General features: G+C 69.0%; 52 protein-coding genes and 1 tRNA gene (2 of these 53 running past the window's edge). 25 read left to right on the plus strand and 28 right to left on the minus strand.

Annotated elements, in window-relative coordinates; all coding sequences use genetic code 11:
• A protein-coding gene (locus tag E2F46_RS12065) for a TonB-dependent siderophore receptor (protein WP_133322371.1) crosses the window boundary here: on the plus strand, positions 1-1,601 show its 3' portion. Its footprint begins 556 nt before the window's first position; the window shows 1,601 of its 2,157 coding nt (coding positions 557-2,157); its start codon lies beyond the left edge, outside the window; it ends in the stop codon at positions 1,599-1,601.
• Positions 1,602-1,980: 379 nt separating this feature from the next.
• Here E2F46_RS12065 and E2F46_RS12070 read toward each other — a convergent pair whose 3' ends face one another.
• Both E2F46_RS12070 and E2F46_RS12075 read right to left on the minus strand, forming a co-directional pair.
• Positions 1,981-2,580, minus strand: coding sequence for an FMN-binding negative transcriptional regulator (locus E2F46_RS12070; RefSeq protein WP_133322373.1), 600 nt, complete (start codon positions 2,578-2,580; stop codon positions 1,981-1,983).
• Entirely contained in the window at positions 2,577-3,551 is a 975-nt protein-coding gene (locus E2F46_RS12075; protein WP_133322375.1) for an alpha/beta hydrolase fold domain-containing protein, read from the minus strand. Before E2F46_RS12075 ends, E2F46_RS12070 begins: the two co-directional genes overlap by 4 nt.
• Before the next feature lie 171 nt (positions 3,552-3,722).
• On the opposite strand from E2F46_RS12075, the gene E2F46_RS12080 reads away from it, so the two are divergent.
• Positions 3,723-4,481, plus strand: a complete 759-nt coding sequence (locus E2F46_RS12080) for an AraC family transcriptional regulator (protein WP_133322377.1) — start codon at positions 3,723-3,725, stop codon at positions 4,479-4,481.
• A 38-nt stretch (positions 4,482-4,519) separates the two neighbouring features.
• Here E2F46_RS12080 and E2F46_RS12085 read toward each other — a convergent pair whose 3' ends face one another.
• The 6 genes from E2F46_RS12085 to E2F46_RS12110 form a co-directional block, all read right to left on the minus strand.
• A complete protein-coding gene (locus E2F46_RS12085; RefSeq protein WP_243720405.1) occupies positions 4,520-5,281 on the minus strand; it encodes an SIR2 family NAD-dependent protein deacylase in 762 nt (253 codons plus the stop codon).
• Positions 5,281-6,438 (minus strand): cell division protein ZapE, encoded by a 1,158-nt coding sequence (gene zapE, locus E2F46_RS12090; RefSeq protein WP_133322379.1) that lies wholly within the window; start codon positions 6,436-6,438, stop codon positions 5,281-5,283. The genes E2F46_RS12085 and zapE overlap by 1 nt, the downstream gene beginning before the upstream one ends.
• Entirely contained in the window at positions 6,431-7,099 is a 669-nt protein-coding gene (locus E2F46_RS12095; protein WP_133322381.1) for an alpha/beta hydrolase, read from the minus strand. Before E2F46_RS12095 ends, zapE begins: the two co-directional genes overlap by 8 nt.
• A 29-nt stretch (positions 7,100-7,128) precedes the next feature.
• Complete coding sequence (locus E2F46_RS12100; RefSeq protein WP_165967453.1) at positions 7,129-8,811, minus strand: ExeM/NucH family extracellular endonuclease; 1,683 nt, start codon at positions 8,809-8,811, stop codon at positions 7,129-7,131.
• Between the two features lie 193 nt (positions 8,812-9,004).
• The gene (locus E2F46_RS12105; RefSeq protein WP_133322385.1) at positions 9,005-9,520 is read right to left on the minus strand and encodes a c-type cytochrome; all 516 of its coding nucleotides are present in this window, start codon (positions 9,518-9,520) and stop codon (positions 9,005-9,007) included.
• A gap of 102 nt (positions 9,521-9,622) precedes the next feature.
• A tRNA-Arg gene (locus E2F46_RS12110) sits at positions 9,623-9,699 on the minus strand.
• 70 nt (positions 9,700-9,769) lie between these two features.
• On the opposite strand from E2F46_RS12110, the gene ubiA reads away from it, so the two are divergent.
• A complete protein-coding gene (gene ubiA, locus E2F46_RS12115; RefSeq protein ID WP_133322387.1) occupies positions 9,770-10,675 on the plus strand; it encodes a 4-hydroxybenzoate octaprenyltransferase in 906 nt (301 codons plus the stop codon).
• 26 nt (positions 10,676-10,701) lie between these two features.
• On the opposite strand, the gene E2F46_RS12120 is transcribed toward ubiA, so the two are convergent.
• Positions 10,702-11,430, minus strand: a complete 729-nt coding sequence (locus E2F46_RS12120) for a ComF family protein (RefSeq protein WP_243720406.1) — start codon at positions 11,428-11,430, stop codon at positions 10,702-10,704.
• A gap of 49 nt (positions 11,431-11,479) precedes the next feature.
• On the opposite strand from E2F46_RS12120, the gene bioB reads away from it, so the two are divergent.
• The 6 genes from bioB (at position 11,480) to E2F46_RS12150 (ending at position 17,138) form a co-directional block, all read left to right on the plus strand.
• Complete coding sequence (gene bioB, locus E2F46_RS12125; RefSeq protein WP_133322389.1) at positions 11,480-12,532, plus strand: biotin synthase BioB; 1,053 nt, start codon at positions 11,480-11,482, stop codon at positions 12,530-12,532.
• Entirely contained in the window at positions 12,459-13,781 is a 1,323-nt protein-coding gene (gene bioF, locus E2F46_RS12130; RefSeq protein WP_207949574.1) for an 8-amino-7-oxononanoate synthase, read from the plus strand. Before bioB ends, bioF begins: the two co-directional genes overlap by 74 nt.
• Positions 13,778-14,782, plus strand: a complete 1,005-nt coding sequence (locus E2F46_RS12135) for a multidrug resistance efflux transporter family protein (RefSeq protein ID WP_133322393.1) — start codon at positions 13,778-13,780, stop codon at positions 14,780-14,782. The genes bioF and E2F46_RS12135 overlap by 4 nt, the downstream gene beginning before the upstream one ends.
• Positions 14,779-15,570 carry a pimeloyl-ACP methyl ester esterase BioH gene (bioH, locus tag E2F46_RS12140; protein ID WP_133322396.1) on the plus strand — a complete coding sequence of 264 codons (792 nt, stop codon included), beginning with the start codon at positions 14,779-14,781 and terminating at the stop codon, positions 15,568-15,570. Before E2F46_RS12135 ends, bioH begins: the two co-directional genes overlap by 4 nt.
• Entirely contained in the window at positions 15,567-16,466 is a 900-nt protein-coding gene (gene bioC, locus E2F46_RS12145) for a malonyl-ACP O-methyltransferase BioC (RefSeq protein ID WP_133322398.1), read from the plus strand. The genes bioH and bioC overlap by 4 nt, the downstream gene beginning before the upstream one ends.
• 72 nt (positions 16,467-16,538) lie before the next feature.
• Positions 16,539-17,138 carry a hypothetical protein gene (locus E2F46_RS12150; protein ID WP_133322400.1) on the plus strand — a complete coding sequence of 200 codons (600 nt, stop codon included), beginning with the start codon at positions 16,539-16,541 and terminating at the stop codon, positions 17,136-17,138.
• 73 nt (positions 17,139-17,211) lie between these two features.
• Here the strand turns inward: E2F46_RS12150 and E2F46_RS12155 are convergent, their stop codons facing one another.
• Genes E2F46_RS12155 through E2F46_RS12165 form a run of 3 tightly spaced genes read right to left on the minus strand, consistent with a single transcriptional unit; the run spans position 17,212 to position 19,208 of the window.
• Entirely contained in the window at positions 17,212-17,631 is a 420-nt protein-coding gene (locus E2F46_RS12155; RefSeq protein WP_133322402.1) for a ketosteroid isomerase-related protein, read from the minus strand.
• A 15-nt stretch (positions 17,632-17,646) separates the two neighbouring features.
• Positions 17,647-18,261: a YdcF family protein gene (locus E2F46_RS12160; RefSeq protein WP_133322404.1), complete on the minus strand. Its 615-nt coding sequence runs from the start codon at positions 18,259-18,261 to the stop codon at positions 17,647-17,649.
• On the minus strand, positions 18,255-19,208 hold the full coding sequence (locus E2F46_RS12165; protein WP_133322407.1) for a pyridoxal-phosphate dependent enzyme: 954 nt from the start codon (positions 19,206-19,208) through the stop codon (positions 18,255-18,257). Before E2F46_RS12165 ends, E2F46_RS12160 begins: the two co-directional genes overlap by 7 nt.
• Positions 19,209-19,382: 174 nt before the next feature.
• Here E2F46_RS12165 and E2F46_RS12170 point away from each other — a divergent pair, with 174 nt between their 5' ends.
• From E2F46_RS12170 to E2F46_RS12185, 4 genes are all read left to right on the plus strand, one after another.
• Positions 19,383-20,090: a hypothetical protein gene (locus tag E2F46_RS12170; RefSeq protein WP_133322409.1), complete on the plus strand. Its 708-nt coding sequence runs from the start codon at positions 19,383-19,385 to the stop codon at positions 20,088-20,090.
• Positions 20,091-20,530: 440 nt separating this feature from the next.
• Positions 20,531-22,450 (plus strand): tRNA uridine-5-carboxymethylaminomethyl(34) synthesis enzyme MnmG, encoded by a 1,920-nt coding sequence (gene mnmG, locus E2F46_RS12175; protein ID WP_133322411.1) that lies wholly within the window; start codon positions 20,531-20,533, stop codon positions 22,448-22,450.
• 153 nt (positions 22,451-22,603) lie between these two features.
• Positions 22,604-25,489 carry an AAA family ATPase gene (locus tag E2F46_RS17705; protein WP_133322413.1) on the plus strand — a complete coding sequence of 962 codons (2,886 nt, stop codon included), beginning with the start codon at positions 22,604-22,606 and terminating at the stop codon, positions 25,487-25,489.
• Positions 25,490-25,492: 3 nt separating this feature from the next.
• On the plus strand, positions 25,493-26,782 hold the full coding sequence (locus tag E2F46_RS12185) for an McrC family protein (protein WP_133322415.1): 1,290 nt from the start codon (positions 25,493-25,495) through the stop codon (positions 26,780-26,782).
• Between the two features lie 123 nt (positions 26,783-26,905).
• Here E2F46_RS12185 and E2F46_RS12190 read toward each other — a convergent pair whose 3' ends face one another.
• The 4 genes from E2F46_RS12190 to E2F46_RS12205 form a co-directional block, all read right to left on the minus strand.
• Complete coding sequence (locus E2F46_RS12190) at positions 26,906-27,112, minus strand: oxidoreductase-like domain-containing protein (protein WP_133322418.1); 207 nt, start codon at positions 27,110-27,112, stop codon at positions 26,906-26,908.
• Complete coding sequence (locus tag E2F46_RS12195; protein ID WP_133322420.1) at positions 27,105-27,512, minus strand: hypothetical protein; 408 nt, start codon at positions 27,510-27,512, stop codon at positions 27,105-27,107. The genes E2F46_RS12190 and E2F46_RS12195 overlap by 8 nt, the downstream gene beginning before the upstream one ends.
• 334 nt (positions 27,513-27,846) lie before the next feature.
• Positions 27,847-30,198, minus strand: a complete 2,352-nt coding sequence (locus E2F46_RS12200; RefSeq protein WP_133322421.1) for a Tex family protein — start codon at positions 30,196-30,198, stop codon at positions 27,847-27,849.
• A 95-nt stretch (positions 30,199-30,293) separates the two neighbouring features.
• Complete coding sequence (locus E2F46_RS12205) at positions 30,294-30,671, minus strand: putative signal transducing protein (RefSeq protein ID WP_133322423.1); 378 nt, start codon at positions 30,669-30,671, stop codon at positions 30,294-30,296.
• 77 nt (positions 30,672-30,748) lie between these two features.
• Between E2F46_RS12205 and E2F46_RS12210 the strand changes: the two genes are divergently transcribed.
• Positions 30,749-32,053, plus strand: a complete 1,305-nt coding sequence (locus E2F46_RS12210) for a sialidase family protein (RefSeq protein ID WP_133322425.1) — start codon at positions 30,749-30,751, stop codon at positions 32,051-32,053.
• 42 nt (positions 32,054-32,095) lie between these two features.
• The gene (locus tag E2F46_RS12215) at positions 32,096-32,665 is read left to right on the plus strand and encodes a DUF6624 domain-containing protein (protein ID WP_207949575.1); all 570 of its coding nucleotides are present in this window, start codon (positions 32,096-32,098) and stop codon (positions 32,663-32,665) included.
• A 130-nt stretch (positions 32,666-32,795) separates the two neighbouring features.
• Here E2F46_RS12215 and E2F46_RS12220 read toward each other — a convergent pair whose 3' ends face one another.
• Positions 32,796-35,549: a M16 family metallopeptidase gene (locus tag E2F46_RS12220; RefSeq protein ID WP_133322427.1), complete on the minus strand. Its 2,754-nt coding sequence runs from the start codon at positions 35,547-35,549 to the stop codon at positions 32,796-32,798.
• Between the two features lie 30 nt (positions 35,550-35,579).
• Between E2F46_RS12220 and E2F46_RS12225 the strand changes: the two genes are divergently transcribed.
• Positions 35,580-36,335 carry a pseudouridine synthase gene (locus tag E2F46_RS12225; protein ID WP_425599833.1) on the plus strand — a complete coding sequence of 252 codons (756 nt, stop codon included), beginning with the start codon at positions 35,580-35,582 and terminating at the stop codon, positions 36,333-36,335.
• Here the strand turns inward: E2F46_RS12225 and E2F46_RS12230 are convergent.
• Entirely contained in the window at positions 36,321-36,833 is a 513-nt protein-coding gene (locus E2F46_RS12230) for a DUF2059 domain-containing protein (protein ID WP_133322429.1), read from the minus strand. The genes E2F46_RS12225 and E2F46_RS12230 overlap by 15 nt on opposite strands.
• A gap of 86 nt (positions 36,834-36,919) precedes the next feature.
• On the opposite strand from E2F46_RS12230, the gene arfB reads away from it, so the two are divergent.
• Together arfB and E2F46_RS12240 are read left to right on the plus strand one after the other, a co-directional pair.
• The gene (arfB, locus tag E2F46_RS12235) at positions 36,920-37,324 is read left to right on the plus strand and encodes an alternative ribosome rescue aminoacyl-tRNA hydrolase ArfB (protein ID WP_133322431.1); all 405 of its coding nucleotides are present in this window, start codon (positions 36,920-36,922) and stop codon (positions 37,322-37,324) included.
• A gap of 19 nt (positions 37,325-37,343) precedes the next feature.
• Positions 37,344-37,949, plus strand: coding sequence for a lysophospholipid acyltransferase family protein (locus E2F46_RS12240; protein WP_133322433.1), 606 nt, complete (start codon positions 37,344-37,346; stop codon positions 37,947-37,949).
• A gap of 43 nt (positions 37,950-37,992) precedes the next feature.
• Here the strand turns inward: E2F46_RS12240 and E2F46_RS12245 are convergent, their stop codons facing one another.
• From E2F46_RS12245 to E2F46_RS12255, 3 genes are all read right to left on the minus strand, one after another.
• Complete coding sequence (locus E2F46_RS12245) at positions 37,993-38,517, minus strand: hypothetical protein (RefSeq protein ID WP_133322435.1); 525 nt, start codon at positions 38,515-38,517, stop codon at positions 37,993-37,995.
• Positions 38,518-38,519: 2 nt separating this feature from the next.
• Positions 38,520-39,524 (minus strand): hypothetical protein, encoded by a 1,005-nt coding sequence (locus E2F46_RS12250; RefSeq protein WP_133322437.1) that lies wholly within the window; start codon positions 39,522-39,524, stop codon positions 38,520-38,522.
• Positions 39,525-39,654: 130 nt separating this feature from the next.
• Positions 39,655-40,614 carry a LysR family transcriptional regulator gene (locus E2F46_RS12255; protein ID WP_133322439.1) on the minus strand — a complete coding sequence of 320 codons (960 nt, stop codon included), beginning with the start codon at positions 40,612-40,614 and terminating at the stop codon, positions 39,655-39,657.
• A 126-nt stretch (positions 40,615-40,740) separates the two neighbouring features.
• Here E2F46_RS12255 and aceB point away from each other — a divergent pair, with 126 nt between their 5' ends.
• From aceB to E2F46_RS12270, 3 genes are all read left to right on the plus strand, one after another.
• Positions 40,741-42,360 carry a malate synthase A gene (aceB, locus tag E2F46_RS12260; protein ID WP_133322441.1) on the plus strand — a complete coding sequence of 540 codons (1,620 nt, stop codon included), beginning with the start codon at positions 40,741-40,743 and terminating at the stop codon, positions 42,358-42,360.
• A gap of 118 nt (positions 42,361-42,478) precedes the next feature.
• Positions 42,479-43,777 carry an isocitrate lyase gene (aceA, locus tag E2F46_RS12265; RefSeq protein WP_133322443.1) on the plus strand — a complete coding sequence of 433 codons (1,299 nt, stop codon included), beginning with the start codon at positions 42,479-42,481 and terminating at the stop codon, positions 43,775-43,777.
• A 198-nt stretch (positions 43,778-43,975) separates the two neighbouring features.
• Complete coding sequence (locus tag E2F46_RS12270) at positions 43,976-44,266, plus strand: hypothetical protein (protein ID WP_133322445.1); 291 nt, start codon at positions 43,976-43,978, stop codon at positions 44,264-44,266.
• 108 nt (positions 44,267-44,374) lie between these two features.
• Here E2F46_RS12270 and E2F46_RS12275 read toward each other — a convergent pair whose 3' ends face one another.
• The 3 genes from E2F46_RS12275 to ubiK all read right to left on the minus strand — a co-directional run bounded on the left by E2F46_RS12275 (position 44,375) and on the right by ubiK (position 48,347).
• The gene (locus E2F46_RS12275) at positions 44,375-46,447 is read right to left on the minus strand and encodes a S9 family peptidase (RefSeq protein WP_133322447.1); all 2,073 of its coding nucleotides are present in this window, start codon (positions 46,445-46,447) and stop codon (positions 44,375-44,377) included.
• 89 nt (positions 46,448-46,536) lie between these two features.
• Positions 46,537-48,051 (minus strand): YifB family Mg chelatase-like AAA ATPase, encoded by a 1,515-nt coding sequence (locus E2F46_RS12280; protein ID WP_133322449.1) that lies wholly within the window; start codon positions 48,049-48,051, stop codon positions 46,537-46,539.
• Between the two features lie 11 nt (positions 48,052-48,062).
• Positions 48,063-48,347 carry a ubiquinone biosynthesis accessory factor UbiK gene (gene ubiK / locus E2F46_RS12285; protein ID WP_133322451.1) on the minus strand — a complete coding sequence of 95 codons (285 nt, stop codon included), beginning with the start codon at positions 48,345-48,347 and terminating at the stop codon, positions 48,063-48,065.
• 205 nt (positions 48,348-48,552) lie between these two features.
• Here ubiK and E2F46_RS12290 point away from each other — a divergent pair, with 205 nt between their 5' ends.
• Both E2F46_RS12290 and E2F46_RS12295 read left to right on the plus strand, forming a co-directional pair.
• On the plus strand, positions 48,553-48,891 hold the full coding sequence (locus tag E2F46_RS12290) for a P-II family nitrogen regulator (protein WP_133322454.1): 339 nt from the start codon (positions 48,553-48,555) through the stop codon (positions 48,889-48,891).
• A gap of 4 nt (positions 48,892-48,895) precedes the next feature.
• A complete protein-coding gene (locus E2F46_RS12295; protein WP_165967454.1) occupies positions 48,896-49,735 on the plus strand; it encodes a DUF4019 domain-containing protein in 840 nt (279 codons plus the stop codon).
• 128 nt (positions 49,736-49,863) lie between these two features.
• Here E2F46_RS12295 and speE read toward each other — a convergent pair whose 3' ends face one another.
• Positions 49,864-50,712 (minus strand): polyamine aminopropyltransferase, encoded by an 849-nt coding sequence (gene speE / locus E2F46_RS12300; RefSeq protein ID WP_133322458.1) that lies wholly within the window; start codon positions 50,710-50,712, stop codon positions 49,864-49,866.
• Between the two features lie 122 nt (positions 50,713-50,834).
• On the opposite strand from speE, the gene speA reads away from it, so the two are divergent.
• Positions 50,835-52,724: an arginine decarboxylase gene (gene speA, locus E2F46_RS12305; RefSeq protein ID WP_133322460.1), complete on the plus strand. Its 1,890-nt coding sequence runs from the start codon at positions 50,835-50,837 to the stop codon at positions 52,722-52,724.
• 221 nt (positions 52,725-52,945) lie between these two features.
• On the opposite strand, the gene E2F46_RS12310 is transcribed toward speA, so the two are convergent.
• Together E2F46_RS12310 and E2F46_RS12315 are read right to left on the minus strand one after the other, a co-directional pair.
• The gene (locus tag E2F46_RS12310) at positions 52,946-53,338 is read right to left on the minus strand and encodes a DUF6768 family protein (protein WP_133322462.1); all 393 of its coding nucleotides are present in this window, start codon (positions 53,336-53,338) and stop codon (positions 52,946-52,948) included.
• Entirely contained in the window at positions 53,322-53,888 is a 567-nt protein-coding gene (locus E2F46_RS12315; protein ID WP_207949576.1) for an RNA polymerase sigma factor, read from the minus strand. Before E2F46_RS12315 ends, E2F46_RS12310 begins: the two co-directional genes overlap by 17 nt.
• A 136-nt stretch (positions 53,889-54,024) precedes the next feature.
• Between E2F46_RS12315 and E2F46_RS12320 the strand changes: the two genes are divergently transcribed.
• A complete protein-coding gene (locus E2F46_RS12320) occupies positions 54,025-54,966 on the plus strand; it encodes an MBL fold metallo-hydrolase (RefSeq protein WP_133322466.1) in 942 nt (313 codons plus the stop codon).
• A 159-nt stretch (positions 54,967-55,125) separates the two neighbouring features.
• Here the strand turns inward: E2F46_RS12320 and E2F46_RS12325 are convergent, their stop codons facing one another.
• Positions 55,126-55,653, minus strand: partial view of an SDR family NAD(P)-dependent oxidoreductase gene (locus tag E2F46_RS12325; RefSeq protein ID WP_133322468.1) — the 3' portion only. Its footprint extends 225 nt past the window's final position; 528 of the gene's 753 nt are visible here — the last part of the coding sequence; the start codon falls outside the window, past its right edge; its stop codon occupies positions 55,126-55,128.

Here is a 55,653-nt window from a genome sequence, read left to right on the forward strand (position 1 = left end):
GCGGCGAACTGGGCGTGCGCTTCGGCAACGAGGACTACAAGCAGGTGCACGGCACGGTGACCGGCTCGCTGGCCGACGGCCTGGCCGCGCGCGCCACCCTGCTCTACCGCGACCGCGGTTCGCAGACCGACCACGTCACCGGCGAGCGCACCTACTTCGCGCCCACCTTCACCTGGGACATCGGCGAGCGCACTTCGCTGACCGGCCTGGCGTACTACCAGAAGGACGCCAACACCGGCGAGACCAACGGCTACCTGCCGGCCCACGGCACCCGGCTCGGCAATCCCAACGGCGTGATCCCGCGCAGCCGCAACCTCGGCGAGCCGGACTACAACCGCTACGACCGCACGCAGAGCGCGATCGGCTGGGACTTCCGCCATGCCTTCAACGACCGCGTGTCGTTCCAGCAGAACGCGAAGTGGTACGACTACCAGGAAGAGCGGTTGATCGTGTACTCGGCCGGTTTCCAGGCCGACATGCGCACGGTCAATCGCAACAGCTACCCGTGGGCCGAGGACGTGGAGGGAATGGCGATCGACAACCGCTTCAGCTTCGGGTTCGGGCAAGGCGCGCGCCATTCGCTGCTGGTGGGCTACGACTACCGCGAGCTGGAGAACTTCGCGCGCTACGGCTTCACCGCCGCACCGCCGCTGGATGCCTTCAACCCGGTGTACGGTGCCTCGCCGATCGTCACCCCGGAGCGCTCGATCGTGTTCAACAACCAGCGTGTGCGCCAGGGCGGACTCTACGTACAGGACCAGATCAAGGCCGGCAACGTGGTGGCGACCCTGAGCGGCCGCTACGACGACGTCAACCTGCACAACAAGCAGACCGGCAACACCACCAGGCAGGATGAATTCACCTGGCGGGCGGGGTTGAACTACGTGTTCGACAGTGGCTGGGCACCGTACGTCAGCTACGGCACCTCGTTCGAGCCCGTGCTCGGTGTCGATTCCGAGACCGGCGAGGAGTTCAAGCCCAGCACCAGTGCACAGGTCGAGGCGGGCGTGAAGTTCGATGCACGCGCGCTGCCGGCGGGCGTGCGCCTGTTCGCGACCGCGGCGCTGTACCGCATCCAGCAGGACAACCTGGTCAGCCTGCAGTCCGGGCAGACGCCGATGTCAGGCCGACAGCTCGGCGAGGTCCAGGTCCAGGGCGCGGAGCTGGAAGTGGTGGCGCGCATCCACGACCGCTGGAGCATCAATGGCTCTTACACCTACACCGATTCGGAAGTGGTGCGTGACGCGGCCGGCTTCGCGGCGGGCGCACCGCTGCCGACCACGCCCGAACACAAGCTCACCGGCCTGGTCGATTACACCCTGCAGGAAGGGAGCCTCGCCGGACTCGGCTTCGGCCTGGGAGGTCGTTACCTCAGCAAGTCCGCCGGCAGCCTGCCGGGGCAGTGGAACCCTGAAGTGATCGATACAAAATCGACCATGATCTGGGATGCGATCGTCCACTACGACCGCGACAACTGGCGCTTCGCGCTCAATGCCACCAACCTGTTCGACAAGGAGTACGTGGGCCGCTGTTCGGCCATCGCCAACTGCATCTACGGGCAAGGGCGGCAACTCATGGCCAGCGTGACCTGGCGGCTCTGATCGCGCATTCCCGGCCCGGTCCGCCGGGTCATCCCTCGGGCAGGCCAGCGATGGCCTGCCTTCCTGTGTGCTGAGGCCGCGTCGGCGCTTCGTCGGATGCCAGGCAGGCGGCCATTCTCCGGTCGTGAAGACCGGCCGGCCTGCGGGCATTCAACAGGATGGTGGTGACGCATTCCTGCGCATCGGCTGCGCTCGCGCCCTGTCCGACGGATGTGGGCCGCGACCGGAGGAGACCGAGGATGCCCGCGGCCCGATCCGGGAGGCGCGATGGCTGCTCGCGCAGCGGACGCCGTGCAGGGATGCCCTCGCCTGGGCGTCGAAACGCCGGGAGAGGGTGGCGGCGACGGCGCAGTGGCGACATGCGGCCCGTATGGCCCGGTCAGTCGTTGCGCATCCGGCGCATCCACTCGACCAGGGACGCGTCGGGGTGCCCGTCGACAATCTCGCCGAACGTCGCAGGTGCTTCGTCCTGCCCGAGCTTGAAGGTCGCATGCGCCTGCACCACATGGGCGCGGAACGCGATGATGTGCTGGCGCAACTGGTCGTAGCGCGGACCCATGCGTTCGACGGTCCACGGCGCATCGTGGACGGCCTCCAGGTGCCGGGCGAGGCGGACCAGCGACGCGTCGGTTTCGTCCGGCACGAACTCGACCCGCACGTCGAACCGGGCCACCGCGTAGTTCCAGGTCGGGCCCCAGTCCGGCTTCGACACCAGCCGTGGCGTGATGTAGCCCTGCGGCCCGTTGAACAGCAGCAGGGCGCGCGGCGCATGGCGCAGCGTTTCGACAAGCGGGTTGCGCAGCGCGAGGTGCCCGAACAGCGCCACGATGCGGCCATCGCCATCGCCATCGCATTCGGCCAGCAGCGGCAGCGGCGTCGCGGGGGCATCCCCTGTGCGTGGGACCACCCAGGCCAGCGGATGCCGGCGCACCAGCGCGAGGACGTCGGCGTGGTTGCGCGGATCGAACGGGGCGCTCATGCCAGGCCCAGTTGCTGCCGCAACCAGGCGGCTGCGTCGTCGATCGCGTGGCCCGCCAGCGGCGCGATCGACATCGCTTCCAGGAAGCTGTGCGTCGCGCCACGGTAGGTGCGCGCGTCGGTGTCCACGCCCGCTTCGCGCAGCGCCTCGGCCATGGCATGGTTGCCATCGGCCAGGATGTCGCATTCGGCAATCGCCATGAAGGCTGGCGGCAAGCCGCGCAGGTCGGCCAGCAGCGGCATTGCAAGCGGATCCCGGCGATCGTCGTCGCTGCGCAGGTAGTTGTCCCAGAAGCGCTGCATCTCGCCGGACTCGAGCATGTAGTCCGGGCCATCGTAGCGGTCCCACGAAGCCGTGCGGCGGTCGGTGTACACGCCATAGTTGAGCAGCATCGCCGACAGCATTGCGTGTCCCGCTGCCCGCAGGTGCAGCTGGCTGGCAACCGACAGGTTCGCGCCCGCCGAGTCGCCGCCAATCGCCATTCGCGAGGATTCGATCCCGTGCGCGTCGCCATGCCCGCGAAGCCAGCCGATCACATCGACGGTCTCCTCCAGCGCGCGCGGGAACCTGGCTTCGGGCGACAGGCTGTAGTCCACCGCCACCACGGCCACGCCGGCGCGCGCTGCGTATTCGCGCATGAGGCGGTCGTGGGTATCGATGCTGAACATGGTCCAGCCGCCGCCGTGCAGGTAGACCAGCGCCGGCAGCGTGGTGCCGGCGACAGGCCTCAGGATGCGGATGCGTGTCTGCAGCGCGCCCACGTGGAGCTCTTCGACGGAGGCCATGCCAGGCCCACCCGCGCTCCACTGCGCGCGCACCGCTTCGGCAATGCGGCGCGCCTCGGGCAGCGAGGCGGACGGCAGTTCGGGATACGCCGCGTAACCGGCGTTCATGCGCTGCAGGAACAGGCGGATCCGCGGATCGACGTCGTCTTGCGGGCCCTTGCCCGTTTGCGCGCTGGCGTTGTCCATGCCGTCCTCCCCGTGGAGCGGCCACGTTAGCGTCGGAGGCGCTGCGATGGCGACCGGGACAGGCCGAAGACTCTCGCGGTTGGGCCAGATAGGCGTGCGTGCGGGCGGATGCGCTTGCGGTGTCCCTCCGGTTGCGGTGTGATCGGATGACGGAGGCGAACCCACGGGGCCATGAAGCACAGCCAGGACTATCCACTGAAGGCCAGGCCCATGATCGGACTCGAGGACGAGTATCCGGCCGGCTTCGTCGATCCCCGGCACTGCCATGAACATGCGCAGTTCCTGTACGCCTCGTCCGGGGTGATGTCGGTGGTCACGCCGCACACCAGCTTCGTGATCCCGCCGCAGCGCGCCGTCTGGCTGCCGGCCGGGATGATGCACGAGGTGTCCTGCCGCGGCGCCGTATCGCTGCGTACGCTGTACATCGATCCCGCGCACGACACCGACCCCGGCAGCTGTCGCGTGCTGGAGGTCTCCGACTTCCTGAAGGCATTGGTACTGGAAGTGGTGAAATTCCCCACCGAGTACGACCTGGAGGGCCGCGAAGGCAGGATCGCGTGGTTGCTGCTCGACGAGATCCGGCAGATGCCGAATGCGCCCTACCACGTGCCGATGCCCTCCGACCCGCGCCTGGTGCGCGTGTGCCAGGCGATCATCGCCAACCCCGCGGACCAGCGCGACATCGATGCATGGTCGGTGCTGATCGGCATGAGCCGGCGCACCTTCACCCGTGCCTTCAAGCAGGAACTGGGCATGGGCTTCGCCCTATGGCGGCAACAGGTGCGGCTGATGGAAGCGGTGTCGCTGCTGGCCGCGGGCCGCTCGATCACCTCGGTCGCGCTGGACGTCGGCTACGAAAGCCCCAGCGCATTCACCGCGATGTTCCACCGCGCCTTCGGCGAGCCGCCCAGCGTGTACGTCGTGCGCTGACGCATTGGTGAGCGCAGTCGGTCGGGTTGATGCCGGGCTCAGGCGCCGAGCAACAGGGGCAAGGCGTCGCCTGCCGTCGCGCGCCAGCTGACATCGACATCGTCGGACAGCGCGGTGCGTTCGGGGTTGATCTCGACGACCGTCGCGCCGCTGCGCCTGGCCAGTGCAGGCAGGCCCGCGGCCGGATGCACCAGGCCGGAAGTGCCGACCACCAGCATCAGCATGCAATCGCGCGCGGCATCGGTGGCCACCTGCCAGGCGTCATCCGGCAGGGCTTCGCCGAACCAGACCACGCCGGGGCGGATGCCGCCGCCGCAGTACGCGCATGCCATCGGCGCGATGCGTTGCGCAGCGGGATCCAATGGCGGCAACCCGCCCTCGTGCCCACTGCCGCAATCGAAGCAGCGCAAGGCGAACAGGCTGCCGTGCACGTGCGCATCGACGACGCTGCCTGCGCGCTCGTGAAGGTCATCGACGTTCTGGGTGACGAGGGTGACGCGCGACGTGCGGCGCGCCGGTTCCGCCAGCGCGCGGTGGCCGGCATGCGGTTGCGCATCGCGCACCAGCGCCATCCGCCAGCGGTACCACGCCCAGACCAGTGCGGCGTCCGCGCGCCAGGCCTCGGCGGTCGCCAGTTGCATCGGGTCGAAGCGCGACCACAGGTCGTGTTGGGTGCCGCGGAAGGTCGGCACGCCGCTTTCGGCCGACATGCCGGCGCCGGTCAGCACGCAGATGCGGCCATCGTGCGAGATCGCGTCGCGAACCGCATTGGCGATCGCCGGTGGTGGCGGCATCGCCATCAGGCGCGATGCTGCGCGGCCAGGTACTCGGCGCTCTGCATTTCCACCAGGCGTGACGCGGTGCGCTCGAAGGCGCCGGCCAGGCGCTCGCCGGCGTACAGCGCGTGCGGCGCGGCATCGGCGGTGCAGACCAGGTTGACGTGGCGGTCGTAGAGCTCATCGACCAGGGTGACGAAGCGGCGCGCGGCATCGTTGCGCGTCTCGCCCAGCACCGGGATGCCGCCCAGCAGCACGGTGTGGAACTCGCGCGAGATCTCGATGTAGTCGGTCGCGCCGCGCGGGCCTTCGCACAGGGCGTCGAAATCGAACCACGCCATGTCCTTGCAGCGGGCGCGCACCGCGATGCGGCGGCCGTCGATGTCGATGCCGGCGTCGCGATTGGCATCGTCGCCGCCCAGTTCATGCCAGCGCGATTCGAGCCAGGCGTCGCTGGCGTCGTCCAGCGGCGCGCGATACACCGGTGAACGGGTCAGTGCGCGCAGGCGGTAGTCGACGTCGCTGTCGAGGAACACCACGTCGCAATGTTGCTGGACGAGCGCGATCGCCGGCAGGAAGCGCGCGCGCTGCAGGCCATCCTTGTACAGGTCCTGCGGGTCGACGTTGGACGTGGTGACCAGCACGATGCCTTCGGCGAACATGCGCTCCAGCAGGCGGCCCAGCAGCATTGCATCGCCGATGTCGCTGACGAAGAACTCGTCCAGCACCAGCACGCGCAGGTGGCGCCGCCAGCCGCGCACGATCGCCGCCAGCGGATCGGCCTCGCCGGCGTGTTCGCGCAGTTGCTCGTGTACGCCGCGCATGAAGCGGTGGAAGTGCGTGCGGCGCTTGCCGTTGCCGTCGCCACGCCCGGCGCTGACGCCATGCAGGTCCGCCGAACGCACGTCCGGAAGCGTCAATCCCGCAAAGAACAGATCGACCAGGAAGGTCTTGCCGCGCCCCACCCCGCCCCACAGGTACAGGCCCATCGGTGCAGCCGCGCGCTCGCGTCCCAGCAGCTTGCCCAGCAGGCTGCGCGGCTGCGGCTGCAGCAGCGCTTCGTGCAATCCATCCAGCGCGCGGAGCGCTTCGTGTTGCGCGGGGTCGTCGCTCCAGTCGCCGCGGGCCACGCCGTCGCGATAGCGTGCCGACGGCCGCGCCGCCGCTTGCGCGTCAGTCATTCGCGGCCGGCAGGTACTGGCGCACGCCGTGCTTGATCGCGCCGCGCAGGTCGATCAGCTTGCGATGGAAGAAGTGGCTGGTATCGGGCATGCGCACAAGCTCGGCCTTGGCGTCGCCCTTGTCCAGCCAGTCGTACACGGCCTGCGGGTCGACGATCTCATCGTTCTCGCCCTGCACCACCAGCCACGGCATCGTCGGCATCGGCACCACGTCGAAATCCCAGCGGCCGGCCGGCGGCGCGATCGAGATCAGCATCGCCGGATCGAGTTCTTCCGCCGCCAGCAGCGAGACATACGCCCCGAAGCTGAAGCCCGCCAGCCACAGCGTGTCGCCGGGGCGTTGTTCGCGGACCCAGGCGGCGACGGCGCGCAGGTCATCGCGTTCACCGCGGCCGTGGTCGAACGTACCCTCGGACGCGCCGGTGCCGCGGAAGTTGAAGCGGACGGTGGTGGCACCCAGTTCGCGCAGGCTGCGCGCCACCATCGTCACCACCTTGTTGTGCATGGTGCCGCCCTCGGTGGGCAGCGGGTGGCAGACGATGGCCACCAGCGGGCGCGGTTTGGCCTCGGCATCGGCTGCATCGACCGCGACTTCCAGCGCGCCGGCGGGGCCGGGCAGGGTCAGCGTGGCGGAGTCGTCGGGGAAGCGGGGGCTGGCCATGCCGCGATGATAGTCGCTCGGGTGTGCGCTCAGGGTGTGGCCAGCCGGAAGCCGGTGACCAGCGAATCGTGGTCGGAGCTGCGCCACGGAGATGCCGGCCGATCCGAGCCGTTGGCACCACGATAGCCGACGTTCTGTGGTTCATCGGCATTGCTGTGCCACTTGGCGGCGCCGACGAGGCGCGCGGCCAGCGCCGGGCTGAGCAGGGCATGGTCGAGTCGGCCGGCCTGGCCGTCGAACACATAGCTGTGCGGTGCCGGACCGTGCGCCGGCAGGAAGGCATCCACCCAGCCCGCCGCGATGAAGGCTTGCACGGGGTCTTCCATGGCATAGGCGTTCAGATCGCCGACGATGGCGACAAGATCGCTGCCCGAGCCGGTCGGGTTGGTGCCCAGCCATGCCATCAGCCGTTGTGCCGAGTCGGTACGCAGCGCGTTCCAGCAGGCCTGGCCGTCGCCCTGGTCGCGCTCCGCGCCTTCGGCCTCGCTGCAGCCCTTGGATTTGAAGTGGTTGGCGACGACGACGAAGGCCGGGCCATCGCCCCGACGGAAGGCCTGCGCCAGTGGCGCACGGCTGCGCGGGCCGAACGGGCCGTCCTCCAGCGTGGCGGCCCGGCCGACCGGCCGCACGTGGCCGGCGCGGTACAGCAGGCCGACGCGGATGGCATCGTCGCCCGGGCCCTGGCCGGCATCGACGTAGCGCCAGTCCGCGCCCGCGGCATTCAGGGCGTCGACCAGTTGGGCGATGCTGGAGTGCCGGTCGAAGCCGTCGTTCTCCAGCTCCATCAGTGCCGCGATGTCCGGGTCCAGCGCGTGGATGGTGGCGACCAAGCGGGCGAGTTGCGCCTCGTACTCGGCCAGCGTGCGCGCGCCGCGCGCGGTCGGGAAGCCGCCGCCGCGGCCATCGCCGTTGAACAGGTTCTCGAGGTTGAAGGCGGCGATGCGGGTATCGCCACCCACGCGCGGTGGTTCGGGGCGCGGGGCGGACGCGATTCGCAGCGGCGCGGTGGCCTGCAGGCGGTACTGGCCGTGGCGCTGGTCGACGATGCCTTCGGCCAGGGTGATGGTGCTGCCGCTGCGGGGCGGTGGCTGGCCATCGAGGTACCACAGGGTCTCCGGCCGTTCGGCATCGCTGCCGTCGTCGATCAGCAGCCGGCGGCGGGCGTTGTCGGCCATCACCGCGCGCGCGGCGTCGCCGGGCGGGGCGATTTCGGTGGGCACGTGCAGGCGGCCGTCGAAGCTGGCGACCAGGGTGCCGCGGCGCGCCAGGTCGTGGTGGCCGCTGATGGTCAGCGGCGCGTCGATGCGTACGCGCATGCCTTCATATCGTTCCCAGTCGTCGGGGGCGGTGGTGATGGCGACGGCGCCCGGCAACCGCGCCTCGCGCGCCACGACGGTCAGCGTGGCATTCGAGAGCGAGGTCAGCGTGCCGCGCGTGGACTGACCTTCGGCGTGGAGCTCGGCGACGGTGCCGAAGGCACGCACGCGATCGCCTGCCAGCAGGGGTCCCGCCTCGCCCCGAGCGTGGATCGATGCGCCATCCGCGGCGATGAACAGGCCGTCGGACGTGGCGGGATCGCCATCGCCCGCGTCCTGCACGAACCAGCCACCCAGGCCCTCGCGCATGTCGGCCGTGACCACCCCTTCGACGGTCACCGCTTGCCCAAGGTGGAGGCTGGTCGCGCCCGTCCCCTGCACGGCACCGATCGACATGACCCAGGCGGGATCGGGTGCGGCGGATGTGGCGTCGACCCCCAAACTGCGGCATCCGGTCAGCATGAGACCGATCGCGGCGGCGAGGGCCATCCAGGAAAAGCGATGCATCAGGCGCTCCGTTGTGCAGGGCGCGGCGCAAATGCAAACGCCGCCCGGAGGCGGCGTTCGTGGCGCACGCATGGCGGCCAGCTTACTGCAGGTGTTCGACCATCCAGTCGACGGTGGCCTCGACCTGCTCGTCGCTCAGCGCCGGGTTGCCGCCGCGGGCCGGCATCACTCCGGACGCGCCGGTAAAGCCTTCGATGGAGTGGCGGTAGAGCGTGTCGCGGCCCTGTGCGATGCGTGCGGCCCAAGCGGCCGTTTCCAGCTTGGGCGCGCCGCCGGCGCCGGAGGTGTGGCAGCCCGCGCACAGGTTCTGGTAGATCACCGAGCCGTCCAGCGTGCCGCCATAAGCCACCTGGGCGGCTGCGGCAGCTGCGGCTGCGGCCGTCGCGGCCGCCTGCGCCGCGGCGCCCGTGCTGCCCGCATACACGTCGCCCACCGGCGCGATCCGCGCCTCGGTGCGCTGGGCCACCGACGGGTGTACTTCTTGCGGCAGGGCCCGGTGCAGGAAGATCGAACCGATGATCAGGCCCAGCGTCACCAGCACCAGGAAGCCGATCACCAGCGAGAAGCGCTTGAGGAATTCGAGGTCGTAATTACGCACAGGACACCCTTGGCACGGCCGCCGGGCCGCAGCTGACGACGAAGTATAAACAACCGGCCATCCGCATGGCCGGCACTTGGCGCCAGCGACATGTCGCCGGACTGGCGCGCCTGGAGGGATTCGAACCCCCGACCAATGGCTTCGGAAGCCACTACTCTATCCGGCTGAGCTACAGGCGCGAGCCGCGTATTGTTCCATGATCGTGCCCCGCGGCGCGAGTACGCGTTCGCGGGACCGATCCGGAGAGCCATGGGTTACGAACGCCACACCCCGATATCGCCGCCGCCACTGCCGCGCTGGCGCGAGCGCCTGGGCCAGTACTGGGCGCTGGTGCGCGGCGACCGGCCGATCGGCTGGCTGCTGCTGCTGTGGCCGACCTGGTGGGGGCTGTGGGTGGCCTCGGGCGGGGTTCCGCCCTGGTGGATCCTGGTCGTGTTCAGCGCAGGGGTGTGGCTGACGCGCTCGGCCGGCTGCGTGATCAACGACTATGCGGACCGGTGGCTCGACGGCAGCGTCGAGCGCACGAAGCACCGGCCGCTGGCCACGGGTGCGGTGTCGGGGCGCGAGGCGCTGCTGGTGTTCGCGGCGTTGATGCTGGTCGCCTTCGCACTGGTGCTGACGCTGAACCGGCTGGCGATCCTGATGAGCGTGTTGGGCGTATTCCTCGCCGCCAGCTATCCCTACCTCAAGCGTTACACCTACCTGCCGCAGGTGTACCTGGGCGTGGCATTCGGCTGGGGCATTCCAATGGGCTTCGCCGCCGTGCAGGGCACCGTGCCTCCGGTGGCGTGGGTGCTGTACGTGGCCAACATCTTCTGGGCGACGGCCTACGACACCTGGTATGCGATGGTCGATCGCGACGATGACATCCGCATGGGTGCAAAATCGACCGCGATTTTGTTCGGTGACCTCGACCTCGTCGCGCAGGCGGTGCTGTATGCGTTGACGTTCGCCGCGCTGGGGCTGGTGGGCCGCGACGCGGGGCTGGGCCAGTACTACTGGATCGGGCTGGCAGTCGCGGCCGGGTTCGTGGCGTACCAGTTCGCGATGGCGCGCACGCGCGATCGCGAACGCTGTTTCCGCGCGTTCCTCAACAACCATTGGGTGGGGATGGCGGTGTTCGTTGGCATTGCCGCGGATTTCGCATTGCGCTGACTCGCGCATCCGCGGGTTGCGATGCGCTACGGCACCCGCGCGCAGACCCAGGCATCCACGCGCGCCACGCCGGCGCGCCGCAGGGCGGTGGCTGCGGCCTGCAGCGTGGCGCCGGTGGTCATCACGTCGTCCACCAGCGCCAAATGGGCCGGCAGCGGCGTCCGGGCCGTGGCCAGGAAGGCGCCGCGCAGGTTGCGCTTGCGCTGCGCGGCATCCAGCCGCGACTGCGCGGTGGTGGCCCGGGCGCGCACCAAGGCCCCCTGCAGCAAGGGAATGCCCAACGTATGCGCCAGCGGCCGGGCCAGCTCCAGCGCTTGGTCGTAGCCGCGGCGGCGCAGGCGCGCCGGGTGCAGCGGGACGGCGATGAGAGCGTCGGGGCGAGGCAGACCGGCGAAGGCCTCGGCCATGCAGCCGGCCAGCAGGTGGCCCGCGGCGAGGTCGCGGTGGAACTTCAGCCGCGGCAGCAGCCGGTCGACGGGCGTTCCGTACAGGAAGGCCGCATGCGTCTCGGCCAATACCGGAGGGCGACGCAGGCAATGGCCACAAGTGGCCTCGGCCCCGGGTAACGGCAGGGCGCAACGCAGGCAGGCCGCGCGCAGCCAGGGAAGGGTGGCGGCACAGCGGGTGCAGAGCTCGCGCCCGTCGTCACCGGCCTCGCGGCACACCAGGCAGCGCGGGTGCGAGAGCCGCAGCAACAGTCGGCGCCACCAGCCGTCAACCGGCGCGGGCAGGATTTGGTTGACAGGCCCGGACATGCTTTCCAGACTGCCGGCCGCAAGCCCGCGTGTCCGTCAGGGAATCCCCATGTCCAGCGTCAGCCAAGCCCCCGCCACCGCGCCCCGCCACGACTGGGGGCTGCGCGAGATCGAAGCCCTGTTCGACCTGCCGTTCCCGGAGCTGCTGCACCGCGCCGCCAGCGTGCATCGCGAGGCCTTCGACCCGGCCGAGGTCCAGGTCAGCACCCTGCTGTCGGTCAAGACCGGCGGCTGCCCGGAGGACTGCGCCTACTGCCCGCAGGCACAGCGTTATCACACCGGCGTGGACGCCACCAAGCTGATGAGCACCGAGGACGTTGTCGAGAAGGCGAAGCAGGCCAAGGCCGCCGGCGCCTCGCGCTTCTGCATGGGCGCGGCCTGGCGTTCGCCGAAGGACCGCGACATCCCCAAGGTGGCGGCGATGATCCGCGAGGTGAAGGCGCTGGGGCTGGAGACCTGCGCCACGCTGGGCATGCTCAGCGGCGAACAGGCGACTGCGCTGCGCGCCGCCGGCCTGGACTACTACAACCACAACATCGACACCGATCCCGAGTTCTACGACTCGATCATCCGCACCCGCGAGATCCAGGATCGCCTCGACACGCTGGAACACGTGCGCGATGCCGGCATGAAGACCTGCTGCGGCGGCATCGTCGGCATGGGCGAGACGCGCCGCCAGCGCGCCGGCTTCCTGCGCACGCTGGCCAACCTGCCGGCGCATCCGGATTCGGTGCCGATCAATCGCCTGGTGCAGGTGGAAGGCACGCCGCTGCACGGCACGCAGGCGCTGGATCCGTTCGAATTCGTGCGCACCATCGCGGTCGCGCGCATCGTGATGCCGCAGTCTATGGTCCGGCTCTCCGCGGGGCGCGACGAGATGAGCGACGAATTGCAGGCGCTGTGCTTCCTGGCTGGCGCCAACTCCATCTTCTACGGCGAGAAGCTGCTGACCACCGGCAATCCCGATACCGAGCGCGACCTCGCATTGTTCGCGCGCCTCGGCCTGCGGCCGATGCCGGTCGCCGTGGATGCGCACGGCCACGACCATGGCGGCACCGTGCACGCAGACATCGTCGAGGGCGCGCGTCCCTGCGCCGCCTGAGCGACACGCGACTCCGGTGACGCGCCCCATGGCCGAACGCACAGACCTGCGCCAACGCATCGCCGCGCAGCGCGCCGAACGCGAGGCGCGTGCGTTGCTGCGCACGCGGCGCACGGTGCTGCGCCGCGACGGCATGCGCTGCGAAGTGCAGGATGGCAACGGCACGCCGCGCTGGCTGACCAATTTCTGCGGCAACGATTACCTGGGCCTCGCCCAGCAGTTCGCCGTCGCCGCCGCGCTGCAGGACGCGTCGTCGCGCATGGGCACCGGCGCCGCGGCATCGCACCTGGTCTGCGGCCACCACGCCGCGCACGAGGCGCTGGAACGCGAGGTCGCCGAATGGCTGGAGGTGCCGGCCGCGCTGCTGTTCGGCAACGGCTACCTCGCCAACCTCGCGGTGGTGCAATCCTTGCTGGGCGACAACGACGTCTGCGTGCAGGATCGCCTCAACCACGCCAGCCTGGTCGATGCCGCGCGCCTGTCCGGCTGCCGCCTGCGCCGCTATCCGCATGCCGATGCCGAAGGCGCGTTGCGCCAGCTGCGCGCCTCGCCCGGCGGTGCCGCAATGTTGGCCACCGACGGCGTGTTCAGCATGGATGGCGATGTCGCGCCGCTGCGCGAGCTGTCGCTGGCCGCGCGCATGCAGAAGGCCTTGCTGTATGTCGACGACGCGCACGGCATCGGCGTGCTGGGGCCGGACGGCCGCGGCAGCGTCGCCGAGGCCGGGCTGGACCTGCGCGCGGCACCGCTGCGCCTGGCCACCTTGGGCAAGGCCCTGGGCGGCTACGGCGCGATGGTGGTGGGCGACGCGGAGCTCGTCCGCCACCTCGCCGAAACCGCGCGCCCGTACATCTACACCACGGCATTGCCGCCGGCCCAGGCCGCCGCCACGCTGGCCGCGGTGAAACTGGCGCGCCGCGAGGCCTGGCGGCGCGAAAAACTCGCCGCGCTGGTCGCGCGCTTCCGCGCCGACGCGCAGCGGCATGGCCTGGAATTGATGCCCTCCGACACGCCGATCCAGCCGGTGCTGTGCGGCGGCAACGCCACGGCGCTGGCGATGTCGGCCTCGCTGGAGCGCGATGGCTTCTGGGTGGCCGCGATCCGTCCGCCCACGGTGCCGGAAGGGCGGGCGCGCCTGCGGGTCACGTTGAGCGCCGCGCATACCGATGCCGACGTCGATGCGCTGGTCGATGCGCTGGCGGTGGCACGCAATCGCGTCGGCGCAGCAGCAGACAGCCACGTCGCATGAGCGCCGGCAATGCGCAGGGCCGCCTCGCACTGGCGGCGGTTGGCGTCGCCCTGCTGTCGGCGCTGTTCTTCACCATGACCTACGTGCTCAATCGCGCCAGCGCCAGCGAAGGCGGCCACTGGGCCTGGATCGCATCGCTGCGCTACCTGATCACCTTGCCGCTGATGCTGCCGCTGATGCGCTGGCAGGGCGGCATGGCGCCGGTGTGGCGGGCGATCGTCGCGCACCCGCTCGCGTGGCTGCGCTGCGCGGCGATCGGTTTCGTGCTGTTCTACTGCATGCTCAGCTTCGCCGCCGCCAGCGGGCCGTCGTGGCTGGTCGCCGGCAGCTTCCAGTTCACGGTGATCGCCGGCATGTTGTGCGCGCCTTTGCTGTATCGCGATGCGCGCCGCCGCATCCCGCCTGCCGGGCTGGCCGTGGCGGCGGTGATCCTGGTGGGCGTGCTGATGATGCAGCTCGGTCATGCCAGTGGTGCGCTCGATCGCAGCGGCTGGATCGCGCTGGCCTGCGTGCTGGTGGCGGCGTTCGCCTATCCGTTGGGCAACCGGCTGTTGTTGTTGCATCTCGAGCGCACGGGCGAAGCGCTCAACGCCACCCAGCGCGTGTTCGGCCTGACCCTTGCCAGCCAGCCGTTGTGGCTGCTGGTGGCGCTGTACGCCGGCACCACGCAAGGCGCGCCGACGATGGCGCAGGCGTGGCTGGCGGCCGGCGTGGCGCTGTTCGCGGGCGTGATCGCCACGGTGCTGTTCTTCCAGGCTACCGGCATGGTGCGCAACCAGCCGCTGGCGTTGGGCGCGGCCGAAGCCATGCAAGGCGCCGAGGTGGTGTTTGCCGTTCTGCTGGGCGTCTTGCTGCTGGGCGAGCATTGGCCGAGCGGCAGTGCGCTGGCCGGGGCGCTCGTGGTGGTGGCGGGCATCGTCGCCTTCGCCTGGGTGGTGGCGCGACCCGCCGCCGGCAGCGCGCGCGCGACGAAAATACTGCGGACGGACAAGGGCGCATGACCACGCTACGGATCGAAACGCGCGGCAAGGGGCCGCCGCTGGTGCTGCTGCATGGCTGGGCGATGCATTCGGGCGTGTTCGATGCGTTGGCAGGACGTCTCGCGGACGACTTCACCCTGCACCTGGTGGACCTGCCCGGACACGGCCACAACCGCGACGCCGCGCTCGCGCTGGCGCTCGAACCGGTGGTGGCCGAACTCACGCAGCGCGTGCCGCGCGCGCTGTGGGTCGGCTGGTCGCTGGGCGGATTGTTCGCGCTGCACGCAGCATCGACGCGCGGCGAATCGGTGGCGGGCGTGGCGATGCTCTGCGCCAGTCCGCGTTTCGTGCGCGGCGAGGACTGGCGGCTGGGCATGTCGCCGGAAATCTTCCGTGGCTTCGCCCTGGGACTGCGCAGCGATTACCGCGCCACGCTGGACCGCTTCATCGCGCTGGAGGCGTTCGGTTCCGACGATGCGCGCGGCGAGATGCGCGCATTGCGCAATGAAGTCTTCGCGCGTGGCGAACCCGCCACGCATGTGCTGGCCGATGGCCTCGAACTGCTGGAAACCACCGACCTGCGCCCCGCGCTGCCCGCGTTGTCGATGCCGACGTTGTGGCTGGCCGGGCGCCGCGACCGGCTGGTCGACCCCCGCGCGATGCAGGCCGCCGCCGCGGAGGTCGCCGATGCGCGCATGGTGGTGGTCGAGCATGCCGGGCACGCGCCGTTCCTGACCCATGCCGAAGACGTGTCCGCGGAGCTGGCGACATTCGGCGCACGTGTCTTCGGCATGGCGGCGGCACCATGAGTGGCGGCAATCCGCCCGTGTTCGATACCCGCCAGGTGCGCCATGCGTTCTCGCGTGCGTCGAACAGCTACGCGTCCGCATCCGCGCTGCAGCGTGAAGTGGAGGGCTGGCTGCTGGAGTCGCTCGATTATCTGGACGACCGCGTGCCGGGACTGGTGCTGGATGTCGGCTGCGGCCCGGGCAACGCTGCACGGGCGATGCGCGCGCGCTGGCCGAAGGCGCGGGTGGTTGCGCTGGACCTCGCCCTGCCGATGTTGCGGCAATCGCCGGCGCGCGACGGCTGGAACCCGCTGCGCAAGCCCATCGATCGCGTCTGCGCCGATCTGCGTGCATTGCCGCTGGCCGATGCCAGCGTCGACGTGCTGTTCTCCAACCTCTGCCTGCAGTGGGTCGACGACCTGCCCGCGGCGTTCGCCGGTTTCCGCCGCGTACTCAAGCCCGGCGGCCTGCTGCTGTGCTCGACCTTCGGGCCGGACACGTTGCATGAGTTGCGTGACGCGTTCTCGCAGGCCGACGCAGTGCCACACGTCAGTCCGTTCGTGTCGATCGCCGCCTTCGGCGACGCCTTGGTGCATGCCGGTTTCCGCGATCCGGTGCTCGATCGCGATGTGCTGGTGCGCGGCCACGCCGACCTGCCTGGCCTGATGCGCGAACTGCGTGCGCTGGGCGCCACCAACGCATTGCATTCGCGCCGACACACGCTCACCGGGCGCGCACGCTTCGCCGCCGCTTCCGCCGCGTATGAGCCGCGACGCCGCGACGACGGCCAGCTGCCTGCCAGCTGGGAGGTCATCACCGCGATGGCCTGGGCGCCCGCGCCTGGCGCACCCATCCGCGGGGTCGATGGCGAAACCGCGAGCTTCCCGGCCCACCGCATCCCCGTGCGCAGGCGCTGAGCCGGCCGCGCTTCGCGACGATTCAGCCCGCGCCACACACACTGGCCGCCTGACGCTTGCAGGAGACACGGGATGGCCGCCATCCGACACCAAGGCATGCTGCTGGCATGCGCCATCCTGGCATGGCCCACGGCTGCGCCGGCGCAGTTCGACCTGTCTTCGTTCGATCCGGCTGCGATGTCGGTGTTGGCCGAGGACGTGGTGCTGCGCGCGCCGGATGCCGACATGGATCGCGTGTTCAAGGCAGTGCACGCCGCATCGCAGCGCGACGACGATGCGCGTGCGCTGTGCGCGCTGTTCGAGCCCGACGCCGATCGCTCGATCAACGGCCTGCAGCGCGCGGCCAACGGCCTGGGCGACGACAGTCGCCAGCGTTTCGCCGATGCATTGGCGATGGTGGCGGTGTCCGGCTTCCAGTCGCCGCGCCAGCCCTACGACGCGGCCGCCGCGCAACAGGTGGTCAAGTCGGCCGGCGCGACCGCGATGTTCCTCAACGACGGTTTCACCGCGGGGCTTGCCGCCACCGGTACCGACGCGGCCAGCCGTGATGCGCGCTGTCGCTCGTTCCGCTGGCTGGTGGATGCGCTGGATGGTTTCGAGCCCTCGGACCGTGCCGCGGCCACGCGTTACCTGCTGCTGGAAGGTTTGACGCTACAGCGCAACATGCTGTGACGCGAACCGCGATGGCGCGACAGTGCGCTTCCCGGGCATCACGACGCATTGCGGTCGTGCAGCGTGGAGTCAGTCATCCCACCTGGCGCAGCCACTCCTCCAGGTTGTAATAGTTGCTGACGCGTGCGATGCGGCCGTCGCGGACCTCGAAGAACGCGCCTCCCGGCAGCACGTAGCGCTGGCCGTGCGCGGGCGGCAGGCCGGCGTCGGCGACCCGGTATTCGCCGTGCACCACGTATTCCGCCGCGGCCCGCCGGCCATCGTCCGATGCCACGACGGCGATGTCGTGCAACTGCTCGCGATAGCAGCGGTCCATCCGCGCGAGGAACGCTGCGAAGGCATCGCGTCCGGTTTCGCGCGGGCCCTGGTTGAGATCGTGCGCCACGTCGTCGTGCAGCAGGGCCAGCATCGCCGACCAGTCGGCGCGGTTGAAGGCGGCGTAGTAGCCGCGCACCAGCGCAATGGCGGCGTGCCTGGGGGAATCGTCGGGCATGGGGGCTCCGGAAGGTCAGCGCGCGCCGTCGAACAGGTCGCGGTGGAAGAAGTAGGTCTCGCGCGCCAGGAACTCCAGCCGCGTGCGCCACGATCGGAAGCGCGTGCTGGGCGTGGGCGAGCCCAGCGCATCGATGCCCAGCCGGCGCGACAGGCGCAGCGCACGCGCCATGTGCAGCGGATCGCTGACGATGATCACGCGGCGCAGGTCGTGGTCCAGCATCAACCGGCGCGCCTGGACCAGGTTGTCGTGCGTGGTGCGCGAGACGGCCTCGATCAGGATCGCGTCCTCCGGCACGCCCTGCCGCAGGGCATAGCGACGCGCCACCTGGGATTCGGCGAAGCGCGCGCGGCTGCCGCCATAGCCGCCGGTGAAGATCAGCGTCCTTGCGTAGCCGTCGCGGTACAGGTCCAGGCCGTGCTCGATGCGCGCCTCGAACACCGGCGACGGCTGCGCGTCGTAGGCGGCGGCGCCCAGCACGACGATGGCATCCGCCGGCGCGGCCTGGTCGCGCTCGCCCACCCACAGGATGTGGCCGGCCACGCCCAGCAGCCACAGCACGACCAGCAGCGCCAGCCGGAACACGAAGCGCAGGAAGCGCCGCGGCTTGCGTTGGGCGGGCTTCACCATGGCAGCGCATCCGGATCGACGTTGCCGCCGGTCAGCACCACGCCGACGCGCTTGCCAGCGAAGCGTGCCGGCTGCGCGAGCACGGCCGCGAGCGCGATCGCCGACGACGGTTCCACCAGCAGCTTCGCCCGCTGGAACAGCAGACGCATCGCCGCACGCGTGGCGTCGTCCTCCACCGCGATCACCTCGGCGCCGTGCGCGCGCAGGATGTCGAAGTTCGGTTCGCCCAGGGTGCCGCGCAGGCCATCGCAGATGGTGTCGGGCGTGAAGTCGGTGACGCGTTCGCCACGCTGCAGCGACAGCAGCGTCTCCGCGGCGCCGGCGGGTTCGGCGAGGAACAGCGCGGTTTGTGGCGCGATGGCGGCCAACGCGATCGCCGTGCCCGACGCCAGTCCGCCGCCGCCCACCGGCACCACCACCGCATCCAGCGTCCGTGCGTGCAACAGTTCGAGCACCGCGGTGCCCTGGCCGGCGATGACGCGGGCGTCGGCATAGGGATGCACCAGGTCGGCGCCGGTGTCGCGCTGCACCTGCGCACACATCGCCTCGCGCGCCGCAATGGTGGGCGCGCAGCGATGCAGCACGGCGCCGTGTGCCTCGATCGCCGCGAGCTTCGAACGCACCGCACCCTCCGGCACGACGACGTGGCAGGGCAGGCTGCGCAGCTTCGCCGCCAGCGCCAGCGCACCGCCATGGTTGCCGGACGAATGCGTCACCACGCCGCGCGCCGCGATCGTGGCCTCCAGCGAATACACCGCGTTGCACGCGCCGCGGAACTTGAACGCGCCGCCGCGCTGCATGGACTCCGCCTTGAACGCGAGGGCGCAGCCGGCGGCATCGTCCAGGCTGCGCGCCTGCAGGACCGGCGTGACGTGCGCATGGGGCGCGATGCGCGCCGCCGCGGACAGGATGTCCGCATGGGTGGGTTGGGTGAATGGGGCACTCATGGCACCAGACTAGCGGAAGGGCGCGCAGCCGCCCATCGTGCGGGCGGTCATCGCGGTCGCAATCGACGTGCGCCACGACTTCCCCCTGTTGTTCAGGCAGCTGACCGCAGGTCGTGAGGGTTAAGGGCGGATTCAATGCCTCGGGCGGATGCTGTCAAAATCATGAACAGGGGCATGACCATGATCCGCATCAAGTTGGCCGCCGTGGCGACCACGCTGCTGCTCGCCGGTTGCGTCAGCGGCTACGGCTATCGTGGCGGAAGCGGAGACTACTACTACGGCCAGCCCGGCACCCACTACGTCTACGGGGCGCCCTACAGCTCGCTCGGCTACGGCTATCCGGGAGGCTGGTACGGAAGCATCGGGTTCGGCTACGGTGGCTTTGGTCGCCCCTATGGCTACGGACCCTACGGCTACTACGGCGCCTATCGACCGTATTACGGCTTTCCCTATGCCTACCGCCCGCCGTACTGGCCGCATCGCCCGCACCGGCCGCATCGTCCCGACCATCGTCCGCCGGAGCCCGACGCCGCCGGCCCGGTGATGGGTGGGCAGCGTCCGCCAGTGCGGCGGCCAAGCCCGCCGCCGCAAGGCAGCCAGAGCCGTGGCCCGTACACCGGCGGTGCCCTGCCGCCCGGACCGGGAGAGGGCTGGCGCGGAGGCCCCCGCCGCGAGTCCGGCGGCTCGCCGATGTCGCGCCCTCCGCAGGCAGCCCCCGGCCACCGTGGCCAGATGCCCGCTCGGCGTATGGAGGGAGGCCCGCCGATGTCGCGCCCTCAGCCTGCAGCGGTCCAGCCGCGTCCGGCCCCGCAGTCGCGCCCTGCGCCCGCGCCACGCCCGCAGCCGTCACGGCGGGATGCCGGTGCGCAGCAGGAGCCGTGATCGATCCCCTCCAAAAACTGCTTGCGTTGAGGCCCGGCTGACGCCAAGCTAGATTCAGGTGACCGGTTGTGTCGCAAAGCGACGTAACCTGTCTTGAGTGCCTGTCGACACCCGGCGGGGGATTACCGGATCCCCCCTGTTCCGCTCCCGCCGGGCGTCGGCGCTATCCAGCGCCGACCGCTGCGGTCCCGCAGCAAAAAAAGGGGCCGGATGTCCCCCGACATCCGGCCCCTGTGCTTCCCCGGGTTGTGCATGGCCAGCCCTGTTCCAATCTCCAGCCGCGCCCCCTACAGACGCTTGCCAACGTCGGGTGCCTCCAGAGCGCACGCACGAACCGTGCCAACTTCCTGGCCTGCGTGTGTTGGTGGCGACGACAGGCCGGGCCTGCTTCCGCGACAATGCCGGACCGCCGGCCGCCCGCAATGCCAACCCCTCGACCCATGGACCACCGCTTCCACCAGCATGACGTGATCGTGATCGGCGGCGGCCACGCCGGCACCGAAGCCGCGCTGGCGTCCGCGCGCGCCGGGGCGCGCACCCTGCTGCTCACCCACAGCATCGAGACCGTGGGCGCGATGAGCTGCAACCCGGCCATCGGCGGCATCGGCAAGGGGCACCTGGTCAAGGAGATCGACGCGCTGGGCGGCGCCATGGCGAAGGCGGCCGATGCGGCCGGCATCCAGTGGCGGCGCTTGAATGCCTCGAAGGGCCCGGCAGTGCGCGCTACCCGCGCGCAGGCCGACCGTTCGCTCTACCGCGCCTTCATCCGTCGTGCGGTGGAGCGCCAGCCGAACCTCACGGTGTTCCAGGCCGCAGTCGATGACTTGCTGATCGATGGCGATGTGGTGCGCGGCGTGGTCACCCAGACCGGGCTGCGGTTCGAGGCGCCGGCCGTGGTGCTGACCGCCGGCACCTTCCTCGCCGGCAAGGTGCACATCGGCGAGACCCAGTACGCCGCCGGACGCATGGGCGATCCGCCGGCCACCACGCTGGCGGCGAGACTGCGCGAGCGCCCGTTCGTCATCGACCGGCTCAAGACCGGAACGCCACCGCGCATCGATGGCCGCACGCTCGACTATTCGAAGATGGACGAACAGCCCGGCGATGATCCGCGTCCGGTGTTCTCGTTCATGGGCTCGCATGCGGATCATCCGCAGCAGGTGTCGTGCTGGATCACGCACACCACCGAACGCACGCACGAACTCATCCGCGGCGCGCTGCATCGCTCGCCGATGTATTCCGGGCAGATCGAAGGCATCGGCCCGCGCTACTGCCCCAGCATCGAGGACAAGGTGGTGCGTTTCGCCGAGAAGGCCAGCCACCAGATCTTCGTCGAGCCCGAGGGGCTGGATGTCGTGGAAATCTATCCCAACGGCATCAGCACCTCGCTGCCGTTCGACGTACAGCTGCAGCTGGTGCAGTCGATCACCGGCTTCGAGCAGGCGCACATCACGCGCCCCGGCTACGCCATCGAGTACGACTACTTCGATCCGCGCGGCCTGAAGACCTCGCTGGAAACCAAGGCGATCGCCGGGCTGTTCTTCGCCGGCCAGATCAACGGCACCACCGGTTACGAGGAAGCCGCGGCGCAGGGCTTGCTGGCGGGCGTGAATGCCGCGCGTTTCGTGCGCGAACTCGATGCCTGGTCGCCGCGTCGCGACGAGGCGTACCTGGGCGTGCTGGTCGACGACCTGATCACCCACGGCACCACCGAGCCGTACCGCATGTTCACCTCGCGCGCCGAGTATCGCCTGCAGCTGCGCGAGGACAACGCCGACCTCCGGCTGACGCCCACCGGTCGCCAACTGGGCCTGGTGGATGACGCGCGCTGGTCGCGCTTCGAGGCCAAGCGCGACGCGATCGAGCGCGAAACCGCGCGCCTCGGCGGCCTGTGGGCATCGCCCAACAATGCGGCCGGGCGCGAAGCCATCGACACGCTGGGCATCGATCTGAGCCGCGAGAACTCCGCGCTCGACCTGATGCGCCGGCCCGAACTCGACTACGCGAAGCTCGCGTCGCTTTCGGCATTCGCTCCCGAAACCCCGGTCGCGGTCGTCGTCGCCGAACAGGTCGAGATCGAAACCAAGTACGCCGGCTACCTGCAGCGCCAGCGCGACGAGATCGCCCGCGCGCAGCGCAACGAAGGCACGCCGATCCCCGACGACTTCGACTACGCGCGGGTAAGCGGCCTGTCGGCAGAAGTGCAGCAGAAGCTGGAACGCGTGCGCCCGCAGACCGTAGGCCAGGCGCAGCGCATCCCCGGCATGACGCCCGCGGCGATTTCGCTACTGCTGGTGCACCTGGAACGAAGCAGGCGCGGCAGCGCGACCGAAGGTGCATCGCGCGCGGCGGCGCGCTGAAGCCGGATCGGCGAAAAAGGCCCCGTGGCCCGGTGCATCTGGAGTGCCACCGTTCCAGTTGCGTGATGTGGTCGGTCAAACCGACGGGGTGTCATTGCTCTTTCGATTGGGCACAATGCCGCGCCGGTCGAGCAAGAACGGAGACCAAGCCGGATGAATGACGAGGCAATACACGCAGCGCTGGATCGTTATCCGACTTGGCAGGAGGGGAAGGTAGGTGGCAGCAGGACGGGTACGGGAAGCGCCGCCTTCATCTGGCGTGCTGTCGGCTATCTGATTGAGCAGGGCGAACTGGACCCCTTCGCCCGTGATACCGCTGCCGCCGAAACCGCGGTCGGCCGGTTTGCTGCCGCCCTGACCGATGCGCCCGACATTAGCCGCAACCTGCAGGAAGTGGGTAACGCGCTGTCGTACTGGCGTGACCGCATGCGGGCAAGTGACGACAGCGGCTACCGCGTGACCCTGACGAAAGGCGCGATCGACAACGCCTATTTGCCGCTGCGCCGGTTGTCCGACAGCCCGTTTCCAGCCGACATGCTGGGCGATGACCAAGGGGACAAGCCGGGACGGGTCGCCGAATTCGACACCGACACGGGCTGGCGGTTCCGGTCGGACGTGCGCTCGTCCAACAAGCAGTCCGGCCGCCTGCGTACCCGGATGGGGCCTTACTACAAGGTCATCCAGCCGCGTCCCGGCGACAGCGTCCGCATCGACCTGCAGCCCGATGGAAGTTATAGGTTGCGGCACGACAAGCAGGCAGGGCGAGGCACGACGTCACCGGCGTCCGCGTTCGACCAAGGCTATGCGGCGCTGCGCTCCCGCTTCCTGGCCGCGTATCCCGACTTCGCCGGATTTCCGGGCGACCCCCGGTATCGCGATCAAGAGCGCATCTACAAGGACGAGATGATCGCGCTGTACCGCACGCTGGTGCTGGCGCCACTGTCGCAGCGGCACTGGTCGGAAGCGGGCGCCGGTCTGTTGAAGTTCCTGCGCATGCCGCTGCGCAGTACCCGCAAGCCGCAGAACGTCGTGGGATGGCGCTACGTCGACGTCATCGACCGCCTGGGCGAGCAGGGTCGCAGCGGGTTAGCCGAAGCCTTGGCCGACCTGCTGGACGGTGACGCCGACGTGTCGGGTCGCGTGGATGCATTCATCGCCCGGTGGAAAGCCCACGCGGGCAAAGGCCAGAAGCTGCTGCCCGCGGCGCAACGGTCGATCGTGGGGCTGTGCCTGGCGCTGGCGTTCCCCGACCGGCACATCTTTCTCAAGACCAGCGAGCTGAGGCGTGCGCTGCGCCTGCTGGACCCTGGCTTCGACTGGACCCGGGCGGGATTGGCGGGCGTCGACGTGGTGCGCGTGGATGGGCTGGTGAGACGGGTGTTCGAGCGATTGCAGGACGAGGGCTGGATGCCCGCCGATCGCGTGGATGCACAGGGATTCCTGTGGGTGGCCATCAGCCAGTCAACGGATACGGAGCAGGAAGATGACGACAACGACGACGTGGACGACGCGGAGGCTGTCTTGAGCACCGAACCCCTCAACCAGATCCTGTTCGGGCCGCCCGGCACCGGCAAGACCTTCGCCACCATCGACCGCGCACTGGCGATCCTGGATCCGGGCTTTTCCGGCAGCCGAGAGGCGATGAAACAGAAGTTCGATGCGCATGTCGCCTCAGGACAGGTGCGCTTCGTGACCTTCCACCAGAGTTTCGGCTACGAGGATTTCGTCGAAGGCATCCGTGCCGGCACCAATGATGTGACGGGCCAGATCGAGTACCGAATCGAGGATGGCGTGTTCAAGCAGGTCTGCGCGGCAGCCGAGCAGCGCGTGGTGCAGGCGGCGGCTGAAGGCATTGACCTGGCCGGGCGCAGGGTCTGGAAGATCTCGCTTGGCCAGGCCGGTGTGGAGGAAGGCGTCTACGAAGATTGCATCGCGCAGGGGTTGGCGCTGATCGGGTTTGGCGGCGATGCCGATCTTGGCGACGTGGAGTCGCGCGAGGACATCCTGCGGCGGCTGCGCGAGGCCGATCCGGCCCAAGGGACGCTGGATTACCCGGTGACGGCGCTCAACACGTTCATCCGTCGGGTGCAGGTGGGCGACCTGTTCGTGGTCACCGAGGGCAACCTGAAGTTCCGTGCCATCGGCGTAGTCACCAGCGGGTACCTGCATGTGCCGCGCGAGGACGACAGCTATTCCCAGGGCCGGCGCGTGAAATGGCTGCGGGTGTACGAGACTGGCGTGCCCTATCAGGAGCTGATGGAAAACCGCTTCAGCCAGATGACGCTGTACGAGCTGCGGCCGGGATCGATCAACATGGACAAGCTGGCTGCGCTTTTGGCGGCCGAGGAGTCGCGCGACGCAAACGCGCCGCGGGTACTGATCATCGACGAGATCAATCGCGGCAACGTCTCACGCATCTTCGGCGAGCTGATTACCCTGATCGAGCCGTCCAAGCGCGCCGGCATGCCCGAGCAGTTGGAGGTCACGCTTCCTTACTCGAAGAAGCGGTTCTCGGTACCCGGGAACGTGTACCTGATCGGCACGATGAATACGGCGGACCGGTCACTGGCATCACTTGACATCGCGTTGCGGCGCCGGTTCTCGTTCGTGGAAATGCCGCCGCGGCCAGAGCTGCTGCAGGGACGGGAGATCGAAGGCGTGGACCTGGAACGCCTGCTCACGGTGATCAACCAGCGCATCGAAGCCTTGCTGGACCGCGACCACTGCATCGGCCACGCCTGCTTGATGCCGCTGGGCAGAGGCGCATCGCTGGATGCGCTGGCCGAGGTGTTCCGCAGCCAGATCATCCCGTTGCTGCAGGAATACTTCTTCGAGGACTGGCAGCGCATCCACTGGGTGCTGAATGACCATCGCAAGACGTCCGACGCGCACCGGTTCGTACTGCCCAGCCCACCCGATGCCGGGCTGTTCGGGGTGGAGGCCGACGGCGTGCCGGAGCGCATGCTGTGGCGGCTGAATCCAGAGGCCTTTGGTCGGGCGGAAAGTTACATCGGGATCATCGAGGCGGCGCAGGGCTGACCCATGCGCCATGTCGTCGTCCGCGAGCATGCGCGCCTGACCACGGGCCGGATCGACGGCGCCGGTTCGCTGGACGTGGCCAGCGTTCCCGACAGCGCCTTCGACTGGTTGTGCAAGGAAAGCGCGCGCCTGCGCGCCGCGGGCGCACCGCTGGTGGAGCTGCACGACCGCCGCTGGCTGCGGCTGGACAATTACGTTGGTGTGATCGAAACCCCCTGCGGCACGCGCATCGAGATCCTGCCCAAGGCGTTCGACGGCGCGGACGAGGCGCCGCGCGCGCGCGCGCTGCTGCGCAGGATGCTGTCGCGCTGCATGGAGGTGAAACCGCGCGAGTCGGGGCCGGCGTCGATCGAGACCTTCGACGGCCCGCTCACCGAATGGGTGATGCGGCAGTTCCTCGGCGCCCTGGATGGCCTGGTCAAGCGGGGCCTGCGCTTCGACTACCACGCCGTGCGCGAGGAGCAGCCGTACCTGCGTGGCCGGCTGGAAGTGGGGTGGCAACTGCGACAGCCGGCAGGGCGTGCGCACCTTTTCCAGGTCGAGCATGATGTGTTCGACGCCGACCGGCCCGAGAACCGCCTGCTGCGTGCGGCGCTGGACCGCGTGTGCCGGTCGGCGCAGCATCCGGACAACTGGCGCCTGTCGCGCGAACTGGCCACGCGGTTGGCCGAGGTGCCGTGCAGCCGCAACATCGCGGCGGATTTCAGGCGCTGGCGTGACGATCGCCTGTTGGCGCATTACCGACCGGCGCGGCCCTGGTGTTCGCTGGTCCTCAACGAGCAATCACCGCTGGCATTTGCTGGACACTGGCGCGGCCACAGCCTGCTGTTCCCGATGGAAAAGCTGTTTGAGCGTTATGTCGAAGTGTGCCTGCGCCGGACGCTGCCCGCCGGAACCACGCTCAAGCGCACGCCATCAAGCCGCTACCTGTGCGGACACCGGTCCGAGCAGTGGTTCCAGCTGCAACCGGACTTCATGGCCCAACGCGATGGACGGCGCTGGGTGCTGGACACGAAATGGAAACGGTTGGACGCCGCGCTCGACAACAGCAGGGAGAAGTACGGCTTGAAGCAAGCTGATTTCTACCAGCTCTTTGCCTACGGCCACCACTATCTGCAAGGTGCGGGCGAGCTGTTGCTTGTCTATCCGAAAACGGCATCGCTGCCGCAATCACTGCCCGCTTTCGATTACAGCGACACCCTGCGGCTGTGGGTGGTGCCGTTTGATCTGGAGCAGGGGCGACTGGAAAGCGCGCCCGTTGGCGAAGCGTGGCCTGCAGCCCCGGCCGCATGAGATCGAGGTTGCGGTAGCACTCTCGTTGCGCGCCGCAAAGGCAGCAGGGTTGTGCGTGCCAACTGCGCTGCCCGGTGCGGGGCGTTGTTCGGTGCCGATTACGCAAGCAGGGGTGCTGGCTAATTACTGCGCGATCTCAGGATGGCGCGCCCGCCACTTGTCCAGACGCTGGCGATAAAGCACCAGTTCGTCGTTGTACAGGTCGTAGACGCAGGGGTCGCAGCCGCTGTCGCAGCAATCGCTGGGTAGCGGCGCCTCCGGCGGCTGCGGGCGCGGATCGTCCGAAGGGCCATGTGGCCCGGGTGCGCTGGTGGTTGCGCGCTCAGCCATGGCTGACGGTGCGCTGCGGCCGCCACGAAAACACCAGCAGCACGAGGCCGATGATGATGAACAGTGCCGCGCCCGCGAGCAGGAACGGATCGATGACGAACGGCTCGCGGAAGGCGAACTCGCCTGCACTGATCCTGCGCCAACCGGCGAAGTGCTGGGTGCTGGCGACTACGACACCGAACGCCGCGAGCACGGCGGCCAGCCAGCGCACCAGCCAGTGGCCCGGGTTGGGCAACAGCATCAACAGACCCAGCAGTCCGATCACGCTGCGCTGCGCGCGACAGAACGGACAGACGTAAACCAGCCCGGCGAAGTCGACCGTCCAGGTTGCGACGCTGACCAGGATGGCGAACAGCGCGATCCAACGGATGTGGCGATGCAACGTGTCGAGCGTGGGCATTGCGGTTCCCCGTGTGTGTGGGCGGCAGGCGCAACGGGAGTGTCGCCGATTCGTTTGTGGCAATTATCGTGCAGTGAGCAGGGAAGTCACGAGTATCCCGCCTGACAGGTGCCAACGTCCATGGGTGCCCGCCTTCGCGGGCATGACGAAGCCTTCGCTGATCCTTGCTCGTCGTCCCCGCGAAGGCGGGGGCCCATGGACGTTGCATTCCACTCGTGGCGCAACGGAACCGAGATGCTTCGCGCCTCTAGGTCGCAGACGGGTCTGCGTGGAGTTGATGGGCGCCAGACCGTCCACGGCCTCACGCGCACGCAGCGCCCCGCGCAGTACGCCATCAGGACTTCCGCGCCCGCGCGAATGCTGCCGCAAGTGCGTTGTCGGCGGGTGGGGCGCTGGCGTGTGGTGCACTTCCGCGCGGGGCGGGCTTGTCGCGCGCCCCGCGCGCGACGCGCGTGCCGTTGCGTCCGCCTTCGGTGCGACCCTCGCGCGCTGCGGGCGCATCGTCCAGCCGCCGGGTCAGTGCGATGCGCTTGCGTGCCACGTCGACCTCCAGCACCTTCACCCTGACGATGTCGCCGGCCTTCACCACTTCGCGCGGGTCCTTCACGAAACGATCCGACAGCGCGGAGATATGCACCAGCCCGTCCTGGTGCACGCCGATGTCGACGAAGGCACCGAACGCGGCAACGTTGCTGACCACGCCTTCCAGGATCATGCCTTCGCGCAGGTCCTTGATGTCCTCCACGCCGTCGGCGAACTTCGCGGCCTTGAACTCGGGTCGTGGATCGCGGCCCGGCTTTTCCAGCTCCCTGAGGATGTCGCGCACCGTCGGCTCGCCGAAGCGTTCGTCGGTGAACTGCGCCGGCTTGAGCGTGCGCACGAAGCTGCCGTCGCCGACCAGCGACTGGATCGGCTTGCCGGTCGCCTGCACGATGCGTTCGACCACCGGATAGGCTTCCGGGTGCACCGACGACGCATCGAGCGGTTCGTCGCCATCGGCGATGCGCAGGAAGCCGGCGCACTGCTCGAACGTCTTCTCGCCCAGCCGCGGCACCTTCAGCAGTTCGCGGCGCGACTTGAACGGGCCGTTGGCATCGCGATGCGCCACGATGTTCTCGGCCACCGTCGACGACAGCCCCGACACCCGCGACAGCAAGGCGCCGGATGCGGTGTTCACGAACACGCCCACCGCGTTCACGCAGTCCTCGACCCGCGCATCCAGCGCACGCGCCAGCTTGAACTGGTCCACGTCGTGCTGGTACTGGCCCACGCCGATGGCCTTGGGTTCGATCTTCACCAGTTCCGCCAGCGGATCCTGCAGCCGGCGTGCGATCGACACCGCGCCGCGCAGCGACACGTCCAGCCCCGGGAATTCCTTCGCCGCGGTTTCCGACGCCGAATACACCGATGCGCCCGCCTCGCTGACCACGATCTTCTGCATCTTCCGGTCGGGTAGCAGCTTCAGCAGGTCGCCGGCCAGCTTGTCGGTCTCGCGGCTGGCGGTGCCGTTGCCGATGGCGATGAGCTGCACGCCGTGCGCGACGCACAGCTTGCGCAGCGACGCCAGCGACTGGTCCCACTGTCGGCGCGGCTCATGGGGATAGAGGGTGTCGGTGGCGACCAGCTTGCCGGTGGCATCGACCACCGCGACCTTGCAGCCGGTGCGGATGCCGGGATCGAGCCCCAGCACCACCTTCGGCCCGGCCGGCGCGGCCAGCAGCAGGTCCTCGAGGTTGTCGCCGAACACGGCGATGGCGTCGGCTTCGGCCGTCTCGCGCGCCTGCGAAAACAGGTCGATCAGCAGGTGCAGGTGCAGCTTGGCCTTCCACGCCAGCCGGCAGGCATTGCGCAGCCAGGCGTCGGCGGCGCGGCCCTGGTCCGACACACCGGCGTGCAGCGCCACGCGGCCTTCGGCGTAGAGGTGGCCGGCGTCGGCATCGTTGCCGGGGTCGAGGTCGAGCGTCAGGAACTCCTCGCGCCGGCCGCGGAACAGTGCCAGCAGGCGATGCGAGGGAATGTTCGCCAGCGTTTCGGCATGGTCGAAGTAGTCGCGGAACTTCTCGCCGGCGGCTTCCTTGCCCTCGACCACCCTGGCGCGGATCACGCCATTGGCCTGCAGCCAGCCGCGCAGTTCTCCCACCAGCGCCGCGTCCTCGCCCCAGCGTTCGATCAGGATCGCGCGCGCGCCTTCCAGCGCGGCCTTGGTGTCCGCCACGCCCTTGTCGGCATCGACGAACTGCGCGGCGAAGTCCTCCGGCACGCGCGTGGGATCCTGCAGCAGGCCATCGGCCAGCGGCTCCAGCCCGGCCTCGCGCGCAATCTGCGCGCGGGTGCGGCGCCTGGGCTTGTACGGCAGGTACAGGTCTTCCAGACGCGCCTTGCTGTCGGCGGCGTCGATGTCGGCGCGCAGTTCCGGCGTCAGCTTGCCCTGCTCGTCGATGCTGGCCAGGATCGCCGCGCGACGGTCTTCCAGTTCGCGCAGGTAGGTCAGCCGCGTTTCCAGGTTGCGCAGCTGGGTGTCGTCGAGCCCGCCGGTGACTTCCTTGCGGTAGCGCGCAATGAACGGCACTGTCGCGCCTTCATCCAGCAGGGCGATGGCGGCGACCGCCTGCGCGGGTTGTGCGCCGATCTCGTCGGCAATGGTGGCGGCGATCTTGCGCGCGAGCGCGGGGCTGAAGTCGGGCATGTCGTCCATGGTGCGTGCGGCATCCGGCCGCGGAGGCGCGATTGTGGCAACCGCGGACGCAAGCCGGAACCCGTTGACAGGACGCGCCGATCGGGTCAGGCGTCGCGCACCACGCTGTCGTCGGCCTTGCGCCTGCGCCATGGCAGCGGGATGCCGAGCAGCATCGACGTGAGCCACGCCAGCCGGCTGGAGGCGGACTCGCGATCCGGCGGATCGAGGCCCGGCGTGGCCGGCGCGCCATCGTCGTCGATGGCGTACTCGCCGGCATCGATGGCCTGCAGGATGCTGCGTGCGCGCCCGGCCTGCGCCTCCGGCACGCGCAGCTTGGCGCCGCCGATCGCCAGTCGCCACTCCCAGTTGGCCAGCGCGGCGTGTTCGTCGCCGAGGTGCGCGTCGATACCCTCGGCCTGCAGCAAGCCACGTGCGATCTGCGCTTCCAGCGGGTCGGCATAGCGGGCGACGATGATGAACATGCGGGTAGCGCGTGCGTGATCCGGGGACCGGCTCAGGCTACGCTAGTCGCGTTTCCATGGCGTCACGAGGCACGGCGATGAACGACTTCCGCGCGACCCGATCCATCCATGGCGTGGCATTGCTGGCCGCGCTTGCGCTGTCGGCCTGCGGCGGCCGTGACGATGCCGCGGCCGGTGCGCAGCCCACCGTGGATCCCGCGGCGCCCAGCACCGTGGTCGAGTGGACGCTGCCAGCCACGCTGCCCGGTTCGGCCTCGCCCAGCCTGGCCGTGGCGCCGGATGGCCGCCTGCTGCTGAGCTGGGTCAACTCGCAGGCCGGGCGTCGCCACATCATGCAGTTCAGCGCGTTCTCGCATCCGCAGGACCGTTGGCTGCACGGCATGTCCACCATCGCCATCGGCCACAGCATGTTCGTCAACTGGGCCGACGTGCCGCACATGACCGGCACGCCGGATGGCGCGCTGTGGGCGCATTGGCTGCAGAAGAGCGGCGAAGGCGCGTACGCCTACGACGTGGTGCTGTCGCGTTCGCGCGATGGCGGCGCCAACTGGGCCGAACCGGTCCGCCCGCACGACGACGGCACCCAGACCGAGCACGGCTTCGTGTCGATGTGGCCGCAGGGCAACAGCACGCTGGGCATCGCCTGGCTGGACGGACGCAACACCGGTGGCGGCGGGCACGAAGGCCACGACGCGCACCATGCACCGCAGGGTGCGATGACGCTGCGTGCGGCGGTGTTCGACGGCGCGTTGCAGCGCACGCAGGAATTCGAACTCGACGACCGCGTCTGCGACTGCTGCCAGACCGCCGTGGCGCAGACTGCGCAGGGCGCGCTGCTGGTGTATCGCGGGCGCACCGAAGGCGAGGTGCGCGACATCCTCGCCACGCGCTTCAACGGCATCGACTGGAGCACGCCGCGCGCCGTGCATGCCGACGGCTGGGAGATGCCGGCCTGCCCGGTGAACGGGCCGGCGGTGGCGGCGACCGGCGAGACCGCCATCGTCGGCTGGTACACCGAAGCCGGCAGCCAGCCGGAAGTGCGGCTGGCGCGCAGCACCGACAGCGGCGACAGCTTCGCCGCACCGGTCATGCTGGACAGCGGCGCGGGCGTGCTGGGCCGCATCGCGGTCGCGCTGGACGGCCAGCAGGCGTGGGCCGTCTGGCTGCGCGAGGATGGCGACGCGCAATCGCTGTGGCTGTCGCGGCGCAGCCCGGACCTGGCGACCGAATACGAACGCATCGAAGTGGCCAAGCCGCGTGGCCGAGGCCGCGCCACCGGCTTCCCGGTGCTCGCCGTGCAGGGCGGCAGCGCTTACATCGCGTGGACCGATGTGGTTGGCGGCGTGCCGAACCTCAGGGGCGTGCGCGTTGGCAGGCCCTGAGCCAGATCCTGACGTGCCGTTGGCAGGCGGCAAGGAGCAACGATGAACATGCTGCGCTGTTGTGTGCTGGCCACGTTTCTTGCGGGAGGCCTGCCCGCGGCGGCCGGGCCGCCTGTTGATGATGCATTGCGCGCGGAGCTGCTGCAGATGCGCGACGAGGACCAGGCGGTTCGCAACCTCGCGCTGCAGACGCAGGAAGAGATCGAGAAGCTGCAAGCCGTCGATGACCGCAACACGGCACGCCTGAAGCAGATCGTGGCGACGCACGGCTGGCCGACGATCTCGCTGGTTGGCGAGGATGCGGCGCGGGCAGCATGGCTGCTGGCCCAGCATGCCGATCATGACCGCGCGTTCCAGCGCGAGGTGCTGGCATTGATGGCACCAGCCGTCGATGCCGGCGAGGCCGTCGCGATGGACCATGCGTACCTGTGGGACCGGATCAACGCGCCGCAACGCTTCGGCACGCAGGGGCGCTGCGTCGGTCCAGGCGAATGGGCGCCACTGGAGATCGAATCACCCGAGGGCGTCGACGACAGGCGTGCCATGGTGGGCCTGCCGCCGCTGCAGGAATACATCGCGCTGGTTTCCGGGCTTTGCCCGGCGAGTGATTGAATCAAGAGGCATCCGCCTCACCGCCGTGGACGCATCGATCCAGGTCCGCACCACCCCACTACCCTTGCTCATAAACGACGATGGCCCGTCTCCGGGCCATCGTCTGCACTGCCAGGCGTGAGTCTGCTGCTCAGTCGCCGCTCGCCCCGGCACCTTGCGCCGCACCCGCGAAATCGCCCGCGATGAAGATCGAGAGGTTCGCGGGCACCAGGTGGCGTCGCAGTGCGGCCTGCACCGCCTCGGGGGTCAGCGCGCGCAGGTCGTCCTCGAACTTCGCGGCATCGGCCATGGTGCGGTCGAGGTAGAGGTTGCTGGCCAGCACGCCGACCAGTTCGCCATCGTTGGCGCGCGAGGTGCGGCGTGCACTGAGCATGCCGTCGAGGGCTTCCTGGAACTCGGTCTGCGGGATGCCGTCCTCGAGCAGCCGCTCGATCTCCTCGCGGAACGCGGCTTCCACCCGCGCGGCGTTCTCCGGCGCGGTGATGGCGTAGGCGCTGAAACTGCCGGATTCGTCCAGCGCGCTGGCGTTGAAGCTGGAGCCGACGCCGTAGCTGAGGCCGTCGCGCTGGCGGATGCGGTCGGCCAGGCGCGACTTCAGCGCGCCGCCGCCCAGGATCTGGTTGCCCAGCACCAGCGCCGGATAGTCGGCGTGGTCCTGGCCCACCGGCACCTGCAGCATCGACAGGAAGACCGCATTGGGCTTGTCCGCCACTTCGATCAGCACGCGCGTCGCGGGCACGTCATGGTGTGGCGACGGGATGCGGGTAAACGGCTGCGGCGCGTTCCAGTCGCCGAACAGGCGCGCGACCTGCGCGTGCACTTCATCGGCATCCACATCGCCGATGATCGCGATGCTGGCCCCCGCCGCGCCGTAGAACGCGCGATGGAATGCGTGCAAGTCGTCGAGGGTTGCGGCCTCCAGTTCGGCGATGCTCTCCTCGAACGTGCCCGCATGGTACGGGTGGCCCTTCGGCCAGCGGTTGAAATGGCGGCCCATGGCGTTGCCGGCGATGGCGCCGGGTTCGGTCATGCTGGTGCGGATGGCCGTCATCGCCTGTGCGCGCAGCTGCGCGAACTCGCTGTCGGGCAGCGTCGGCTGGCGCAGCACCCGGGCGGCCAGTTCGAGCAGGGCAGGCAGGTTGTCGCGATCGGTCGTGGCGGACACGCTGGCGCCGGTGGCGCTGCCGTTGATGCTCAACGTGGACTTCAGTTCCACCAGCCGGCGCGAAAGCGCGGCGCGGTCGATCCCTTCGCTGCCGCGCATCAGCATGCCGCCCAGCAGGCTGGCGGTGGTGCTGCGGTCCTGCAGCGAGGCTTCGTCGCCGAAGCGCAGCTGCATGCGCACCTGCACGGCCTGGCCGCGGGTCGATTTGGCCAGCACCGCCAGCTCGGCATCGTTGTCGAGCGTGAACACCTGCGTGCGCGCGTCGATGTTGGCGGGCGAGGCATCGAAGGCCTCGCCCGCGGCGAGCGCCTCGCGGCCCACGTAGCCTTCCAGCAGGCTTTCCGCGCTGGGTGCCTCGGGAATGCTGGCGCGGTCGGCGCGATCGGTGGGGACGAAGCGCGCGCTGGTGCGGTTGTCGGTCTTCAGGTACGCCGCGGCCACGCGCTGCACGTCGGCGAGGGTCACGCCTTCCAGCCGGTCGCGCGACAGCAGGAACAGCCGCCAGTCGCCCTGCGCGATGGCTTCCGACAGGGCGATGCCGATGGCGTTGGGGTCGCGCATCGCCACTTCGGCACCCGTCAGCAGGCGCTGGCGGGCTGCGGCCACGTCTTCTTCGGTCAGTGCGGCGGGATCGATGCGTTCGACCAGCGCCACCATCTCCGCTTCCAGTGCATCGAGGTCGGCATCGGCCGGCGCTTCGGCGAAGAACATGAAATAGCCCGGTTCGTCCATCGCGAACGCGATATTGGACACCGCCGTCGCCTTGCCGCCTTCGACCAGCGCCTTGTGCAGGATGCCGGTCGGGGTGTGGCCCAGCACCTGGCCCAGCACGGTCATTGCGGCGCTGTCCGGGTGGCGGCCGGCCGGCATGTGGTAACCGATGGCGAGGTAGGGCGTCTTGCCGACGCGGCGCACGGTGACGCTGCGCGGGCCGTCCTGCGCGGGCTCGCGGGTGTAGGTGGGCTGCAGCATGCGCGTGGGCGCGGCAATCCTGCCGAAGCTGTCGCGCACCATCCGCAGCGTGGCGTCGGGATCGAAATCGCCGGCGATCACCAGCACTGCGTTGTCGGGCTGGTAATGGTTGCGGTAGAACGCCTGCAGGCGTTCGATCGGCACGTTCTCCACGTCGGCGCGCGCGCCGATGGTGGAATTGCCGTAGTTGTGCCAGAGGTAGGCGGTGGACATCAGCCGCTGCAGCAGCACGCGGAACGGGTTGTTCTCGCCCGACTCCATCTCGTTGCGCACCACGGTCATCTCGCTGTCCAGGTCTTCGCGCGAGATGTGCGAATTGACCATGCGGTCGGCTTCCATCGCCAGCAGCCAGGCCAGCGTATCGGCGTTGGACGCGAAGCTGGCGAAGTAATTGGTGCGGTCCAGCCAGGTGGTGCCGTTGAAGCGGATGCCGCGCTTGCGCATCTCGCCGGGGATGTCGCCATGGGTCGGCGTGCCCTTGAACACCAGGTGCTCGAGCAGGTGGGCCATGCCGGTTTCGCCGTAGTGCTCGTGGCGTGAACCGACCAGGTACGTCACGTTGACCGTGGTCACCGGCTTGCTGTTGTCCGGGAACAGCACCACGCGCAGGCCGTTGTCGAGGCGGTACTCGGAGATGCCTTCGGCGCTGGCGACAACCTCGGGCGCAGCCGGGGTGCGCGCATGCAGCGGTACGGTGCATGCCAGCAGCAGCGCCGCCAGCAGGAACATAGAATGACGCAGGTGCATCGGTTGGACCCCCTGTCCATGGATTTCGGGTTGGAAGATAGCAAACACGGCGTTGGGGCCAATGCGCCGGAGGGCGTGCCGCGGGTGGCCGTGCTGCATGTGGATGCGTGGCTGGCGGTGGTCGACAAGCCTGCGGGGCTGATGGTCCACGACAGCAAGCTGGCGCGTGGCGAGCAGGAGTTCCTGGCCGATCGCCTTCGCGAACAGTTCGGCAAGCCGGTGCTGCTGGTGCACCGGCTGGATCGCGCGACCAGCGGCTGCCTGCTGCTGGCGTTCGATCGCGATACCGCTTCGGCACTGGGCAAGGCGCTGATGGCGCGCGAGGTGGAGAAGCATTACCTCGCGGTGTGTCGCGGCTGGCCGGAAGAGCGCTTCACCATCGACCATCCGCTCGACGGCGGGCCGGGCAAGCCGGAGAAAAAACCGGCGGTGACGCGCTTCGAGCGATTGGCGACGACCGAGCTCGAATTCGCGTCAGGCGGATTCCCCACCTCGCGCTACGCAGTGCTGCGTGCCGAACCCGGGACCGGGCGCTTCCGCCAGATCCGTCGGCACCTCAAGCATGCTTCCCACCACCTGATCGGCGACACCAGCCATGGCGAAGGCCGCCACAACCGGCATTTCCGCATGCTTGGCATCCATCGCATGCTGCTGCATGCGCAGCGGCTGGCGTTCGTGCATCCGCACACGGGCGAACGCCTCGCGGTGGACGCGCCGCCGGACGTGGAATTCGGCAAGGCGCTGGCGCTGTTCACGCCAGCGCCGGGGGCGTCATTCGCCGGCTGACGCCTCGGCGCGGATGTCCTGCTCCAGCTGCTGCAGCAACGGGACGATCATCTGCTGCACCGCGCCCATGGTGTTCTGCATCAGCAGCGGCATCTTGTCCAGCAGGCGCTGGCCCGCGGCGCTGCCGTAGAACCCGAGCATCGCGTCGATGTCTTCGTCGTTGAAGGTATTGCGGTAGATGTCGCGGTACATCGGCGCCATGTTGTCCCACGCCAGGGTCTCGTTCATGCGCTGGTTGGTGCGCGCGAGGATGGCATCGAGGCGGGCGCGCTGGGCATCGTCGAGCTGCTGGCCGGCGGTGAGCTGGTCGATCATCTGGCGCTGCGAGGCCTCGACCTGCGGCAGGATGGCATCCACGGTCTCGCGGGCGCGCATCACTTCCAGCAGGCGGTCCAGGCGCGCGTCGCTGGCGCCCTGCGCAAATGCGGCGGGGCTGGCCAGCAGGCACAGCATGGCGAAGAGGATGGCGCTGAACCGGTTGTTGCGGTGCATGGTCATGTCGTCCTTGTCATCGTGGCGGGAAGGCGGGATTGTAGCGCCCGGACCGGGACGCACCCGGCGGCAGGAATGTGACGCACGCGCGGATGGACATCGAGATTCCGGAACATGAACTGGTCGAGCGCTTCGTGCGTGCGTCCGGCGCCGGCGGCCAGAACGTCAACAAGGTGGCGACGGCGGTCGAGCTGCGGTTCGACGTGGCGAATTCGCCCTCGCTGCCCGAACCCGTGCGCGCACGCCTGCTGGCACGGCGCGACCGGCGCGTGACCTCCGAAGGCGTGCTGGTGATCCATGCGCAGCGCTTCCGCACCCAGGAGCGCAACCGCGAGGATGCCCGCGTGCGCCTGCAGGCCTTCATCGACACCGGTCTGCACGCACCCAGGCCGCGCATCGCCACCCGACCCTCGCGCGGCGCGAAGGAGCGACGCCTCGGCGAGAAACGGCAACGTAGTACGATCAAGCAGTCGCGCGGCAGGCGCGACTGGGATTGAGGCCAGGCGTGGGAGGCGCATGACCGATCACAACGACGACGTGGTGCCGCCGCTGCCGCCCAACGCGCCACGGGTGAAGCCGAACGCATTCACGCGCTGGCTGGGCCGCAGCGTATTGCGGCTGGGCGGCTGGCGCGTGGTGGGCGAGTTGCCCGACCTGCCGAAGCTGGTGCTGATCGCCGCGCCGCATTCTTCCAACTGGGATGGCATCTGGGGCTTCGCCGCGAAGATGGCGCTGGGTTTCGAAGTGAAGGTGCTGGGCAAGGCGCAGTTGTTCTGGTGGCCAATGGGTCCGCTGCTGCGCAAGTTGGGCGTGATCCCGATCGACCGCAGCTCCGCGCACGGGACCGTCGAACAGGCGGTGGACATGATCCGCCGCAGCGACCGCGTGTGGTACGCACTGACGCCCGAGGGCACGCGCAAGCGTGTCGAGCGCTGGAAAACGGGCTTCTGGAAGATTGCGCACGATGCGCAGGTGCCGATCCTGCCGGCGTACTTCCATTATCCGGACAAGGTGATGGGCATCGGCGCCCCGTTCCACACCACCGGCGACATGCACGCCGATATGCGCGCACTGCGCGAGTGGTACCGGCCGTGGCAGGGGAAGAACCGCGGGACTGCGTGAAGCGCCGAACGACGCCTCGCGAGGCGTCGGCCATCCGTACGGCCTAGGCCGAACACCGGGAATTGAGCCGGCCGACGAGCTGCCGCTCCACGTCTGCCATGGCCGTCGACAGGGCGCGCAGGCCTTCCTGGTCCGTCCCGTTCCAGTTCATCGACGCCACGTCGGACCTGAGGACGTCGGCGGGGCCGCCATCGATGGCAACCACATACACGGCAATCGGGATCTTGGTGGAAAGGTTCTGGGCGATGTAGAGCTGGCGCACGTCGATCACGACCGATGGCGCGCTCGCATCTTCGACGAAACCGATGCGTGAAAGCCGCGACGACACCAGCTGGTCCGCGGCCTCCAGGGAAAACGCATGTCGACCGATCGCGCCGGCTGCAGCCGAAGCCGGCCGACGGTCGGCAACCTTCTCCAGCCGGTAGCCGCAGCGAAGCGTCAGCCCGGATCCGGCACTTGCCAGTTCATCGTGATCCACCGTGCGGCGCTCGAGAGGGCTGGTGGCGCAGCCCGTCGCCATGGTCAGGCTGGCGATGCACACCAGCAAGCACTGCCGCGGGATGGCCACGGTCAGTGGCCAACCGTCACTTCGGGCTCATCGGTAGCGTCCACCTCTCCCGCAGGCGACGCCTCTGGCGGGGCGTCGCCATCCGCGGGGTCCGCAGGGGGGGTGCCGTCGCCAGTGGTTCCTTCGGCGGCCACGGGCGCCTTTGGCACCGCAAGCAATGCCATCCGCGGCTCATCGACGGGCGAATGGGCAACGAGCGTGCGCATCGCGCCAGGTCCGGCGCGCAACCAGATCCAGTCATCGTGCTCGCGCACGACGCGGCCGCCATACGATAGTCCCCGCACCTCGCCGCCGTGGCCGCGTACCGGAAGCCCGGCTTCCTGTCGTCCTTCGCTCGACAGGTCGTAGACGAGCATATCCGTGACCTGGTCGATCCCCAGGTCCAGCAGCGAGGCCAGTGGCCCCTCGCCGAAAGCAAGCCAGCGGGCGGCATCCTCCTCGGCGCCGCTGCCAGCGATCTTCGATAACGGGAAATTGAACGCGTATGTCCGCGTGAACAGCACTTTCTGGCGTGGCTTGCCATTCGAGCGGATGCTGCGTTCGACCTGCTGCAGGGCGAGCTTCACCGAGAGCAGCTCGAAGTTGTTGAGCATCGAGTAGCGCGGGACGAGCATGACCACGGTCCCGTCGGACGGCATGCCGGCGGGATCGGCATCCCACGTGGAGTGCAGGACGCGGACCCCGGCATCGCCCGAGATGCCACCTGCGGCGAGCTTGCTGCGTAGCGCCTGCTCAATGCGATCGTTGAAGGGGTAATCCAGCATCAGGTTGCGCAGTTCGGCGACACGCTGCTCGGCGTTCTTGACCTGCGCATTGCTGATCGCGGTGCCTACCAAGGCGCCGATGAGGCCGAACTGCATCGCCGCGCCGCTGTTGTCGGGCACGTCCACGGCAAGTTCCTGCTGGGTCAGGACGATCTCGATCGGCGCCGATGTCGCGATCGGAACGTCGGGCAACGTGCGCTTGTTGGCAAAGACTGGCAGGGCGAAACAGGACAGCAACAACATTGCTGCGAGTCGGATCCGCATGGGTGGCCCGCTCCCTTCGGGCTGGCGCCGCTTCGGACGCCCCCTGCATCCGATCCCTTGTACGGCGTGGGCGCATCTTCCACTGGCCGACATTGCGCTGTAAACAGCGTCATCGCTCCGAATGCCCGCTGTCGTAATAGTCGCGGCGCATGAACAGATCAGGCTGGATCAGGTCCATGAACGCGCGCGCCTGTGGCGAGGGTAGCTTGCCCTTGCGCATGACCACGCCGTAGCTGCGGTCGGGGAAGAAGCTGCCCACCGAGCGGGTGGCGATGCGGCCGCGGTCGGCATCGGTCAGGCAGATCGACGACAGGATGCTGATGCCCATGCCCATCGCCACGTACTGCTTGATCACTTCCCAGCCACCGACTTCCAGCGCCACGGTGTACGGCACTCGGTTCTGCTGGAACACCAGGTCCACCAGCCGCCAGGTGATCTGGCGCTTGGGCGGCAGGATCAGGCCGTGCTGGCCGATGTCGGCCAGCGACAGCGCGGGCTTGTCGGCCAGCGGGTGGCCCAGCGGCATCACCAGCCGCTGTTCGAAGCGGTGCAGCGGGGCGTAGCTGAGGTCGCCCGGCACGTCGTGCATCGAACCCACCACCAGGTCCACGGTGTCGGCGCGCAGCAGGTCGGTGCCGTCGGCGCTGACGGTGTTGTGCAGGCTCAGGCGCACGTCGGGGTGGTGCTGGCGGAAACGCTCCACGATCCGCGGCAGCAGGTAGAGGATGGTCGAGCTGTTGGCGGCGATGTGCAGTTCGCCCGCATCCATGCCCTTGACCTCGTTGCGGAACGCCGCGGGCAGGGTGTCGATGCCGTCCACCAGCGGCCGCGCCAGCTCGTACAGCGCTTCGCCGGCCCGGGTGGGCACCAGCCGCCGGCCACTGCGTTCGAACAGCTTCTCGCCCAGTTCCCGTTCCAGCGCCTGCAACTGCAGGGTGACCGCTGGCTGGCTGACGAACAGCGCCTCGGCCGCGCGCGAGACCGAGCCCAGCCGCGCCACTTGGCAAAAGGCGCGCAGCGGCTTCAGCCGATCGGCCTTGTAGGGGAAGCGCGGCAGCGAATCCGGCACGGAAGCCCTTGTTTGGATTGAAGTATAAGCTCAGTTTATGGATTACATTGACATAAATGGTTTGTCAAATAGATGAGACAGGCGGAGGGTGCTGCTGCACCGCAATATCCACGCAGGAGCCGCCCGATGTCCGCTGTCCTCAAGGAAATCCAGTCCCACGCGCCTGATGCAGGCATCCAGTTCCCGGCTGGCGCCCCCGCCGACCTGATCGGGCCGGACGCCCAGGCCTTCCTCGCCGGCCTTCATCGCCGCTTCGAGTCGGCGCGCCAGGCCCGCCTCGCCGCCCGCGTCCGCCGCCAGGCCGAGTTCGACGCCGGGGCCGTGCCGGACTTCCGCGACGACACCCGCGCCATCCGCGACGGCGACTGGCGCGTGGCGCCGATCCCCGGTGCGCTGCTGGATCGCCGGGTCGAGATCACCGGGCCGGTCGATCCGAAAATGGTGATCAATGCGCTCAACGCCGGCGCCAACTGCTACATGGCCGACTTCGAGGACTCGACGTCGCCGACCTGGGAGAACCTGCTCACCGGCCAACGCGCGCTGCGCGAGGCGGTCGCAGGCACTCTGAGTTTCGTCGCCGACAACGGCAAGCGTTACGCACTGAAGCCCGAAAGCGAGCGCGCGGTGCTGATCGTGCGCCCGCGCGGATGGCACCTGGACGAGAAGCACGTGCGGGTCGATGGCGAACGCATGTCCGGCGCGCTGTTCGATGCCGGCCTGTTCGCCTTCCACAACGCCGCCGCGCTGGCGACGCGGGACCGTGGCCCCTACCTCTACCTGCCCAAGCTGCAGTCGATGGAAGAGGCGCAGCTGTGGCAGCAGGCGCTGTCGCACATGGAAGCCGGACTCGGCCTGCCGCAGGGCCGGATCAAGGTCACGGTGTTGATCGAGACGCTGCCGGCGGCGTTCGAGATGGACGAGATCCTGCATGCGCTGCGCGACCGCATCGTGGGCCTCAACTGCGGTCGCTGGGATTACATCTTTTCCTACATCAAGACCTTCCGCCGCCATCGCGACCGCGTGCTGCCCGAGCGCGCGCAGGTGGGCATGACCCAGCCGTTCCTGCGCGCGTATTCGGAACTGCTGATCCAGACCTGCCACCGCCGCGGCGCGCATGCGATGGGCGGCATGGCCGCGCAGATCCCGATCGCCGACGACGCCGATGCCAACGACAAGGCGCTGGCGCGCGTGCGTGCCGACAAGCTGCGCGAGGTGACCGCCGGCCACGACGGCACCTGGGTGGCGCATCCGGCGTTGATCCCGCTGGCCAGGCAGGTGTTCGACGAGCGCATGCCCGGCCCGCACCAGCAACACCTGGGTCGCGAGGAAGTGATCGTCTCGCGCGACGACCTGATCCGTCCGTCTCTGGGCTCGATCACCCGCGCCGGGTTCGAAGGCAATGTCGAAGTCTGCGTGCGTTACCTCGCCGCCTGGCTCGATGGCAACGGCTGCGTGCCGATCCATTGGCTGATGGAGGACGCGGCGACCGCCGAGATCGCGCGCACGCAACTGTGGCAGTGGCTCCACGCGGCGGACGACGGGCGTTGCCCCCTGCACCTGGACGACGGCACCGCGATTGACGATGCGTTGTTCGAGCGCGCGCTGCTGAACCTGCCATCGCGCCTCGCCGGGCAGTCGCTGCCGGGCGCCGCGCGGATCCCGGAAGCCATCGCGATGCTGGAAGAGCTCACCCGCCGCGACACGCTCGCCGATTTCCTCACTTTGCCCGCCTACGAACACATCTGACTGCAGTGATTGGTGATTCGTGATGGGTGACTGGAGCATCCGGTCGCCGTAACTGCGAACGCCAAGCTCCCTGCCTCTCCGAATCACGAATTACGAATCACACATCACGGAGATCACCATGAGTACTCGCCTGCCCACCGCCGAAGACCTGCAACGCGACTGGAACGAGAACCCGCGCTGGAAAGGCGTGACCCGCGCCTACAGCGCCGAGGACGTGGTGCGCCTGCGCGGCACCGTGCATGTCGAGCATTCCATCGCACGCCTCGGCGCCGAGAAGCTGTGGAACTCGCTGCAGACCGAGGATTTCGTCAATGCGCTCGGCGCCCTCACCGGCAACCAGGCGATGCAGCAGGTCAAGGCCGGCTTGAAAGCGATCTACCTCAGCGGCTGGCAGGTCGCGGCCGATGCCAACCTCGCCGGCGAGATGTACCCCGACCAGTCGCTGTACCCGGCCAATTCGGTGCCGCAGGTGGTCAAGCGCATCAACAACACCTTGCTGCGCGCCGACCAGCTGCACCACGCCGAAGGCGATGACAGCATCGACTTCCTGCAGCCCATCGTCGCCGATGCCGAAGCCGGCTTCGGCGGCGTGCTCAACGCCTTCGAGCTGATGAAGGCGATGATCGAGGCCGGCGCCGCGGGCGTGCACTTCGAGGACCAGCTGGCCTCGGTGAAGAAGTGCGGCCACATGGGCGGCAAGGTGCTGGTGCCCACGCGCGAGGCGGTGGACAAGCTCAACGCCGCGCGCCTGGCCGCCGACGTGATGGGCGTGCCGACGCTGATCGTCGCGCGCACCGATGCCGAGGCCGCGGACCTGCTGACCAGCGACATCGACGCCAACGACCAGCCGTTCACCACCGGCGAGCGCACGGTCGAAGGTTTCTTCAAGACCCGCAACGGCCTGGACCAGGCGATCAGCCGCGGCCTGGCTTACGCACCCTACGCGGATCTCGTGTGGTGCGAGACCGGCAAGCCGGACCTCGAGTTCGCGCGCAAGTTCGCCGAGGCCATCCACGCGAAGTACCCGGGCAAGCTGCTGGCCTACAACTGCTCGCCCAGCTTCAACTGGAAGAAGAACCTCGACGACGCCACCATCGCGACCTTCCAGAAGGAAATCGCCAGCTACGGCTACAAATTCCAGTTCATCACCCTGGCCGGCTTCCACGCGCTGAACTACTCGATGTTCAACCTCGCGCACGGCTACGCGCGCCGGCAGATGAGCGCCTTCGTGGAACTGCAGGAAGCCGAGTTCGCCGCCGCCGACAAGGGCTTCACCGCCGTGCGCCACCAGCGCGAGGTGGGCACCGGCTACTTCGATTCGGTGACGCAGACCATCCAGCGCGGGCAGTCGTCGACCACGGCGCTGACCGGTTCGACGGAAGAAGAGCAGTTCAGTACCAGGCGGGCTGCAGCTTGAGGGGTGTCCGGCAGGCGGCGGGCCAGGTGCTGGACAGCATTTCGCCGTGAATGAGTGGTGGGAATGGCATCGCTGCGGCCACCGTGGCTGCAGCGTGTCCGGCGACGCGGGGTCATGGTGCGGGCTGGAGTAAGATGCCTATTCTCCCCCCAAGAACAGTGTGGTCGGAAGATGTCGAGGAAGTCTGTGCTCCAAGCGTTGCCGTGGTTCGTCGCGTGCCTTTGCATGGCCAGTGGCCCTGCCATCGCGCAGGAAGCCACACCCCCGGTCGATCGGCAGCACGACATCGCCGACCATGCCGCTCAAGGCGAAGTCTCGCCGGCAGCGAATGCAGCGGTGGACGTAGAAGAGGAACGCGTCGTATGCCGACGGGAGAAGACGATTGGCAGCAATCGTTCCGTGCGGGTGTGCCGCTCTGTCGAGGACATCCGCAGGCAGCAGGACTCCGCACAGGACGCGTTGCGCAGCGGGGCGGTTTCCACGCCCTGACCGTCCCGGCATCCAGTGGATGCCGGACTTGGCGGGAATGACTTCATTGAATGCTGTCCGCCAGGTCGACAAGTGCGACCTGGCGGACACCTGGCGAAATGTAGAGCGCTACCTGCGCACGTCAGGCGTGTGGTTCCGCAAGGCTTCGGCCAGGCCGGGCACGCCGTCGGCACCGTTTGGCACGTTCAGGCTCGAACCCTGGAGATCGTCGCCGATCGGCTGCGCGCGTCCGCCCAGGCATTGCGACAGGAAGCCTTCGGCGACTGCGTTGAAGGCCTTGCTGTTTTCGGGGCGGTGGAAGCCGTGGCCCTCGTCGGGGAACAGCGCGTAGGTCACGGGAATGTTGCGCTCGACCATCGCATTGACGATCTGGTCGCTCTCGTCCTGCTTCACGCGCTGGTCGTTGGCGCCCTGGCCGATCAGCAGCGGGCGCTTGATCTGGTCGACGCGGGTCAGCGGCGAACGCTCGGTCAACCAGGCCTGGCCTTCCTCGGTGCGCGGGTCGCCCATGCGGCGCACCAGCTGGTTGAAGAAGCTGGCCCAATACGGCGGCACCGTCGACAGCAGGGTGTTGAGGTTGGCCGGACCGACGATGTCGACGCCGCAGGCGAAGGTATCCGGGGTGAACGTCAGGCCGACCAGCGTGGCGTAGCCGCCATAACTGCCGCCCATGATCGCCACCTTGTCTTCGGTGGTCACGCCTTCGCGCACCGCCCACTGCACGGCATCGATCAGGTCGTCGTGCATCTTGCCGGCCCACTCGCCATCGCCGGCGTTGGTGAAGTCCTTGCCGAAGCCGGTGGAGCCGCGGAAGTTCACGCTCAGCACCGCATAGCCACGGTTGGCCAGCCACTGGTTGTAGCCGCTGTAGCCGTAGGCGTCGCGCGCCCAGGGGCCACCGTGCACCAGCAGCACCATCGGCACCGGGGTGTCGGCCTTGCCGTCGTTGTCGTGGTCGGCGTGCGCCGGCAGGGTGAGGTAGCTGACCAGGGTCAGGCCATCGCGGGACTGGATTTCCTGCGGCCACTGCGGCACCAGCGGCTTGCCTTCCAGTGCGGGTCGGCCGGAGAACAGGCGGGTCAGTTCGCCGCCTTCGCGGTCGTAGCGGTAGTACTCCACCGGCGCCTCGGCGGCGGAGTAGGCGACGATCCAGGTCTTGTCGTCGAGCGTGCGGGTGTTGACCGAGGCTTCGCCCGGGCCGATGGCCTTGAGCTTGTCGAGGTCGGCCTTGAGGCCGTCGTCCAGTGCCGTCCACTCATTGCGCAGGTAGTTCACGCCCACGGCCTGCACGCGGCCGGTCGCGGGGTCGCGCAGCGTGCCCGACAGGTCTGCACGGGCGTCCTCGTGCACCAGCGTCCTCTCGCCGGTCGCGGTATCGATGGCGAACAGCGCCGAGGTGTTGCGTCCGCGCGAATCCTGCATGTACAGCGTGGCGCCATCCTTGGTCAGTCCGGCGAGGTCGGTGGTCATGCCGTCCTCGAACGGAACCTCGTCGTACTTCTCCCAGGCATCGCCGGCACGGCGCAGCAGGTCCACGCCGCCATCGGGGCGCGAGCGGGTGGCGTAGCGCAGCCCGTAGTCGGCGTCGGTGAGATAGCTGCCGATCTGCTGCGTGTTCTGCTCGACCAGGGTCCGCTCGCCGGTGGCGAGGTCCACGCGATACAGGTCGTGCCACTGCGCGTCGCGATCGTTCATGCCGACCAGCAGGTGGTCGGGATGGCGCTCGCTGATGCCGACCACCTGCGCGGTGGTGTTGTCGAAGGGCGTCAGGTCGCGGCTCTCGCCGCTGGCCACGTCCACCGCGAACAGGTGGAAGTTCTCGTCGCCGCCGTTGTCGCGCAAGTACAGCAGGGTGCCGTCGCGGTGAGACCAGAAATAGCTGCGGATGCCGCGCGCGGTGTCGTTGGTGACGGCCTTCGCGGCGGCAATGTCATTGGCGGGCGCGACCCACACATTGACCGTCCCGTCGAGCGGAGCGACCCAGCTGAGGTACCGGCCATCGGGGCTGAGCTGCACGTTGGCGCGCTCGGGGTTGCCGAACAGCGCATCGCGCGGGATCAGTTCCACCTGGTCGATCGAGGTGATCGCGGGTGCGGTTGCGGCGGTGTCGGCGGAATCGTTGCCGCCGCTGCAGGCGGCAAGGGCGAAGGTGATGGCGGAGGCGAGCAGGAGGCGATGCATGGGCGGGGGTCCGGAGCCGTAGGTCCATTCAGGATACGGTGCCCGCGGCGCGGGTTGCGCCTGTCGGTGGTCATGGGCCGTGCCCGCGATCACGCTGCAAGCGGGTCGAGGCCTCGATCCGCACGGCGATAGCCGATGGCTTCGGTCAGGTGGGCGGTGGCGATGCCGGGGCTGCCGGCCAGGTCGGCGATGGTGCGGGCCACGCGCAGGATGCGGTGCATCGAGCGCGCGGACAGTTGCAGCGATTCGATCGCGCGTTCCAGCAGGGCCTGGTCGGCCGGCTGCAGCCGGCACCAGGCGCTGGTTTCAGCCTGGCTGAGCGCGGCATTGGTCTTGCCGGCCCGTTGTGCCTGCACCGCGCGGGCCGCCTCGACGCGGGCGCGGACCTCGGCGCTGGATTCGCCGGCGGGCGCATCCGGCCGCAGTTCGGACGGTGGCAGCCGCTGCACGTCGATATGCAGGTCGATGCGGTCGAGCAGCGGGCCGGAGATGCGCGCACGGTAGCGACGTATGGCTTCGATGCCGCAGCGGCAGCGGCCGCAGGGATCGCCGGCCCAGCCGCAGGGGCAGGGATTCATCGCCGCGACCAGCTGGAACCGCGCGGGAAACTCGCACTGCCTCGCCGCGCGCGAGATCGTCACCACGCCCGATTCCAGCGGTTCGCGCAGCACCTCCAGTGCGCGGCGATCCCACTCGGGCAACTCATCCAGGAACAGCACGCCGTGGTGCGCCAGCGAGATCTCCCCCGGGCGCGGCTCGGCGCCACCGCCGACCAGCGCCACCGCGCTGGCGGTGTGGTGCGGAGAACGGAACGGGCGCTCGCGCCAGCGCGCCGGGTCGAGTCCGCGGCCGCTGACAGACGCGATGGCCGCCGCTTCCAGCGCTTCGGCCTCGCTGGCCTCGGGCAGGATGCCGGGCAGGCGCGAGGCCAGCAGTGTCTTGCCGCAGCCGGGTGGTCCGGCCAGCAGCAGGTGGTGGCCGCCGGCCGCGGCGATCTCCAGCGCGCGCCGCGCCTGCGCCTGCCCGCGCACGTCGCGCAGGTCGGGGCCTGGCAGGCGTTGTGCGACGGCAGGCGCGGGCTGCGGCAGTGTCTTGCTGCCATGGAGCATCGCGCAGACTTCCAGCAGGGTGCGCGCGGTGCGGACCTCCAGCCCGGACACCAGTGCGGCTTCGTCGCCATTCGTGGCCGGCACCACCAGGGTGCGGCCGGTTTCGGCGCAGGCCAGTGCCGCTGGCAGCACGCCGTCGACCGGACGCAGCTCGCCGGTCAGGCCCAGTTCGCCGACGAACTCGCAGCCGGCCAGCGCTTCCAGCGGGATCTGACCGCTCGCGGCGAGGATGCCGAGTGCGATCGGCAGGTCGAAGCGGCCGCCACCCTTGGGCAGGTCGGCCGGCGCCAGGTTGACGGTGATCACGCGCGCCGGGAATTCGTACTGCGCGCACTGGATCGCCGCGCGTACGCGGTCCTTGGCTTCGCGCACCGCCGCTTCGGGCAGGCCGACGATGTTCATCCGCGGGATGCCGCCGGCCAGGTACACCTCGACCTGGATCGCCGGCGCGCGCACGCCGGCACGCGCGCGTCCATGCACGAGTGCGAGGGCCATGGGCGAAAAACCTAGTGCGGTTGGGGCGTTCGTGCGTCGGCGCCGGGGGGCTGCGCCAGTTGTGCTTCCAGCGCCGCGACCGCGCGCTCCAGCTCCTCCAGTTTCTCGCGCGTGCGCAGCAGCACCGCGCGCTGCACGTCGAACTCCTCGCGCGTCACCAGGTCCAGCTTGCCCAGCCCGGATTGCAGCACGGCCTTGAAGTTCTCCTGCAGTTCCTCGCGGCTCTCGCGCAGGCCGGGCGGCACCAGGCCGCTGAGGCGGCGGGCAAGGTCGTCGATGTGGCTGAGGTCGATCATGTCCGGGGCTCCTGCCGAATCCGCATCCAGCATCCCCCGCGCTGCGTGATGGCGCAGTCGGGCGGATGCGCGCCCGCGTGTCGGAAAACTCCGAACCGGGGGTGCGAGCCTACAGCACGCTGGCCTGGCCGGGCCAACCATCGCCGCCACGCTGGCTGGATCGGCGTTGCCTTATGCTGTGGCTGGAGTTCCGGGAGGCGACACGATGAAAATGGTCATGGCGATCATCAAGCCATTCAAGCTCGACGACGTGCGCGAAGCGCTGGCCGAGGCCGGCGTGACCGGGATCACCGTCACCGAAGTGAAGGGCTTCGGCCGCCAGAAGGGCCACACCGAGCTCTACCGCGGCGCCGAGTACGTGGTCGACTTCCTGCCCAAGATCAAGCTGGAAGTGGCGGTGACCGACGACCAGGTCGATGCCGTCAGCGAAGCCATCCTCAAGGCGGCCGGCACCGGCAAGATCGGCGATGGCAAGGTGTTCGTGTATGCGCTGGAGCGGGTGGTGCGGATCAGGACGGGCGAGCTGGACGGCGACGCACTGTAGGTCCATGTCGCTCCAAGCCCTCTTCGCGATGGGTCTGCCGCGTCGTGTCGTGGGACGACTTGCCGTTGGAGTGGCGATGGTTGTTTCCGGTAGCCATGCTCTCGCGCAGGATGTCCAGTCCATTCCTCGCGGAGAGAATGGCTACGAATTGCGGATCGAACTGGGTGGGGTGACGAGTCTGGAAGATGCGCAGGAAGCGCTGTGGCCGCATGCCCAGCGACTGTGCGGGGATCGGGCCGTGCAGTACGGACAGTACCGCTACGATGCAATCGCACCCTTGGCTGGAACCGGGACCGACGGGGACCGCGCCGGGCACATGGCCTTGGTGCAGGCGCTGGAGTGTGTTGGCGATGCGGGATTGCATGAGCAGGAAGCGCCTGCATTCGTGCCCGCGCCGCTGGTGCCACCCACGCCGGAGGACGAGGCCGCTGTGCGCGATCTCAGCGTCAATTATCTGTCCGCGGTGGATGAGGACCGTTTCGCTGATGCGTTCGCGATGATGTCGCCATCCTTTCGGCCGATCATGGCGCAAGGCAATTGGCGCGAGACGCGCGGGGCATTCAATTCCAAGGTCGAATCCCAGGCCGTGCGGCAGATCGTCAGGTTGACCTGGTACGACGATCCGGCTGGCGCGCCGACACCCGGCCGCTACGTCGCCGCGGACTATCGGGGCGATCATGCAGGGGGCGCCTTCTACTGCGGCTACCTGGTGTGGCTGTTGCAGGCCGACGGCAGCTATCGTCTGGTGCGCTCCGAGGAAGGCATGCTGTCGGGTGAGGAAGCACGCCGTATCCCGGCGGGCATGCGTGCGACGGTACGCGCGCAGCTGCAGTGCAGGGATTGAAACGACTACGCCGGACCCTGGTGTGACGCGGTGAATCCCATCCGGCTAGCGTAGGGCGGGTCTCGACCCGCCAAGGATTGCTTATGGCTGCGCAATGGCGGGTCGAGACCCGCCCCACGCCTTGCGCTTCAGTCGCCCAGTGCTTCGGCCACGAACGGCGGCAGGTGCTGCGCACCCTTGTGCAGGTCGGCGCTGTAGTACTTCGTCTTGAATGCCTTGGCGCGGGCATCGGCTTCGCGGAACTCGAAGCCGCCGGACTTGCGCGCCAGCGTGCAGCTCCACCAGCCGGTGGGATAGCACGGCTGCGGGAATGGCAGGGTCTGGAACGTGGCGAAACCGGCCTTGCCCATTTCAGCGCGCATGGCGTTGATCAGATCGAGATGCACTAGAGGCGACTCGGACTGCTGCACCAGGATGCCGTCGTCCTTCAGTGCGCGGAAGCAGCTCTCGTAGAAGGCCTTGTTGAACAGGCCTTCGGCCGGGCCCACCGGGTCGGTGGAGTCCACGACCACGATGTCGAGGCTGCCCGGCGCGCAGTTCGCCATGTAGGCGATGCCGTCGTCGAACAGCAGTTCGGCGCGCGGGTCGTCGTTGGACGCGCACAGTTCGGGGAAATACTTCTCCGCCATGCGCGTGACCTGTTCGTCGATGTCGCACTGCACGGCCTTCTGCACGCCCGCATGCTTGAGCACTTCGCGCAGGGTGCCGCAGTCGCCGCCGCCGATGATCACCACCTGCTTCGGGTCGGCATGGGTGAACAACGCCGGGTGCGCCACCATCTCGTGGTACAGGAAGTTGTCGCGCGTGGTGACCATCATCGCGCCGTCGATCAGCATCACGTTGCCCCAGTCGGTGCTCTCGTAGATCTCGATCTTCTGGAACGGCGACTGCACCTCGTCCAGCTTGCGGGTGACGCGGAAGCCGATGGCCGATCCGGCGGGGTCGAAGTTTTCGTACAGCCAGGTGGGAGCGGTCATGGGCAGGGGTCCTTGGTGCGGGGCGGCGCGGGCGCGCATTGTAGCGAAGCGCCCTGTCCGGACGATGACAGGCTGCGACGGCAGCGGGCGGTAGAATGCGCGGCCAGACACGAGGAAGCGCCATGACCGCCTGGTCGCCCGACCACGCCCGCAAGACCTATTCGATCCCGCACTGGGCCGAAGGCTACTTCGACGTCGACGACGCCGGCCGCATCGTGGTGCGTCCGCGCGGCGCGCAGGGCGGCAGCATCCCGCTGCCGGAGGTGGTGGACGCCGCGCTCGACCGTGGCGCCAACCTGCCGCTGCTGGTGCGCTTCCCGGACATCCTCGGCGACCGCCTGGGCAAGCTGCAGGCGGCGTTCGCGCAGGCGCAGGCCGACTGGGACTACAGCGGCGGCTACACCGCGGTGTATCCGATCAAGGTCAACCAGCACGCCGCGGTGGCGGGCACGCTGGCCTCGCACCACGGCGAGGGTTTCGGGCTGGAAGCGGGCAGCAAGCCGGAACTGATGGCGGTGCTGGCGCTGTCGCGCCCGGGCGGGCTGATCGTCTGCAACGGTTACAAGGACCGCGAGTACATCCGCCTCGCGCTGATCGGCCGCAAGCTGGGCATGCAGGTGTTCATCGTGGTCGAGAAGCCGTCCGAACTGCCGCTGATCCTCGAGGAAGCGCAGGCGCTGGGCGTGGAGCCGGGCATCGGCGTGCGCATGCGACTGGCATCGCTGGGCGCGGGCAAGTGGCAGAACAGCGGCGGCGACAAGGCCAAGTTCGGCCTCTCGCCGCGCCAGGTGCTGGACCTGTGGAAGGCGCTGCGCGACGTCGGCAAGACCGACTGGCTGGGCCTGCTGCATTTCCACATGGGCTCGCAGATTTCCAACGTGCGCGACATCGCCAACGGCATGCGCGAGGCGACGCGCTACTTCGTGGAGCTGTCGAAGCTGGGCGCGAAGATCAGCCACGTCGACGTCGGTGGCGGCCTGGGCATCGACTACGAAGGCACGCGCTCGCGCAGTTTCTGTTCGATCAACTACGGCCTGGGCGCCTACGCCGGCAACATCGTGCAGCCGTTGGCCGACGCCTGCGAGCAGCTGGGCCTCACGCCGCCGCGCATCGTCACCGAATGCGGCCGCGCGATGACCGCGCACCACGCGGTGCTGGTGGCCAACGTGGTGGAGGTGGAGCAGGCGCCGGAAGGCCGCGTCCCCGACGCGCACGACGACGAGCCGGGCGTGATCCGCCACCTGCGCGAGATCCACGGCGAACTCGACGTGCGCCCGCCGGTGGAGCTCTACCACGAGGCGCAGCATTTCCACGCCGAAGGCCTGAGCGCCTACGCGCTGGGACAGCTGGACCTGGTCCATCGCGCGCGCATCGACGACCTGTTCTACGCCATCGCCCACGGCGTGCGCGCGCGCCTGAGCTACGACGAGAAGAACCACCGCGCGGTGCTGGACGAACTGGCCGAGCGGCTGGTCGACAAGTACTTCGTCAATTTCAGCGTGTTCGAATCGATGCCCGACGTGTGGGCGATCGACCAGGTGTTCCCGATCGCGCCGATCGAGCGGCTGGACGAAGTGCCCGAGCGCCGTGGCGTGATCGCCGACATGACCTGCGATTCGGACGGCAAGATCGACACCTACGTCGAGAACGAAGGCCTCGATACCTCGCTGCCGCTGCATCCGCTGCGCCGCGGCGAAAGCTATCGCCTGGGCTTCTTCCTGGTCGGTGCCTACCAGGAGATCCTGGGCGACATCCACAACCTGTTCGGCGATACCGACGCGGTGGAAGTGAAGCTGACCGACACCGGCTACGCGCTCACCCAGCAACGCCGCGGCGACACCACCGACGTGATGCTCGATTACGTCGGCTACAAGCTCGACGACCTGCGCCGCATCTACAAGGCCAAGGTGGGCGCGGCGGACCTGTCCAAGTCCGAAGCCAACAAGCTCAACGAAGCACTGGAAGCGGGCCTGACGGCCTACACCTACCTGGACGACGCGCCGCTGGCGTAGCGGCGCGGGATGGCACGAGGCTGGTTCCGTCATCCCGGCGCATGCCGGGACCCAGCGCCTTTCTCTTCGAAGCATCCAGGACCATGGCGCCGCTTGACCGACGCTGCAGTGCGCCATGCAGGCCTGGCGGTCGACGCGCTCGATCGGCACGCCATGGTCTGATGCATCGGGCGATCGTCGGCGTTGTCGCTCTCGACGATGCGATCGACGATCCGAGATTCTCAACGCGCGGCGTTGCGATCCGTGGCCGCCGACTCGCGCAGCAACGCCACCTGCAACTCCACCCGCTTGAGTTCGCGCAGCATGCGGTTGGCTTCGACCCGGGTGCCCATGAACGTCTTCATCATCGCCGAGTACTGGAACAGCAGCAGCGCCACCACGCCCCACTTCACGGCTGCCAGCATGTCGTGCGCCGTCCACAGCTGCCAGAAGGCGAATGCGAAGCCGGCGAACGCGGCCAGCGCGGTGACGTAGGCCAGCACGCCCACCCAGCCCTGCGGCCCGCGGAACAGGCCCAGCGCCTGGGGGATGTAGCCGGGCTCGCCGTGGTGCGCCAGCAGGGCGCGATCCTCCGCCGACAGGGCGCGTTCGATCAGGTCATCGGTCTTGTCCATCGTGGTCTCCTTCGAGGCGTGCGCGGACCTTGCGCCGCGCATGCATGAGCCGGGTCTTGACGGTGCCCGGCGGGATGTCGAGCGCGACGGCGATTTCCGCCACGCCCATGTGTTCGAGGTGGAACAGCGCCAGCGCCGCGTGCTGCGCCGGCGGCAAGTCGCGCATGGCCGCGAGCACCCGCGCGACGTCGGCGTCGCGCGCGGCGGTGTCGTCGGCCACGCGCTCATCGGGTTCGGCAGTCGCGGCGGCCATGCCCGCGCGCTCGTGCATCGCGTGGCGCGCGATCCGCTGGCAGCGGCGGGTGACGATGCGCAATGCCCAGGCCGGGAACGCCGCGGCATCGTCCAGTCGGTGCAGTCCACGCCAGATCTCGATCCACGCGTCCTGTAACGCATCGCGCGCCGGCTCGACGTGGCCGGTCAGGCGCCAGCCGTGGCGCAGCAGGCGCGGTTGCCAGCGGGCGACCAGCCGCTCCCAGGCGGCACGGTCGCCCGCACGCGCCGAAGCGACCAGGTACTCGTCGTAGATCCGCCCGCTGTCGCGCTGCACGTCGCCGGCTCCGGTTGCCGTGGTTCCATCGTAAAGGTGTCGGCTCGCGGCGGAACGGTTCAATCCGCGAGGTGGCCTCCACGGCCGGCAAACGGCCGTTGCGTATGCTGGACGTCCATCCCCGTGGAGCGATCCCATGCGCAAGACCCGACTCCTGCTTGCCGCCGCGCTGGCCACCGCGCTCGTCGCCTGCGCCGACCCTGCGCCACCGCCCGCGGCGTCGGTGTTGCCGCAGGGCAGTACCGACATCGCCGAAACCCAGGCACGCAGCGCCGATGCGCATCGCTTCAACATCGGCCAATACGAGGCAGTCGTGCTGCGCGATGGCGAGATCCGCCTGCCCAACGACGGCAGCATCGTCGCGCAGGGCGTGCCGAAGGCCGACGCCGATGCGCTGCTCGATGCCGCCGGGCTGCCCACCGATACGCTGGAACTCAACGTGCAGGCGCTGCTGGTGCGCGCCGGCGATCGCGTGGTGCTGTTCGATACCGGCGCGGGCGACGCGGACTTCGCCGATGCGGGTCGACTGCAGTCGTCGCTGCAGGTGGCGGGCGTGGAGGCCGCGGAGGTCACCGACATCCTGATCAGCCATGCGCACGGCGACCACGTGGGCGGCCTGCTCGACGGCGACGGCCAGCCTGCGTTCGCGAACGCGACTGTGCGGATGACCGCGCCGGAATGGCAGGCGCTCCGGGACGACGCCGGCATGGCAGCCTTGTCCACCGCGATTGCGCCGCGCGTGGAGGCGTTCGCGCCGGGTGCCGAGGTGTTGCCCGGCGTGACCAGCGTGCCCGTGGCGGGACATACCCCGGGCCATACGGCCTACATGATCGCCGATGGCGACGCGCGCCTGCTCTACATCGGCGACACCGCGCACCACCACGTGATCTCGGTGCAGCGCCCGCGCTGGACGATCCAGTTCGACGGCGATGCGCCGGTGGCCGAGGACAGCCGCGAGGCACTGCTGGCCCGCATCGCCGACGAGAACCTGATGGTATCGTCGCCGCATTTCCCGTATCCCGGACTGGGGCGCATCGCGCGTCGCGACGACGGCTTCGTGTACGTGCCGCTGGAGTGAGCGCGGGTTGCGATGCAGGCAATGCGGATCCATCAGCACCATGACCGGCGGCGATGCGTCCGGCGTCGAAGACGCCGGGACCCGGCGCCTCCGTGCCTGATCGTTAGCGGAGACGCCTGTGGATGACCGTGTGCCGTGGACGAAGGCGCGGCCGGCAGGCTATCCGCCGCGATGCACCTGGAAGCCGGCCACCGATTGCGACACCGGCATGATCTCCAATCGGTTGATGTTGAGGTGCGGCGGCAGCGTGGCCACGTAGTGGATCACGCCGGCGATGTCGTCGGCGGTCATCGGGTTCGCGCCCGCGTACAGCGTGTCGGAAGCGTCCTGGTCGCCGCTGGTGCGTACCAGGGTGAATTCGGTTTCGGCCATGCCCGGTTCGATCGCGGTCACGCGCACGCCGGTGCCGTGCAGGTCGCTGCGCAGGCCCAGCGAGAACTGGCTGACGAAGGCCTTGGTGCCGCCGTAGACGTTGCCGCCGGGATAGGGATACACGCCGGCGATCGAGCTGATGTTGATGATCGCGCCGCGGCGCTCGATCAGCGTGGGCAACAGGGCGTGGGTCAGCGTGACCAGCGCGGTGATGTTGGTGTCGATCATCTGCCGCCACTGCGCAAGGCTGGCCTGCTGCGCCACGGCCGTGCCGAGCGCCAGGCCGGCGTTGTTCACCAGTACGTCGACATCGCG

Source organism: Luteimonas aestuarii, assembly GCF_004357985.1.
Lineage (GTDB): Bacteria > Pseudomonadota > Gammaproteobacteria > Xanthomonadales > Xanthomonadaceae > Luteimonas > Luteimonas aestuarii.

Excerpts from the sequence above, each read along its gene's own strand:
- E2F46_RS12205 (WP_133322423.1), bottom strand. The coding sequence starts at position 30,671 with ATGTTCATCATCGTCGCCCGCTATGCCGACCCGCTGGAAGCGCAGATC.
- E2F46_RS12085 (WP_243720405.1), bottom strand. The coding sequence starts at position 5,281 with ATGGCGATGCCGCCACCACCGGCGATCGCCAATGCGGTTCGCGACGCG.
- E2F46_RS12275 (WP_133322447.1), bottom strand. The coding sequence starts at position 46,447 with ATGCATCGCCTCCTGCTCGCCTCCGCCATCACCTTCGCCCTTGCCGCC.
- mnmG (WP_133322411.1), top strand. The coding sequence starts at position 20,531 with ATGGACCACCGCTTCCACCAGCATGACGTGATCGTGATCGGCGGCGGC.
- E2F46_RS12200 (WP_133322421.1), bottom strand. The coding sequence starts at position 30,198 with ATGCCCGACTTCAGCCCCGCGCTCGCGCGCAAGATCGCCGCCACCATT.
- E2F46_RS12095 (WP_133322381.1), bottom strand. The coding sequence starts at position 7,099 with ATGGCCAGCCCCCGCTTCCCCGACGACTCCGCCACGCTGACCCTGCCC.
- E2F46_RS12220 (WP_133322427.1), bottom strand. The coding sequence starts at position 35,549 with ATGCACCTGCGTCATTCTATGTTCCTGCTGGCGGCGCTGCTGCTGGCA.
- zapE (WP_133322379.1), bottom strand. The coding sequence starts at position 6,438 with ATGACTGACGCGCAAGCGGCGGCGCGGCCGTCGGCACGCTATCGCGAC.
- E2F46_RS12320 (WP_133322466.1), top strand. The coding sequence starts at position 54,025 with ATGCGCAAGACCCGACTCCTGCTTGCCGCCGCGCTGGCCACCGCGCTC.
- E2F46_RS12310 (WP_133322462.1), bottom strand. The coding sequence starts at position 53,338 with ATGGACAAGACCGATGACCTGATCGAACGCGCCCTGTCGGCGGAGGAT.
- E2F46_RS12080 (WP_133322377.1), top strand. The coding sequence starts at position 3,723 with ATGAAGCACAGCCAGGACTATCCACTGAAGGCCAGGCCCATGATCGGA.
- bioB (WP_133322389.1), top strand. The coding sequence starts at position 11,480 with ATGTCCAGCGTCAGCCAAGCCCCCGCCACCGCGCCCCGCCACGACTGG.
- bioC (WP_133322398.1), top strand. The coding sequence starts at position 15,567 with ATGAGTGGCGGCAATCCGCCCGTGTTCGATACCCGCCAGGTGCGCCAT.
- aceA (WP_133322443.1), top strand. The coding sequence starts at position 42,479 with ATGAGTACTCGCCTGCCCACCGCCGAAGACCTGCAACGCGACTGGAAC.
- E2F46_RS12215 (WP_207949575.1), top strand. The coding sequence starts at position 32,096 with ATGAACATGCTGCGCTGTTGTGTGCTGGCCACGTTTCTTGCGGGAGGC.
- aceB (WP_133322441.1), top strand. The coding sequence starts at position 40,741 with ATGTCCGCTGTCCTCAAGGAAATCCAGTCCCACGCGCCTGATGCAGGC.
- ubiA (WP_133322387.1), top strand. The coding sequence starts at position 9,770 with ATGGGTTACGAACGCCACACCCCGATATCGCCGCCGCCACTGCCGCGC.
- E2F46_RS12150 (WP_133322400.1), top strand. The coding sequence starts at position 16,539 with ATGGCCGCCATCCGACACCAAGGCATGCTGCTGGCATGCGCCATCCTG.
- E2F46_RS12165 (WP_133322407.1), bottom strand. The coding sequence starts at position 19,208 with ATGAGTGCCCCATTCACCCAACCCACCCATGCGGACATCCTGTCCGCG.
- E2F46_RS12195 (WP_133322420.1), bottom strand. The coding sequence starts at position 27,512 with ATGCCCACGCTCGACACGTTGCATCGCCACATCCGTTGGATCGCGCTG.
- E2F46_RS12230 (WP_133322429.1), bottom strand. The coding sequence starts at position 36,833 with ATGACCATGCACCGCAACAACCGGTTCAGCGCCATCCTCTTCGCCATG.
- bioF (WP_207949574.1), top strand. The coding sequence starts at position 12,459 with ATGCGCACGGCCACGACCATGGCGGCACCGTGCACGCAGACATCGTCG.
- E2F46_RS12295 (WP_165967454.1), top strand. The coding sequence starts at position 48,896 with ATGTCGCTCCAAGCCCTCTTCGCGATGGGTCTGCCGCGTCGTGTCGTG.
- E2F46_RS12135 (WP_133322393.1), top strand. The coding sequence starts at position 13,778 with ATGAGCGCCGGCAATGCGCAGGGCCGCCTCGCACTGGCGGCGGTTGGC.
- E2F46_RS12100 (WP_165967453.1), bottom strand. The coding sequence starts at position 8,811 with ATGTCGATCGGTGCCGTGCAGGGGACGGGCGCGACCAGCCTCCACCTT.
- speE (WP_133322458.1), bottom strand. The coding sequence starts at position 50,712 with ATGACCGCTCCCACCTGGCTGTACGAAAACTTCGACCCCGCCGGATCG.
- E2F46_RS12210 (WP_133322425.1), top strand. The coding sequence starts at position 30,749 with ATGAACGACTTCCGCGCGACCCGATCCATCCATGGCGTGGCATTGCTG.
- E2F46_RS12190 (WP_133322418.1), bottom strand. The coding sequence starts at position 27,112 with ATGGCTGAGCGCGCAACCACCAGCGCACCCGGGCCACATGGCCCTTCG.
- E2F46_RS12155 (WP_133322402.1), bottom strand. The coding sequence starts at position 17,631 with ATGCCCGACGATTCCCCCAGGCACGCCGCCATTGCGCTGGTGCGCGGC.
- E2F46_RS12075 (WP_133322375.1), bottom strand. The coding sequence starts at position 3,551 with ATGGACAACGCCAGCGCGCAAACGGGCAAGGGCCCGCAAGACGACGTC.
- E2F46_RS12240 (WP_133322433.1), top strand. The coding sequence starts at position 37,344 with ATGACCGATCACAACGACGACGTGGTGCCGCCGCTGCCGCCCAACGCG.
- E2F46_RS12185 (WP_133322415.1), top strand. The coding sequence starts at position 25,493 with ATGCGCCATGTCGTCGTCCGCGAGCATGCGCGCCTGACCACGGGCCGG.
- E2F46_RS12070 (WP_133322373.1), bottom strand. The coding sequence starts at position 2,580 with ATGAGCGCCCCGTTCGATCCGCGCAACCACGCCGACGTCCTCGCGCTG.
- E2F46_RS12160 (WP_133322404.1), bottom strand. The coding sequence starts at position 18,261 with ATGGTGAAGCCCGCCCAACGCAAGCCGCGGCGCTTCCTGCGCTTCGTG.
- E2F46_RS12280 (WP_133322449.1), bottom strand. The coding sequence starts at position 48,051 with ATGGCCCTCGCACTCGTGCATGGACGCGCGCGTGCCGGCGTGCGCGCG.
- E2F46_RS12290 (WP_133322454.1), top strand. The coding sequence starts at position 48,553 with ATGAAAATGGTCATGGCGATCATCAAGCCATTCAAGCTCGACGACGTG.
- E2F46_RS12250 (WP_133322437.1), bottom strand. The coding sequence starts at position 39,524 with ATGTTGTTGCTGTCCTGTTTCGCCCTGCCAGTCTTTGCCAACAAGCGC.
- E2F46_RS17705 (WP_133322413.1), top strand. The coding sequence starts at position 22,604 with ATGAATGACGAGGCAATACACGCAGCGCTGGATCGTTATCCGACTTGG.
- E2F46_RS12170 (WP_133322409.1), top strand. The coding sequence starts at position 19,383 with ATGACCATGATCCGCATCAAGTTGGCCGCCGTGGCGACCACGCTGCTG.
- E2F46_RS12120 (WP_243720406.1), bottom strand. The coding sequence starts at position 11,430 with ATGTCCGGGCCTGTCAACCAAATCCTGCCCGCGCCGGTTGACGGCTGG.
- speA (WP_133322460.1), top strand. The coding sequence starts at position 50,835 with ATGACCGCCTGGTCGCCCGACCACGCCCGCAAGACCTATTCGATCCCG.
- ubiK (WP_133322451.1), bottom strand. The coding sequence starts at position 48,347 with ATGATCGACCTCAGCCACATCGACGACCTTGCCCGCCGCCTCAGCGGC.
- arfB (WP_133322431.1), top strand. The coding sequence starts at position 36,920 with ATGGACATCGAGATTCCGGAACATGAACTGGTCGAGCGCTTCGTGCGT.
- bioH (WP_133322396.1), top strand. The coding sequence starts at position 14,779 with ATGACCACGCTACGGATCGAAACGCGCGGCAAGGGGCCGCCGCTGGTG.